This window comes from Flavobacterium ginsenosidimutans, from assembly GCF_003254625.1.
In the GTDB taxonomy this organism is placed as follows: Bacteria; Bacteroidota; Bacteroidia; order Flavobacteriales; family Flavobacteriaceae; genus Flavobacterium; species Flavobacterium ginsenosidimutans.
This window is the reverse complement of sequence record NZ_QJRJ01000076.1, coordinates 1-56,743: the sequence shown is the minus strand read 5'-3', so window position 1 is coordinate 56,743 and position 56,743 is coordinate 1. Positions and strand designations below refer to the sequence as shown.

59 protein-coding genes (1 of these 59 cut by a window edge) are annotated in these 56,743 nt (G+C 32.6%); 30 read left to right on the top strand and 29 right to left on the bottom strand.

Annotated features, from left to right (window positions below; all coding sequences use genetic code 11):
- A protein-coding gene (locus tag DM444_RS11040; RefSeq protein ID WP_111286564.1) for an outer membrane beta-barrel family protein crosses the window boundary here: on the top strand, positions 1–588 show its 3' portion. The gene continues 1,800 nt to the left of window position 1, outside the view; 588 of the gene's 2,388 nt are visible here — the last part of the coding sequence; its start codon lies beyond the left edge, outside the window; its stop codon occupies positions 586–588.
- 326 nt (positions 589–914) lie between these two features.
- Here DM444_RS11040 and DM444_RS11035 read toward each other — a convergent pair whose 3' ends face one another.
- Together DM444_RS11035 and DM444_RS11030 are read right to left on the bottom strand one after the other, a co-directional pair.
- Complete coding sequence (locus DM444_RS11035) at positions 915–1,583, bottom strand: ZIP family metal transporter (RefSeq protein WP_111286562.1); 669 nt, start codon at positions 1,581–1,583, stop codon at positions 915–917.
- 89 nt (positions 1,584–1,672) lie between these two features.
- Complete coding sequence (locus DM444_RS11030; RefSeq protein WP_111286560.1) at positions 1,673–2,437, bottom strand: class I SAM-dependent methyltransferase; 765 nt, start codon at positions 2,435–2,437, stop codon at positions 1,673–1,675.
- Between the two features lie 137 nt (positions 2,438–2,574).
- Here DM444_RS11030 and DM444_RS11025 point away from each other — a divergent pair, with 137 nt between their 5' ends.
- The 3 genes from DM444_RS11025 to DM444_RS11015 all read left to right on the top strand — a co-directional run bounded on the left by DM444_RS11025 (position 2,575) and on the right by DM444_RS11015 (position 4,836).
- Entirely contained in the window at positions 2,575–3,732 is a 1,158-nt protein-coding gene (locus DM444_RS11025; protein WP_111286558.1) for a THUMP domain-containing class I SAM-dependent RNA methyltransferase, read from the top strand.
- Positions 3,733–3,892: 160 nt separating this feature from the next.
- A complete protein-coding gene (locus DM444_RS11020) occupies positions 3,893–4,129 on the top strand; it encodes a hypothetical protein (protein ID WP_111286556.1) in 237 nt (78 codons plus the stop codon).
- A gap of 14 nt (positions 4,130–4,143) precedes the next feature.
- Positions 4,144–4,836, top strand: a complete 693-nt coding sequence (locus DM444_RS11015; RefSeq protein ID WP_111286554.1) for an aspartate/glutamate racemase family protein — start codon at positions 4,144–4,146, stop codon at positions 4,834–4,836.
- A 134-nt stretch (positions 4,837–4,970) separates the two neighbouring features.
- On the opposite strand, the gene DM444_RS11010 is transcribed toward DM444_RS11015, so the two are convergent.
- Genes DM444_RS11010 through rlmD form a run of 3 tightly spaced genes read right to left on the bottom strand, consistent with a single transcriptional unit; the run spans position 4,971 to position 7,745 of the window.
- On the bottom strand, positions 4,971–5,813 hold the full coding sequence (locus tag DM444_RS11010; protein ID WP_111286552.1) for a DUF6048 family protein: 843 nt from the start codon (positions 5,811–5,813) through the stop codon (positions 4,971–4,973).
- The gene (locus tag DM444_RS11005) at positions 5,785–6,324 is read right to left on the bottom strand and encodes a DUF6452 family protein (protein ID WP_111286550.1); all 540 of its coding nucleotides are present in this window, start codon (positions 6,322–6,324) and stop codon (positions 5,785–5,787) included. Before DM444_RS11005 ends, DM444_RS11010 begins: the two co-directional genes overlap by 29 nt.
- An 8-nt stretch (positions 6,325–6,332) precedes the next feature.
- Positions 6,333–7,745 (bottom strand): 23S rRNA (uracil(1939)-C(5))-methyltransferase RlmD, encoded by a 1,413-nt coding sequence (rlmD, locus tag DM444_RS11000; RefSeq protein ID WP_111286548.1) that lies wholly within the window; start codon positions 7,743–7,745, stop codon positions 6,333–6,335.
- Between the two features lie 158 nt (positions 7,746–7,903).
- Between rlmD and DM444_RS10995 the strand changes: the two genes are divergently transcribed.
- Entirely contained in the window at positions 7,904–8,953 is a 1,050-nt protein-coding gene (locus tag DM444_RS10995; protein WP_111286546.1) for a sensor histidine kinase, read from the top strand.
- Positions 8,954–8,996: 43 nt separating this feature from the next.
- On the opposite strand, the gene DM444_RS10990 is transcribed toward DM444_RS10995, so the two are convergent.
- From DM444_RS10990 to epsC, 4 genes are all read right to left on the bottom strand, one after another.
- Entirely contained in the window at positions 8,997–9,395 is a 399-nt protein-coding gene (locus DM444_RS10990; RefSeq protein WP_111286544.1) for a hypothetical protein, read from the bottom strand.
- Positions 9,396–9,548: 153 nt separating this feature from the next.
- Complete coding sequence (locus DM444_RS10985; RefSeq protein WP_111286542.1) at positions 9,549–10,535, bottom strand: aldo/keto reductase; 987 nt, start codon at positions 10,533–10,535, stop codon at positions 9,549–9,551.
- 118 nt (positions 10,536–10,653) lie between these two features.
- On the bottom strand, positions 10,654–11,541 hold the full coding sequence (gene cysM / locus DM444_RS10980) for a cysteine synthase CysM (protein ID WP_111286541.1): 888 nt from the start codon (positions 11,539–11,541) through the stop codon (positions 10,654–10,656).
- Between the two features lies 1 nt (position 11,542).
- Positions 11,543–12,334, bottom strand: a complete 792-nt coding sequence (epsC, locus tag DM444_RS10975; protein ID WP_111286539.1) for a serine O-acetyltransferase EpsC — start codon at positions 12,332–12,334, stop codon at positions 11,543–11,545.
- Between the two features lie 189 nt (positions 12,335–12,523).
- On the opposite strand from epsC, the gene DM444_RS10970 reads away from it, so the two are divergent.
- The gene (locus DM444_RS10970; RefSeq protein WP_111286537.1) at positions 12,524–13,225 is read left to right on the top strand and encodes a DUF1003 domain-containing protein; all 702 of its coding nucleotides are present in this window, start codon (positions 12,524–12,526) and stop codon (positions 13,223–13,225) included.
- 156 nt (positions 13,226–13,381) lie between these two features.
- On the opposite strand, the gene DM444_RS10965 is transcribed toward DM444_RS10970, so the two are convergent.
- Positions 13,382–13,666, bottom strand: coding sequence for a DUF2752 domain-containing protein (locus DM444_RS10965; RefSeq protein WP_111286535.1), 285 nt, complete (start codon positions 13,664–13,666; stop codon positions 13,382–13,384).
- A gap of 107 nt (positions 13,667–13,773) precedes the next feature.
- Here DM444_RS10965 and DM444_RS23765 point away from each other — a divergent pair, with 107 nt between their 5' ends.
- Together DM444_RS23765 and DM444_RS10960 are read left to right on the top strand one after the other, a co-directional pair.
- Positions 13,774–13,947, top strand: a complete 174-nt coding sequence (locus DM444_RS23765) for a hypothetical protein (RefSeq protein ID WP_204251678.1) — start codon at positions 13,774–13,776, stop codon at positions 13,945–13,947.
- A gap of 1 nt (position 13,948) precedes the next feature.
- Positions 13,949–14,500 (top strand): Smr/MutS family protein, encoded by a 552-nt coding sequence (locus tag DM444_RS10960; RefSeq protein ID WP_111286533.1) that lies wholly within the window; start codon positions 13,949–13,951, stop codon positions 14,498–14,500.
- 148 nt (positions 14,501–14,648) lie between these two features.
- Here DM444_RS10960 and DM444_RS10955 read toward each other — a convergent pair whose 3' ends face one another.
- Positions 14,649–15,644 (bottom strand): hypothetical protein, encoded by a 996-nt coding sequence (locus tag DM444_RS10955; RefSeq protein WP_111286531.1) that lies wholly within the window; start codon positions 15,642–15,644, stop codon positions 14,649–14,651.
- Between the two features lie 88 nt (positions 15,645–15,732).
- Here DM444_RS10955 and DM444_RS10950 point away from each other — a divergent pair, with 88 nt between their 5' ends.
- Positions 15,733–16,857, top strand: coding sequence for a cysteine desulfurase family protein (locus tag DM444_RS10950; protein WP_111286529.1), 1,125 nt, complete (start codon positions 15,733–15,735; stop codon positions 16,855–16,857).
- 73 nt (positions 16,858–16,930) lie between these two features.
- Here the strand turns inward: DM444_RS10950 and DM444_RS10945 are convergent, their stop codons facing one another.
- From DM444_RS10945 to DM444_RS10935, 3 genes are all read right to left on the bottom strand, one after another.
- Complete coding sequence (locus tag DM444_RS10945; protein ID WP_111286527.1) at positions 16,931–17,491, bottom strand: L-threonylcarbamoyladenylate synthase; 561 nt, start codon at positions 17,489–17,491, stop codon at positions 16,931–16,933.
- Between the two features lie 122 nt (positions 17,492–17,613).
- Positions 17,614–18,783: an acyltransferase family protein gene (locus DM444_RS10940; RefSeq protein ID WP_111286525.1), complete on the bottom strand. Its 1,170-nt coding sequence runs from the start codon at positions 18,781–18,783 to the stop codon at positions 17,614–17,616.
- 194 nt (positions 18,784–18,977) lie between these two features.
- Positions 18,978–19,934 (bottom strand): CgeB family protein, encoded by a 957-nt coding sequence (locus DM444_RS10935; protein ID WP_111286524.1) that lies wholly within the window; start codon positions 19,932–19,934, stop codon positions 18,978–18,980.
- Between the two features lie 60 nt (positions 19,935–19,994).
- On the opposite strand from DM444_RS10935, the gene DM444_RS10930 reads away from it, so the two are divergent.
- Positions 19,995–20,759 carry a lipopolysaccharide kinase InaA family protein gene (locus tag DM444_RS10930; protein WP_111286875.1) on the top strand — a complete coding sequence of 255 codons (765 nt, stop codon included), beginning with the start codon at positions 19,995–19,997 and terminating at the stop codon, positions 20,757–20,759.
- On the opposite strand, the gene DM444_RS10925 is transcribed toward DM444_RS10930, so the two are convergent.
- Positions 20,740–21,510: a glycosyltransferase family 2 protein gene (locus DM444_RS10925; protein WP_111286522.1), complete on the bottom strand. Its 771-nt coding sequence runs from the start codon at positions 21,508–21,510 to the stop codon at positions 20,740–20,742. The genes DM444_RS10930 and DM444_RS10925 overlap by 20 nt on opposite strands.
- A 19-nt stretch (positions 21,511–21,529) precedes the next feature.
- Positions 21,530–22,594, bottom strand: coding sequence for a glycosyltransferase family 9 protein (locus tag DM444_RS10920; protein ID WP_111286520.1), 1,065 nt, complete (start codon positions 22,592–22,594; stop codon positions 21,530–21,532).
- A 126-nt stretch (positions 22,595–22,720) separates the two neighbouring features.
- On the opposite strand from DM444_RS10920, the gene DM444_RS10915 reads away from it, so the two are divergent.
- Positions 22,721–23,467 (top strand): glycosyltransferase family 2 protein, encoded by a 747-nt coding sequence (locus DM444_RS10915; RefSeq protein ID WP_111286518.1) that lies wholly within the window; start codon positions 22,721–22,723, stop codon positions 23,465–23,467.
- A gap of 5 nt (positions 23,468–23,472) precedes the next feature.
- On the opposite strand, the gene DM444_RS10910 is transcribed toward DM444_RS10915, so the two are convergent.
- Both DM444_RS10910 and DM444_RS10905 read right to left on the bottom strand, forming a co-directional pair.
- Complete coding sequence (locus DM444_RS10910) at positions 23,473–25,248, bottom strand: LTA synthase family protein (protein WP_239455661.1); 1,776 nt, start codon at positions 25,246–25,248, stop codon at positions 23,473–23,475.
- Positions 25,249–25,514: 266 nt separating this feature from the next.
- The gene (locus DM444_RS10905; protein ID WP_111286516.1) at positions 25,515–26,330 is read right to left on the bottom strand and encodes a 2,3,4,5-tetrahydropyridine-2,6-dicarboxylate N-succinyltransferase; all 816 of its coding nucleotides are present in this window, start codon (positions 26,328–26,330) and stop codon (positions 25,515–25,517) included.
- 263 nt (positions 26,331–26,593) lie between these two features.
- Between DM444_RS10905 and DM444_RS10900 the strand changes: the two genes are divergently transcribed.
- The 5 genes from DM444_RS10900 (at position 26,594) to DM444_RS10880 (ending at position 29,944) form a co-directional block, all read left to right on the top strand.
- Complete coding sequence (locus DM444_RS10900) at positions 26,594–27,223, top strand: PAS domain-containing protein (RefSeq protein ID WP_111286514.1); 630 nt, start codon at positions 26,594–26,596, stop codon at positions 27,221–27,223.
- A gap of 137 nt (positions 27,224–27,360) precedes the next feature.
- Positions 27,361–27,594, top strand: coding sequence for a hypothetical protein (locus tag DM444_RS10895; protein ID WP_111286512.1), 234 nt, complete (start codon positions 27,361–27,363; stop codon positions 27,592–27,594).
- A complete protein-coding gene (locus DM444_RS10890) occupies positions 27,584–27,865 on the top strand; it encodes a type II toxin-antitoxin system RelE/ParE family toxin (protein WP_111286511.1) in 282 nt (93 codons plus the stop codon). The genes DM444_RS10895 and DM444_RS10890 overlap by 11 nt, the downstream gene beginning before the upstream one ends.
- 45 nt (positions 27,866–27,910) lie before the next feature.
- Positions 27,911–28,324 (top strand): Holliday junction resolvase RuvX, encoded by a 414-nt coding sequence (gene ruvX, locus DM444_RS10885; RefSeq protein WP_111286510.1) that lies wholly within the window; start codon positions 27,911–27,913, stop codon positions 28,322–28,324.
- 126 nt (positions 28,325–28,450) lie between these two features.
- Positions 28,451–29,944, top strand: a complete 1,494-nt coding sequence (locus DM444_RS10880) for a malate:quinone oxidoreductase (RefSeq protein WP_111286508.1) — start codon at positions 28,451–28,453, stop codon at positions 29,942–29,944.
- 44 nt (positions 29,945–29,988) lie between these two features.
- On the opposite strand, the gene DM444_RS10875 is transcribed toward DM444_RS10880, so the two are convergent.
- Entirely contained in the window at positions 29,989–32,211 is a 2,223-nt protein-coding gene (locus DM444_RS10875) for an FUSC family protein (protein WP_111286506.1), read from the bottom strand.
- A 200-nt stretch (positions 32,212–32,411) separates the two neighbouring features.
- On the opposite strand from DM444_RS10875, the gene def reads away from it, so the two are divergent.
- The 3 genes from def (at position 32,412) to mazG (ending at position 34,419) form a co-directional block, all read left to right on the top strand.
- Positions 32,412–33,002, top strand: coding sequence for a peptide deformylase (gene def / locus DM444_RS10870; protein ID WP_111286504.1), 591 nt, complete (start codon positions 32,412–32,414; stop codon positions 33,000–33,002).
- Between the two features lie 60 nt (positions 33,003–33,062).
- On the top strand, positions 33,063–33,551 hold the full coding sequence (locus tag DM444_RS10865) for a DUF5606 family protein (protein WP_111286502.1): 489 nt from the start codon (positions 33,063–33,065) through the stop codon (positions 33,549–33,551).
- Between the two features lie 97 nt (positions 33,552–33,648).
- Entirely contained in the window at positions 33,649–34,419 is a 771-nt protein-coding gene (gene mazG, locus DM444_RS10860; protein ID WP_111286500.1) for a nucleoside triphosphate pyrophosphohydrolase, read from the top strand.
- Here the strand turns inward: mazG and DM444_RS10855 are convergent.
- The gene (locus DM444_RS10855) at positions 34,416–35,099 is read right to left on the bottom strand and encodes a Crp/Fnr family transcriptional regulator (RefSeq protein ID WP_111286498.1); all 684 of its coding nucleotides are present in this window, start codon (positions 35,097–35,099) and stop codon (positions 34,416–34,418) included. The two genes, mazG and DM444_RS10855, sit on opposite strands and share 4 nt — an antisense overlap.
- 202 nt (positions 35,100–35,301) lie before the next feature.
- Between DM444_RS10855 and DM444_RS10850 the strand changes: the two genes are divergently transcribed.
- From DM444_RS10850 to DM444_RS10815, 8 genes are all read left to right on the top strand, one after another.
- Positions 35,302–37,686, top strand: a complete 2,385-nt coding sequence (locus DM444_RS10850) for a heavy metal translocating P-type ATPase (RefSeq protein ID WP_111286496.1) — start codon at positions 35,302–35,304, stop codon at positions 37,684–37,686.
- A 117-nt stretch (positions 37,687–37,803) separates the two neighbouring features.
- Positions 37,804–37,995: a cbb3-type cytochrome oxidase assembly protein CcoS gene (ccoS, locus tag DM444_RS10845; RefSeq protein ID WP_111286494.1), complete on the top strand. Its 192-nt coding sequence runs from the start codon at positions 37,804–37,806 to the stop codon at positions 37,993–37,995.
- A gap of 2 nt (positions 37,996–37,997) precedes the next feature.
- The gene (gene ccoN / locus DM444_RS10840) at positions 37,998–40,184 is read left to right on the top strand and encodes a cytochrome-c oxidase, cbb3-type subunit I (RefSeq protein ID WP_111286492.1); all 2,187 of its coding nucleotides are present in this window, start codon (positions 37,998–38,000) and stop codon (positions 40,182–40,184) included.
- A 7-nt stretch (positions 40,185–40,191) separates the two neighbouring features.
- Entirely contained in the window at positions 40,192–40,386 is a 195-nt protein-coding gene (locus DM444_RS10835) for a CcoQ/FixQ family Cbb3-type cytochrome c oxidase assembly chaperone (RefSeq protein ID WP_111286490.1), read from the top strand.
- A 2-nt stretch (positions 40,387–40,388) separates the two neighbouring features.
- Positions 40,389–41,324 (top strand): cbb3-type cytochrome c oxidase N-terminal domain-containing protein, encoded by a 936-nt coding sequence (locus tag DM444_RS10830; protein ID WP_111286488.1) that lies wholly within the window; start codon positions 40,389–40,391, stop codon positions 41,322–41,324.
- 10 nt (positions 41,325–41,334) lie between these two features.
- Positions 41,335–42,753, top strand: a complete 1,419-nt coding sequence (ccoG, locus tag DM444_RS10825; RefSeq protein WP_111286486.1) for a cytochrome c oxidase accessory protein CcoG — start codon at positions 41,335–41,337, stop codon at positions 42,751–42,753.
- A gap of 10 nt (positions 42,754–42,763) precedes the next feature.
- Positions 42,764–43,213 (top strand): FixH family protein, encoded by a 450-nt coding sequence (locus DM444_RS10820; protein ID WP_111286484.1) that lies wholly within the window; start codon positions 42,764–42,766, stop codon positions 43,211–43,213.
- Positions 43,214–43,219: 6 nt separating this feature from the next.
- Positions 43,220–43,921: a sulfite exporter TauE/SafE family protein gene (locus tag DM444_RS10815; RefSeq protein WP_111286482.1), complete on the top strand. Its 702-nt coding sequence runs from the start codon at positions 43,220–43,222 to the stop codon at positions 43,919–43,921.
- 23 nt (positions 43,922–43,944) lie between these two features.
- On the opposite strand, the gene hemN is transcribed toward DM444_RS10815, so the two are convergent.
- The 8 genes from hemN to prfB form a co-directional block, all read right to left on the bottom strand.
- Positions 43,945–45,309 (bottom strand): oxygen-independent coproporphyrinogen III oxidase, encoded by a 1,365-nt coding sequence (gene hemN, locus DM444_RS10810; RefSeq protein ID WP_111286480.1) that lies wholly within the window; start codon positions 45,307–45,309, stop codon positions 43,945–43,947.
- A 123-nt stretch (positions 45,310–45,432) separates the two neighbouring features.
- A complete protein-coding gene (locus tag DM444_RS10805) occupies positions 45,433–45,909 on the bottom strand; it encodes a hypothetical protein (RefSeq protein WP_111286478.1) in 477 nt (158 codons plus the stop codon).
- Between the two features lie 108 nt (positions 45,910–46,017).
- The gene (locus DM444_RS10800; RefSeq protein ID WP_111286476.1) at positions 46,018–46,362 is read right to left on the bottom strand and encodes a hypothetical protein; all 345 of its coding nucleotides are present in this window, start codon (positions 46,360–46,362) and stop codon (positions 46,018–46,020) included.
- 108 nt (positions 46,363–46,470) lie between these two features.
- On the bottom strand, positions 46,471–46,893 hold the full coding sequence (locus DM444_RS10795) for a DoxX family protein (protein WP_111286474.1): 423 nt from the start codon (positions 46,891–46,893) through the stop codon (positions 46,471–46,473).
- A 123-nt stretch (positions 46,894–47,016) separates the two neighbouring features.
- Positions 47,017–48,645, bottom strand: coding sequence for an acyl-CoA carboxylase subunit beta (locus DM444_RS10790; protein ID WP_111286472.1), 1,629 nt, complete (start codon positions 48,643–48,645; stop codon positions 47,017–47,019).
- Between the two features lie 146 nt (positions 48,646–48,791).
- The gene (gene lpxD, locus DM444_RS10785; protein ID WP_111286470.1) at positions 48,792–49,790 is read right to left on the bottom strand and encodes a UDP-3-O-(3-hydroxymyristoyl)glucosamine N-acyltransferase; all 999 of its coding nucleotides are present in this window, start codon (positions 49,788–49,790) and stop codon (positions 48,792–48,794) included.
- Between the two features lie 332 nt (positions 49,791–50,122).
- Positions 50,123–50,569, bottom strand: a complete 447-nt coding sequence (gene msrB / locus DM444_RS10780; RefSeq protein WP_111286468.1) for a peptide-methionine (R)-S-oxide reductase MsrB — start codon at positions 50,567–50,569, stop codon at positions 50,123–50,125.
- Between the two features lie 98 nt (positions 50,570–50,667).
- Positions 50,668–51,766, bottom strand: a protein-coding gene (gene prfB / locus DM444_RS10775; protein WP_111286466.1) for a peptide chain release factor 2 whose coding sequence is annotated in 2 segments (ribosomal slippage) — positions 50,668–51,702 and positions 51,704–51,766 — 1,098 coding nt in all. Because the reading frame shifts where the segments join, the coding sequence is not laid out codon by codon here.
- A 151-nt stretch (positions 51,767–51,917) separates the two neighbouring features.
- On the opposite strand from prfB, the gene DM444_RS10770 reads away from it, so the two are divergent.
- Positions 51,918–52,937: a threonine aldolase family protein gene (locus tag DM444_RS10770; protein WP_111286464.1), complete on the top strand. Its 1,020-nt coding sequence runs from the start codon at positions 51,918–51,920 to the stop codon at positions 52,935–52,937.
- Positions 52,938–53,026: 89 nt separating this feature from the next.
- Here DM444_RS10770 and DM444_RS10765 read toward each other — a convergent pair whose 3' ends face one another.
- Positions 53,027–53,347: a YbaB/EbfC family nucleoid-associated protein gene (locus DM444_RS10765; RefSeq protein WP_008462685.1), complete on the bottom strand. Its 321-nt coding sequence runs from the start codon at positions 53,345–53,347 to the stop codon at positions 53,027–53,029.
- Positions 53,348–53,491: 144 nt separating this feature from the next.
- On the opposite strand from DM444_RS10765, the gene DM444_RS10760 reads away from it, so the two are divergent.
- Positions 53,492–55,552: a S9 family peptidase gene (locus tag DM444_RS10760; protein WP_111286462.1), complete on the top strand. Its 2,061-nt coding sequence runs from the start codon at positions 53,492–53,494 to the stop codon at positions 55,550–55,552.
- A gap of 71 nt (positions 55,553–55,623) precedes the next feature.
- On the top strand, positions 55,624–56,664 hold the full coding sequence (locus DM444_RS10755; RefSeq protein ID WP_111286460.1) for a PLP-dependent cysteine synthase family protein: 1,041 nt from the start codon (positions 55,624–55,626) through the stop codon (positions 56,662–56,664).
- Positions 56,665–56,743 lie beyond the last annotated feature (79 nt).

Sequence of the window (56,743 nt, the reverse complement as noted above, 5' to 3'; positions counted from 1 at the left end):
ATTACAAATGGATATGGAGTTGTTTTTACCTCAAATCCAGAAACCAATACACAAATTGTAACTCGAGAAAATTATTATAAAGGGTTGAGTTATGGTTTAGGAGAAAGTTATTCAGTTAGTTTTGCAGATTGGTGGCAGAGTGAAAATACGTTGTACTTTTTAGGCTCAAAAACCGAATTCATTAAGGATATTAATGCAACGCCATCAAACAGCCTTCAAATTGATTTTACTACAAATAATACTTTTATTTTAGGTAAAAACAGTAAACTTCAGATTGATTTTAATTACAGTACGCCTTTTAAAAATGGTTTGTATGAAGTAGGGTATGTGTCAAGTTTTGATATTGGTTTCAAACAAGATTTGCTTAATAAAACACTTCAAATTGCATTTTTGGCCAATGATATTTTTTATACTTCTTATTTAAAAGATTTCACTTCGGTTGTAAATGGCGTAAAACAGGTTTATACTCAAAATGAAAGTAATCGCTTTGTTCGTTTATCTGTGATTTACAATTTTGGAAATAAAAAGATTAACGTGAAGGAACGTAGTTTTGGAAATCAGGAAGAGAGAAAACGTACGGGGAATTAAATTAGAAAATGATTCATTTCCTAAAAGGTTTTTAAAACCTGTTAGGTATAATGTTACGTTTTTTTGCGTGAGGGATAGGAGCAAATTACCGAAGTAATGCGGATAGCCCGACCGAATTTGCGAAAGGCGCTCATAAGCGGTTTGTTAAGTAGCGCCTTTTGTAAATTTGGGCACGCCCAAATATTTTTAACTTAAAACATGCTCAGGTTTAATATTCTAAAATGTTTCTAAGGATTGGTATTTTATACCTAAATAGTAATTGAATTTATACCTAACAGGTTTTGGAAACCTGTTAGGATATTGAAATCTATATGTAATTTAGAATGTTATAAAAAGAATGCCAATAAAATTCCGAGAACGATCATAGAAACTTTGGCAACGTTGAATTTATGTCCTTCGCTGCTTTCAAAAATAATGGTAGATGATATGTGGAATAAAATACCAATTACGATCGCAGTTATTTCGGTATAATAATCGTTTAAAAAGGATAAATATTCTGATGCGATTGTTCCAAGAGGGGTCATAATTGCGAAAACAAGCATGAAGGCAAAAATGGCTTTTTTGTTCAAATCGGCATTGATAAAAAATGTTGTTAAGATAACAGCAATTGGTAAGTGATGAATGGCAATTCCGATTGCTAATCCTTTATGATGACTAACCGGAAATCCTTCTAAAAAGGCATGAATACATAAACTGATAAATAAAAGCCACGGGATTTGAGACATTTTTGCATGTCCGTGAACGTGTCCATGTTCGGCTCCTTTTGAGAAAAATTCAAGTACGATCTGGAATAAAATTCCGACCATTATAAAGATTCCGATATTATGATTGTGCGATTCATAAACATCAGGAAGTAGGTGCATTACGGTTAATGACAGCAAAAAAGAACCGCTGAATGCCAGTAGTAATTTTAAATTGGTTTTGTTTTCTGGTTTTATAAACAAAGCCACAATATATCCTAAAAGTACAGAAAATAAGGGTAGTAGATAATTCATTTTTTATTGTTTAATCGTTGATTTGTTTAATCGGTTAATTGTTCTTTGTTTAGCGATTAAACCGTTAAACAATTAAACGATTAACCAATTTATTTAAAAATCATGATTAATCTTTCGCTTTCAGTTTTGTGGAATTTTTTGAGTTTGTAGTCTCCAAAAATGTCTAGAAGGAAAATTCCAGCTTCGTCCATTAAGTCCTGAAAGTCTTTCAAAGTTAGTGCTTTTACTTTTTCTGTAAAATGATATTTTCTGCCTTGGTCTTCAAAATCAATTTCTTTGAAAATATGTCCGTCTTCAACATATCTTTTGATGTGGAAATCAATTTCATCAACCGTTTTTGTTTCTTCAGGAACAAGATTTTCAATAACGTTTGGCACGTTCATAAAATCGATAACAGCAAAACCGTATTCAGATAAGCTTTCTTTGATTGCTTTTAAAGTAGTCAGGTTGTCGTCGTCGCTTTCGAAATAGCCAAAACTGGTAAAAAGATTGAAAATAGCATCAAATTTTTCTTCAAAAGGTTCGCGCATATCATGCACTTTAAAATGAAGTGTTTCGTTACTGTTATTACTAGCTTCGGCAATGCTATTTTCAGATAAATCTGCTCCTAAAACATTATAGCCTAATTGATTTAAATAAATAGAATGGCGTCCTTTTCCGCATGCTAAATCAAGCACTTTCGCCTTTTCAGGCAAGTTAAGATAGTGCGTTAAATTGTCCATGAAAACTTGAGCTTCACGATAATTTCTATCCTTGTAAAGAATGTGATAATACGGCGTATCAAACCATGAAGAATACCAGTTTTGATTGTCGTCTTCTTGATTCGGGATTGATGCGTTATGCTTTTCAGACATTTATTCTATTTCAATTAATTCAAAAGTCCGGCAAATTTAGTGTATTTTTGCCGAAAAATAACTATTTCGCTACTATACCTGTTTATACTAATATAATAAAATGTTATGGCGAGTAGCTTTTTTTAATTGAAAAAGAAATGGAAGAAAATTTTAAAATGATTGCCAAATGTTTTTTTGGCTTTGAAGAAATATTAGAAAAAGAATTACGCACACTTGGCGCTCAAGATGTTGAAACGGGGGTGAGAATGGTGAGTTTTAAAGGCGACAAAGGTTTTATGTATAAAGCCAATTTGTCTTTGCGTACTGCGCTTAAAGTCTTGAAACCGATTTATTCTTTTAGAGCTAATAATGAGCAGGCTTTGTACAAGGGAATCTCGGGGTTAAATTGGTCTAAATATTTAAATGCGAATCAGACTTTTGTGATCGATACCACTGTACATTCGACTTATTTCAATCATTCTGAATTTGTTTCTCAGAAATGTAAAGATGCGATTGTAGATCAGTTTAGAGAAAGAACGGGACAGCGTCCAAGTATTGATAAACAGCATCCAGATTTACGAATTAATATTCATATTGACAGAGATCAGGTTTCAGTATCTTTAGATACTTCTGGAGCTTCGCTTCATCAGCGTGGTTATAGAACGGCTACTAATATTGCTCCAATTAATGAGGTTTTGGCAGCTGGAATCCTTTTATTATCTGGTTGGGATGGACAAAGCCATTTTCTAGATCCAATGTGCGGTTCTGGAACTTTCTTGGCAGAAGCAGCGATGATTGCCTGCAATATTCCAGCAAATATCAACAGAAGAGAATTTGCTTTCGAAAAATGGAAAGATTGGGATAATGATTTATTTGATATGATTGTAGATAGTTTAATGAAAAAGACAAGAGAGTTTCATTATACTATTAAAGGTTATGATAAAGCGCCAAGTGCGGTTAGTAAAGCCAAAGATAATATCAGAAATGCCAATTTAGAGGATTATGTATCCATTTCTGAAGAGAACTTTTTTGATACAGAAAAAGAAACAGAAGGTAAGCTTCATATTGTTTTCAATCCGCCGTATGATGAGCGTTTGGATATTCACATGGAAAAATTCTATGCTAGTATTGGTGACACTTTAAAGAAAAGCTATCCAGGAACAAATGCTTGGTTTATTACAGCAAATCTAGAAGCGTTAAAATTCGTAGGATTAAAACCTTCAAGAAAAATCAAACTTTTCAACGGAAGTCTTGAAGCACGTTTGGTAAAATACGAAATGTACGAAGGAAGTAAGAGAACGAAATTTCAAGTCTAAGTTTCTAAGATACTAAGTCTCTAAGATTCTAAGATCTTTAGAGTTTTAGTAAAATATAAAAAGAATAATTTAAAATAAATATTAAGTTTCTTAGAATATAAGTTGCAAGGAGAAAAACTTAGCATCTTAGCATCTCAGAACCTTAGCAACTCTAAAAAAAATGTCAAAACTACAACTACGCGCTTTTTTATACCAATTGGCAGCTTTTGCGATTTTATTTCTTGTATTTCGATATTTGATTGCTGCTTACACAGGACTAACAGGAATATGGATTCCGATGACGGCATTTGTAATTGGTACTATTATTGGCCCTAAATTTCAAGCGGTAAGAACGAAAGATGGTGAAAAGCTTTTTATGAAATGGCTTTTTATAAAAGGAATTAAAGAAATTTCATAATCAAATAATGTAATATGAGGAAAATTGGACTTATTGGCGGAATCAGCTGGGTTTCTACATCAGATTATTATACTTTAATTAATAAAGGGATTAATGAAAAACTCGGCGGATTAAATTTCTCTGAATGTCTGATTTATTCTTTTAATTATGCCGATATCAAAAAGAATAACGATGCCAACGATTGGGATTCTACTTTTAATATGCTTTTTAAAGCAGCAGAAGTTTTAAAATCGGGTGGGGCAGAAGCCATTCTTTTATGCGCAAATACAATGCATTTAATTGCTGATAAACTGCAAAAAGCTATCGGACTTCCTCTTATTCATATTGCTGAAGAAACAGCTATTGAAATTCAGAAAAAAGAAATCAAAAAAGTGGGCTTGTTAGGAACGAAATTCACAATGGAATTAGATTTCTTCAAAGATAAACTGGCAGAAAAAGGAATTGAAACCATTATTCCAATTTCAGAAGAAGATAAAGACTTTATTCATTACACTATTTTTGAAGAATTAGGAAGAGGAAAAGCCGCTGAAGAAACTAAAAAACGCTATTTGGAAATTGCCAACGAATTAATTAAAAATGGAGCAGAAGGAATTATTTTAGGATGTACTGAAATTCCATTAGTAATAAAAGAAGGCGACCTCAATGTTCCTATTTTTGATACGACTTTAATACATACACAAGCAGCGATTAATTTTCAGTTAGCATAAAAGATACTAAGGAGCTGAGATTCTAAGTTGCTAAGTATCTTACCATCAAAAAAAGAGGCAAATTCAAAACTTGAATTTGCCTCTTTTTTAACTTAGTATCTTAGAATCTTAGCATCTTAGAAACTTAAAAAAAACTATTTTTTCTTCTTAGGTTCTTCTTTTTTTGCTGTTTCAGATGCCATTGTTTTTTTCTTATAAATCGGAATAAAGTAAGAAACGGTATAATTAAATCCGACTCCGAAACTTCCATCATAAGTTCTGTTGAAACCTGGAATATAAAGATTTTCAAAATTATTTGGCTCATTATTCATAACCAAAAGTTTAAGCTGGACACCAAAGCCAACAAAAACATTTTTCACAACTTGAGCTTTTAAACCTAAACCAACTTCAAGCCAGCCGGCAGTAAGACCGCTGTATTTTTGATTAGTTGTTATTGCAGGTAATTCTCCCCAATATGGATTTGGATTATAAATTTTATAACTATGCAATTCTTGATTAAAAGTACTAAAACCACCACGCATTCCTATCGTAATAAGGTTTTCCATATCCAGCCAGTTTTGGTAGAAATTATAATCGAAACCAGCTTTTACATAGCTTCCAGAAGCCGAAGAAGTTAATCGGTCATCTTCTGTGGTTTTGTCTTCATAACCTAATTCTGCGGCTAAATAATATGTTTTTGTTAGTCTCCAATCACCAACAAATTCTACCCCTTTATAATCTTTATCATAAAGGCCACGGGTAAGTTTGTACAAATCGACTCCAACACGAAGACCGTAGCGATCTGTTTTTACAACGCTGTCTTTTTGAGTTTCCTGAATTGCTGGTTTTGCAGTTTCTGATTTTACAGTTTCTGTTTTTGGCTTCTTAGTTACTGTTGTGTCCTTATTTTTAGAAACCTCAGGAACATCCTGAGCATAACCTAAAAACATTGAAAACAATAATGAAAGACTAAAAATAAACTTTAATGTGTGTCTCATCTTCAGATTCAATGTTAGGGTTTTCTAAATCAACTTCGGTCATCCAGACACTACCATCTGGATCAGTTTGAACAATAGGAAGAACGTTTCTTAACTGAAATACAGTTTTAAATCCACATGCTCTGGAAACATATACATTTTGTGTTGTATAATTAAATTTCAACACATCAGTGTTGATGGCAGCAGGATTTGTATTAAAAGCATCGTAAATGAACTTGAAAGTTGACGTACTGTCGTTTACTTTTAACGGAATTGATACTGTACTTCCGCTGGTTACATATCTTAAAGAATCGTCTACTGCAAGACTTTCGTTAAAAACAATTCCCTCTTCCATTTCATCACCAATAACTTTTAAGTTTTTTACATTTTTAGTTTTCGTTGGACTTGAAATATCATAAAATGTTATTATCAACCTTGGTGTAGTTGGTGTATTTGCATCGCAGATATCATCTTTCTCACAGCTTGATAAGCCGAAGGTGAAGAGCAATAAAATAGAAATTATTTTTTTCATGTATATGTTTATCGAAGTTCTAAAAGTACAACATTTTCAACGTGGTGTGTCTGCGGAAACATATCTACAGGTCGCACACGGGTAACTTTGTATTTTTCATCCATTAAGGCCAAATCACGTGCCTGAGTTGCAGAATTACAGCTTACATAAACTACTCTTTTTGGAGCAATTTTCAAGATTTGTTCGACTACATCTTTATGCATTCCGTCACGAGGTGGATCTGTAATAATAACATCTGGTTTGCCGTGTTGCGCAATGAATGCTTCATTAAAGACTACTTTCATATCTCCAACAAAAAACTCGCAATTCGTAATATTATTGCGTTCTGCATTGGCTTTAGCATCAATAATGGCTTCAGGAACACTTTCTACTCCAATTACTTTTTTAGCTTTTTTAGAAACGAATTGGGCAATCGTACCTGTACCTGTGTATAAATCGTAAACTGTTTCATTTCCTGTAAGATCAGCAAATTCTCTTGTTATTTTATACAATTCGTAAGCTTGATCAGAATTGGTTTGGTAGAAAGATTTAGCATTAATGCTGAATTTCAAACCTTCCATTTCTTCCAAAATGTAATTTCTTCCTTTATAAAGAATAACATCCTGATCGTAAATAGTATCATTTGGTTTTCCGTTTACAACATATTGAAGTGAAGTAATTTCAGGGAATTTCTCGTAAAGATGGTCAAGGATTAATTCTCTGTTTTCCTTGTCTTCTTCAAAAAACTGAATTAAAACCATAATCTCGCCTGTAGAAACAGTACGAATCATTACAGTTCTCAATAATCCAGAATGTTCTCTCGGATTAAAAAATGCTAAATTATGTTCGTTTGCAAATGCTCTAATTTCGTTACGAATCGCATTTGAAGGATCTTCTTGTAAATGACATTTATTGATGTCAAGGATTTTGTCCCACATTTTTGGAATATGAAATCCTAAAGCATTTCTGTTTCCTAAATCTTCAGTGCTTCCAATTTCTTTTTCTGTTAACCATCGGCTGTTAGAAAAAGAAAATTCCATTTTATTTCTATAGAAAAACTGTTTTTCAGAACCTAAAATATCTTCAAATTCTGGAAGTTCAATTTTTCCTATTCTTTGTAAGTGATTTTTAACTTCATTTTGTTTAAATGCAAGCTGTTGGCCGTATTTCATATTCTGCCATTTGCAACCACCGCATACTCCAAAATGTTCGCAGATTGGATCTACTCTATACTCTGATAATTCGTGAAATTTTACGGCTTTACCTTCGTAGTATGCCTTTCTTTTTTTTAATGTTTGTACGTCCACAACATCTCCAGGTACCACATTCGGAATAAAGATAACTTTTCCGTCAGGTGCTTTGGCTACTGAAACTCCTTTTGCACCGGCATCAAGAACTTGAATTTGATGAAAGACAACTTTGTCTGTATTTTTTCTTCCCATAGCGCAAAAATAAGCCTTTGAAAACTTTTACAAATTTAATTTTAGAAAATTTTTAGAAATTCGTCAAAATATTAGTTTAATTGAGTATAAAACTTAAATTTGTTTTTGTAATGACCCCAATAAAATTGCAGTTTTAACCTATACTTATCGTCGTTTTTATGAAGTTGTATCACAAACTCTCACAAATCAGCTTTCTTAAAAAAAGTTATGCCTTCAAATTTTTATTTGTTGCTTTTATTGGCATTCATATTCCATTAATTGGAATTTTGTTTTTTGTGTTGTTTTTTGAACACAGTATTTCGTCAACTTCAATTCTTATTCTGTCATTAATTATGACTTTGCTAGCAACGGCAATAACACTTTTGGTTTTAAATAGATTGATAAAACCAATTGTGATGGCTTCAAGAGCATTAGACGATTACAGAAGCTCTAGAAAACTTTCTGTTTTACCAACCGAATATACAGATGAAGCTGGTTTGCTTTTGTGCAATATTCAGGAATCTATTTATGAGGCAGAAAGTTTTATTAATGAAAAACAGGATTTAATCTATATGCTTTCGCATGATTTAAAGAATTTTGCTGGAAATCCGCAAGGTTTAGCCAGATTGATTATTAGCGAAGAACCTTCGGATTCGGTTACAAATTTAGCTGAACTAATCTGCGAATCGACTGATCTTCAGTTTAGATATATCGAAAATTTCATTAAGCTTTTAAAAGAACAAGACGAAATTGTAAAAGTAAACCAAGAGACAAAAACGGTTTTATTTCCTAATATTCTTCCGTTTATTAATGAACAGGTTGAACAACGATTATTTGATAAAAACATAAGGCTGAATTTAGTTTTAGAATGTGTTGAAGCTAAACTGAAAATTGACGAAGGACTTTTGATTCAGGTCTTGGTAAATTTAATCAGCAACGCAGTTAAGTTTTCTTATTTTGACAGCGAAATCAAAGTCAGAATCTTTTCTGAAGATTCAAAATTGATTTTAACAGTAAAAGATAACGGAATTGGTTTTAATAAAAATCAAATCGAAGAATTGTTTAAAAAATTCACCAAAATGAGCCGATTAGGAACTGCAAACGAAGGTTCTACCGGAATTGGACTGTATTTGTGTAAAAAAATCATAGAAAGAAACAAAGGCCGATTAACTGCTTCAAGCGACGGAAAAAATAGAGGCGCTGAATTTAGAATTGAATTTGACATTTAAAATTTTAAGGTTACTAAAATTACATTAGTAACCTTCTTTTTTACTAATTTGAAGCTGTACTATAACTTATAGCTGGTTTTCCATCGATGCATTTTATATCAGATGGAGTTGGAACAGGCAATTCCATGCAATCATAAAAAACTTCCCATTTCACATCAAATTTTCCTTTAGCTGCAATGTATTGGTCAATTTTTTTTTGAAAAACAGCAACATCGATCTGTTTATTATATAAAATATATCCAGAACAGTTAGAAGCTCCGAATTTCATAAATGCCCAATCCTCTGGATTAGTACAAGGTTTTGAATTGACTTGCGAATATTCCACAATTTCTTTATACATTTTTTCAAGTCTTGCAGATTCTTCTTCTCGTGTGCTTTCGTCATTGCTGCAAGAAGGCAATAATATCGAAAGAACAAATAATATAAAACTTAATTTTTTCATGGTTAGTGAATTTTGGTAGTTGTTTTATTATTAGATGTGCTAATAGAGAAAAGGTTGCGTGAAAGTTGTAAGAAATTATTTCTTGCAAAATTTAATCTTTTAAGATGCTGAGATTATTAGGGAACTCAACATCTTAAAAGATTATTTAAAAATCTACCAAAGCTGATGAACAGCAGGTTTGATAAGATCGTTGTAGATTTTGTTCATTGCCACAATCTGCTCCGAAGTTAACTTTGGAGTATCATAAACCGATAAATTTGATAAAACATGATCAGCTTTTGATGCGCCAGGAATGATACAGCTTATTTCATCAAAACTTAAAATCCATTGTAAAGCAATAGGAGCTAAGTTTTGTGTTTCTGGGAAAATTGCTTTTAGAGCTTCAACGGCTTTTAAACCTAATTCGTAATCAATTCCAGAGAATGTTTCGCCTTTATCGAATGCTTCTCCGTTACGATTGAAGTTACGGTGATCCTGAGATTCAAAAGTTGTTTTTGAATCAAATTTACCTGTTAGGAGTCCGCTTGCTAAAGGAACTCTTGCGATGATCCCAATGTCTTTCTTTTTTGCTTCTGAGAAAAATAATTCAGAAGGACGCTGACGAAACAAATTGAAGATAATTTGAACCGTTGTTACGTTAGAATATTCAATAGCTTTTAAAGCTTCTTCTACTTTTTCAACACTCACGCCAAGATTTAGGATTTTTCCTTGTTCTTTTAATCGGTCAAAAAGTTCAAAGATTTCAGGACGATAATATACTTCTGTTGGCGGACAGTGTAATTGAATTAAATCCAATGTTTCTAAGCCAGTTCTTTTTAAACTGTCTTCTACAAATTTCTGAAGCACTTTTGGAGAATATCCTTCATTGACATGAGGATTAATCTGGCGTCCGCATTTTGTGGCAACGAAAATTCGTTCAGAACGAGAACGAACTACTCTTCCAACAGCAGTTTCGCTTAATCCGTTTTCATAAACATCAGCAGTATCAATAAAGTTTACGCCGTTATCAATAGCTGTATTCAAAAGGTCGTCAGCTGTTTTATCATCAAAACCCGATCCCCATTTTCCACCAACTTGCCAAGTCCCAAGTGAAATTTCAGATATATTAAAGTTTGTTTTTCCTAGTTTTCTGTAGTTCATTTTTTTAAAGATTCTAAGGTTCTAAGTTGCTGAGATTCTAAGTTTTTTTTCTTTAAAGTTGCTAAGGTTTTGAGATACAGTTTTTTTAATCTTACAATCTTAGCAACTTAGTATCTTTTTAATCAAATAAATCCGAAGACAAATAACGATCGCCTCTGTCACAGATCACGGCAACAATTACTCCAGATTCTAATTTTTCAGCAATTTTTAGGGCAACGGCAACAGATCCTCCGCTGCTCATTCCTGCAAAAACACCTTCTTCAAGAGCTAATCTTTTAGTCATTTCGCGAGCTTCTTCTTCGCTAACATCTACGACGGTATCAACTTTAGAAGCATCAAAAATTTTAGGAAGGTATTCTTGTGGCCATTTACGAATTCCAGGAATCTGAGAACCGTCGCTTGGCTGCGCGCCAACGATTTGAACATTTGGATTTTTTTCTTTCAAATAAGTCGAAGTTCCAATAATAGTTCCAGTTGTTCCCATTGCCGAAACGAAATGAGTCACAGTTCCTTCAGTATCATTCCATATTTCTGGTCCAGTAGTTTTGTAGTGTGCTTTCCAGTTGTCATCATTTGCAAACTGATTTAGCATTAAATAACCACCTTGTGCTACTTTTTTGTCTGCATAATCTCGAGAACCGATAATTCCTTCGCTGGCAGGCGTTAAAATAACTGTTGCGCCATAAGCACGCATAGTTTGTGTACGTTCTTTAGTTGAATCTTCTGGTAAAACCAATTCGATTTCGATGCCAAATAATTGTGCAATCATTGCCAAAGCAATTCCAGTGTTTCCGCTAGTTGCTTCAATTAGTTTATCTCCTTTTTTGATTTCGCCTCTTTCTAAAGCCGCCGCAATCATATTGTATGCTGCTCTGTCTTTTACACTTCCTCCAGGATTATTTCCTTCAAGTTTAAGCAAAAGTTTTACATTTTTATTTTTAACCAAATTGACTGTTTCCATCAAAGGAGTATTTCCAATTAGGTTTAATAATTTCTGTGGACCCATTTTATTTTTTTTCTTTTATTTTAACTTCAGTTGTAGTGGTGTTTAAAACGATAGAATCTTCTGGAATAGATTTGGTAACCCAAGCATTTCCTCCAACAACACTGTTTTTTCCAATTACGGTTTCACCTCCTAAAATTGTTGCATTCGCATAAATGCAAACATTCGCTTCTACTGTTGGATGTCTTTTGGCATTTTTCATATCCTTACTGACGCTTAGTGCACCCAGCGTAACACCCTGATAGATTTTTACATGTTTTTTAATTACAGTAGTTTCTCCAATTACGATTCCAGTAGCGTGATCAATAAAAAATGGCGATTCGATTTTTGCTCCAGCATGAATATCTGTTCCAGTAATTCTATGTGCATATTCGCTCATTAATCGGGAAAAAAGCAATAAATCTAAATTGTATAATTCGTGGCTTAATCTATAAATTGCGATTGCATAAAAACCTGGATAGGCTAAATAAACTTCATCGATGCTGTTTGAAGCAGGATCATTTTCTAAAATATATTCGGCATCTTCATTTAGTTTTTCTAAAACTCTGGGAAGTTTTTCTAAAAAACGATCCCAAATCGATTCGCATAAATTTTGAGGTTTTTTGCAGGCCAAAACAGCAATTTCTTTAAAGCGAATTTCAAGTTCATCAATGCTTTCATCTAAAGCAGCATTTGAATCAAAAAGAGTATAAAAAAGCTTTTCTGTAAAGTCTTCTGTTTTGGTTTTAATGCCGTAATTTATGTTCGAATGGCTCTTTAAAGCCTTTATATTTTGTATGATAGTGTCTTTTGTCACAATGGTAAAATGAATGAATAATTTTGGAACGTTAAAAGTAAGGCGTTTTTTGGAAATAAAGTCACGATTTAACTAAAGAAATTTTCTTTACAAAATCAGATTTGTGATAAAAAGCGAATTATAAACTGTTCTATTTTATACAATTCTTAAGAAGTTTATTGCGTAAATTAGCTTTTAAAATATACAAAAATGAAAAACAGCCAAACATTTAAAAGTGACATTTCTGGGATTTCTTTTCCTGAAAATGAGAAAATTTACGGAAGGGGAATACATGATCCTATTTTGGGATTAATTAAAAAAGAATATCCAGATTTTAGTTCAGAAGATTGTATTTCTATCAACGAGTTAAATGTTTACCGTCAAAAATATATTTCAAATTATCTTTCGACCGAAATTGGAGCACTTTCGGCAATGGAAAAGAATGTTATTTCTTCTTTAAAAGAAGATAAATCTATAGTGAGCATTGTTGAAGACGAAGAAGAACCACGAAATCTTGGACAGAGAGTGGCAGATAAAGTAGCAGATTTTGGTGGAAGCTGGACTTTTATTATTTCTTTCGTGGTTTTTATTTCGATTTGGATCGCTTCAAATGTTTACATTTTTCTAAATAAAGGATTTGATCCCTATCCGTTTATTCTTTTAAATTTAATCCTTTCTTGTGTTGCAGCTTTGCAGGCTCCTGTAATTATGATGAGCCAAAATCGTCAAGAAGAAAAAGATCGCAATCGAGCTAAAAAAGACTATATGATCAATCTGAAATCGGAATTGGAGATTAGATTGATTCATGATAAAATTGATCATTTGATTATGCATCAGCAACAAGAATTAATCGAAATCCAGAAAGTTCAAATTGAGATGATGAATGATATTTTGGATCAGATAAAAAAATAAAAGTTATTTAAAATCCCAATTTTAAATCCCAAAGTCTCGGGATAAATTCCAAATTCCAAAAAGGAGCAAAGCGACTTTTAGAAAATCTAAAATCTAAAATCTAAAATCTAAAATCTAAAATCTAAAATCTAAAATCTAAAATCTAAAATCTAAAATCTAAAAATAAAAGTGTTTGAAATAATATCCGCCAATCATAAAAAACAGATTTATAATCGCCATTCTCCAAACAAGCTTTTTATAATTTCGAGATTTATCTAAGAAATGAAAAGCGATAAAAATAAATAGTAAAAGGCAAGAATATATGGCCGGATACATTTTAAAAGCAGCTAAAAATTCGCCTTGAAAAAGTAAGAATAGAGAGCGTTGAAATCCGCATCCTAAACAGTCAAAACCGAAGATCGTTTTGAACATACACGGAATCATATATTTCTCTAAACTCATGGTGAATCTTTTTTGCAATTTTACTAAAAAAATATGACAAACGTTTGAAGTAGAATAGGAGTACTATATGAAAGTTTTATACTTTTGAAATCTTAAACTTTGAATTAATGAAAGCTTTTAAAATTTTAATAATGATTCTTGCGATTTCGGTTGCGTTGTATGAGCAGGTTTCTGAAGAAAAAAACATCTATATCATGATTATTGCAATTGTAGTTTTCATGTTTGGAATGATGCAGTTGAGCGCAAAAACGCCAAGTAAACATAACGATAAAGAAGAGTAGGATGCTGGCAAAAGGAGATAAGGTTTCAGTACTAGATGAAGCCATAAACGGAACAGTAGTTTCGGTTAAAAACAACGAAGTTTTTATTGAAACTACAGATGGATTTATGATGACATTTTTAGTCAACGAATTAATTAAAGTTCAAGAAACCAGTAATTTAATGAATTCTATTAAAAGAATTGATTTAGATAAAGTTTCAAAAGAGAAAACAGAGCCAAAACCGAGAAGTTTTGTCAAAGAAAAGAAAGATAAACGTGATTTTGGCGTTCCAGAATTTGATTTACACATCGAAAAATTGGTTCCAAATAAACGAGGAATGTCAAACTATGATATTTTGACATTACAAACCGAAACGGCAAAAAGACATATCGAATTTGCGATAAGAAACCGCATTCCGAAAATCGTTTTTATTCACGGTGTTGGTGAAGGAATTTTAAAAGCAGAACTTGATTTTTTATTAGGCCGTTACGACGGAATTGATTTTCAAGATGCCAATTATCAAAAATACGGACTTGGTGCAACCGAAGTTTATATTAGACAAAGCAATAAATAAAATCGCTTTTTTGAAGTTTTAGAACGCTTTATTTAAGCATAAAAAAAACGTCTGTTTTTCGTCTGATTTAGGTTTAAAATCAGCTTTGAAAAACAGACGTTTTTTGTAAGAATTATTTTCATTGATTTCTTCCGAATATCAATGCATTTTAGTTAGTGGCAACTCTGTCAATTTTCCCTAGAACAAAACTGCTTCCTAATCTGAAATGACTATTATCTTTTTCTAAAATTACATTTTTAAGAACAATAGTATGCTCATAAACTTGTCCAGTTAAAGTAGTGGTTACTTCAATAATTCCACTCGTAGCTGCTACACCAAGTTGACCTGTCCATGTTTCCTCAATTGCTGGAGAAGCCGGCTGTACTTTTGAACAAATAAAAGCCGGAGTAATTGATCCCGTTTCTGCTTTCGCAGTTTTATAATATACTTTATTTTGAGTAGCTGTTATCAAACTTGTACGTGGCACGCCGTTAGTAGGTGTGTTGACAATTAAAGCAGGATCTATATCATCAATCGATATGTAAAATGAGTTATTGTAGTTGTAAACTCTACTAACTTCATCGCACTCATAAGCCGAGCCGTTTGGATTGGTTTTGAAAGTTAAATCGGCTGGTGTAATCGAAGTTGTATAGGTTCCAAAATCAAATTTTTCTTCTGTTTGATCTCCAGCTGGTTTATTAAATGTTATATTTCTAAAAATAATAGTGTGATTATAACCATGTATTCTACTTCCGTCATCAGGATTAGTTGAAATATCTCTTTCATCTTGACTAGTTGTAATCTCAATTACTCCATCAGTTGCAATCCATTCTTCTGTTACTTTTGGCGTGCTAGGAGGAATTGTACCGCAAATGTTTGCAGTTGCTACAGTTCCATCATAAGCTCTATAAACAACACGATAAGACCCAGTACCTTTTGAATCGATTGGGTAAGAATAAGTTCCAGGATCATTAACAATTTTACCTTCAGGCATTTGTAATAAAAGGGCTTCCTGAGTTTTTAATTTATAGATTAAAGTGTTTGTTTCCGGATCACAAGCTTGAGAATCTGCGTCTACAAAATCGATAGTGTCTACAGTTAAATCCCCATCATCGCATCCATTTAGAAAAAGGGCAAATAATAAAAGGGCAGCGTATTTTTTCATCGTAAAAATTTATTTGCGTCAAAAATAGTGAAAAAAATGCCAGATTATGTTTAAGTTTTCACAATTGATATTTTGTAACTTTGCAGCGATGAAAAAAGTATATCTTGATAATGCCTCAACAACAGCAATGCGTCCTGAAGTAATTCAGGAAATGACAAAAGTAATGCTGGAGGATTATGGAAATCCTTCGTCTACGCATAGTTTTGGGCGAAATGGTAAAACGATTTTAGAACTTTCTAGAAAAAGCATTGCAAAGCATTTAAATTGCACTGCTCAGGAAATAATTTTTACTTCTGGTGGAACTGAAGCCGATAACTGGATTTTGCGTTCTGCTGTTGAAGATTTAAAAGTAGAAAGAATTATTACTTCAAAAATTGAGCACCATGCTGTTTTACATACGGTTTGGGCACTTAAAGAGGAATATAATATTCAGGTCGATTATGTAAATGTAAATGCTGATGGAAGCTTAGATCTAACGCATTTATCTAATTTATTGTCTGATGAAAAGAAAACATTAGTCAGCTTAATGCATGTTAATAACGAAACAGGAACTATTTTAGATCTGGATCGTGTTAGTTTGATTTGCAAGCAATATAATGCATTGTTTCATTCAGATACAGTTCAATCTGTTGGGAAAACGGAAATCGATCTTCAAAAGACTCCAATTGACTTCATTTTAGCAAGCGCGCATAAATTTCATGGACCAAAAGGAATCGGATTTGCTTTTGTTCGAAAAAATTCGGGTTTGCAACCATTACTTTTTGGAGGCGAACAAGAAAAAGGTCTTCGCGCTGGAACTGAAGCCGTACATCAAATTGCTGGAATGGCAAAGGCTTTGTCTATTTCTTACGAAAAATTAGATGAAGAAAGAGCGTATATTTTAGGAATCAAGAATTATCTGATTGAGCAAATGGAAATTCATTTTCCTGATTTTAGAATTAATGGAAAAAAAGATGATTTCTACAATATCATCAATATTATTCTGCCCTTTTCATCAGATAAAACTTCGATGCTGCTTTTTAGTTTAGATATGAAAGGAATTGCGGTTTCGAGAGGAAGTGCCTGTCAATCTGGAAGTATAAAACCTTCACACGTTTTAAACGAAATGCTTTCGGAGACCGATTTAAAATTACCAAATCTCCGAATTTCATTCAGTCATTATAATACCAAAGAAGATATAGATTGGTTGATTGAGAGTTTGAAAACTGTCTAAGGTTCTAAGAAACTAAGATTCTAAGTTTTTTAGATTTAAAGTGAATTCACAATTAACCATTGACAATTCAACATTATTTACGGATTACTTTTACCTGCGAATCGTTTGTTAATTTGATTATCGTAGAAGACTTTCCGTTTATTTTGTCTTGGTTTAATTTTACTACGTAATCAACCCCATTAATAATTTCTGGACTAATGTCTTTGAAGGCAATTGGAGTAGGCTGACCTGAAATATTTGCAGAAGTTGAAACCAAAGGTTTTTTCATTCTTTCCATTAATTTATAGCAAAAAGGCTCTTTTACCAGTCTAACTCCTAAAGATTTGTCAGCAGCAATGATATTTGGGGCAACGTTTCGAGCATCATCAAGAATTAAAGTCGTTGGTTTATCTGATAAATCCCAGATTTGCCACGCAACTTCAGGAATGTTTTTGAAAACATTGTAAATCATCTTTTCGCCATTCATTAAAACGATCATGCTTTGTGTTTCTGCACGCTGTTTTAATTTATAAATTTTAGCAACGGCATCTGGGTTTGTAGCATCGCACCCAATTCCCCAAACAGTGTCTGTTGGATATAAAATTATACCGCCTTCTTTTATTACTTCGTATGCGTTGATGATTTCCTCGTTCATTTTACAATTATATATACTCAATTAAGATTACAAAGTTATAAATTTTACTTGTAAAAGCTTTTTAGAGTTTTTAAAATGGCAGAGTTTTTAGTTTTTGAGAAGACTTTCTAATCGCAAACTACTTATGATTTTATTGGAGAAGATTCAAATTTTGTCTTTGCTAATTCCATTAAAGGGCGTTCGATGTATTTGAATGTTAATTGACTAATAAAAATTAACGGAAAAACGGATAAAGTAATAATTAACCAAAATTCAAAATCGGTTAAATTTTTAGCCTTTTCAAATCCGATAAAAAAATAAAAGACAACAAACAATAATGTTCCATGCAATAAATATATACTATAGGTTATTTGTCCAAATTTGCGAGAAAAAGTGTTTGACAAAAGTCCAAAAAAACTATTTCCAGAAGCAATCATTATAAATACAATTGACGTGATAATGACAGGAATGGGTTTTCTTCCGCTATTGAAAAAATATATAGAGCAAGCTAATAGTAAAATAGCTAAGAAAGTATATTTTTTTTGTTTTAAAATGTTTTCAAATTTTTTACTGCTAACTACCAATGCGCTAATAATTCCGCCAATAAAAGGCGAAAAATGTCTTAAAGAGGATCCATTTATAATCATTACAACAGCGGCAATTGAACTAAAAATCAGTAACGTTTTCAGATTTACTTTGATCTTAAAAAATAATGCAATTAGAGGGAGTAAAAGATAGAAGACCCATTCATATGGTAATGTCCAAGTTATACCGGCGTTTAATAAGAAGCTATCTTCTAAGCCGTTGATGTTTAATCCTTTTTTCACATTGAAAAATATCCATGAAAGTGTAGCTTCTGCATTTTCAGAAAAGGTAATTTTAGATTTGAAATCGGTTAAATAACCTGCAATTATAAAAATAATAGAAACAGAAAAAAGATACATCGGGAAAAGCCTGTACCAACGAGCCTTGATATAAGCTGTCCAGTTTATTTCTTTGTTTTTACTTTTACTATTGATCAATTTTAGAGTGAATAAAAAAGCGGTAATAACAAAGAAGAAAGCAACAGTCGTTTGCCCAAAGTGATTAAACAAATTAGATTCGGGTTCTTTCCATTCACCATCTTTAAGGAAAATTCTCCAAATATAACTATGATGTAAGAAAACAAAAAAAGCCAAATAACCTCTTAAACCATCAATTTCAGGATAGCGAACGTCGAGCACTTCTATCTTTACTAACTTATTTGTAAATAATACAGAAATAATGAGAACAAATAATATAGGTATTAAATAAACGCAGAAATTTAATGTCATTTTTGAGGAAATAATTTTTTGTTGAGATATTTTTTACAAATTCCAAATTTGCGCAAAAGTACTAAACAAGTACTACATGCAAAAATTTTAAGGTTAAAAATATCTTAAATAAGAATTAAATACCTACAAGATTGACTAACAATTTGTTTAAAAAGGAATACTAAAAAATTATCCTTTGGGTTTTAAGGCTCTAACTAATTATTTTTGAAAATAACATTCTCAGTCCAGCCTTTTAAAGTGTACTTATTGTAAATGGAGTCTGGAATTTTTTCATATTTATTTTCGAAAAAAGCTACAGGTATAATTGGATTTTTTTCGTCAATAACTAAAATGTTATTTGGGTTGTAAAAATCGTAGTTTTTAATGTCCGCATTTGTGGTTATAAGCTTTTTTTCTAAGCCCAAACTTTCAAAAACTCTAAAAGTAAGTCCGCTCTGGCCAAGTCGGTTAATGTCTAAAAGTACTTTTGAGCGATTAATGTAATCATTCACTTCGCTTAAAGGCATATGACTTCTTATGTATGTAATGTTTTCATCATTGTCTTTTTGTTTTTTATCGTAAACAATGAATTTAAATTTTGAATGCTGCGAAGCTAAATTAGAAGCAATTTTTTTTAAAATTGGAAGCCTTTTATCAATTGAGCTGATATTGAAAACATCGTATTCAAATTGATCTGTATTTACTGCATTTTCTGAGTTGTAAATCCAATTTGATGCAAATTTTAAATTGTATTCTGCGCAGTCTTCTTTTTCGAACGAAAAAACTTCATCAAAACAATGCAAAACTCGTTTGATTTTTGGACAACGATAGATGTTATCATTAAAAAATCCGATCGATTTTTTAGTGTAATTTTTAAATTCTAAAATGCTTTTAGGAGTTATAAAATCTCCTTTTATAGTTAGAATTACATCTTGAATCTGGTCATTTTTCTTTAATTCCCTGATGATTTCTTTTCCGTAATGCTGATGTTTTAAGTTTGTTTTAAAGAACGCTTTTAATACAACATTGTAGACTTTATGAAATATAGAAGGATATTTATATTTGAAAGTATTAAAATCAATGTGGCGAACAGTATGCCCTTGTTTTTCTAAGTCAGTAGCTATATGTTTGTTGAGCCCCCAGTTGTCTAAACTTATAAGAGTAATATGCATTATCTTCGAAATAGTTTTTATTAGTTGGTAAAACTAGCTAAATTTGCTGAAACAATTTTTATGATTTTAAGATTAAATCGCGGATATGAAAAATTTGAAACTATTCTTCTTGAATATATTCGTTTTTTCAATACAAAAGGAGAGGACTTTGTAATTGGCCAGCGCAATCAGATAAAACTTTTTGATTTAGACGATAAAAAAATAAACATAAAATCGTTTAAAGTTCCGCACTTTATCAATAAAATCGCTTATAAATACTTCAGAAAATCAAAAGCAAAACGTTCTTTTGAGTTTGCTAATAAATTGTTGGAACTAGGCGTTGGAACTCCAGAACCTATAGCTTTTGCCGAATTTTCGTCGATAATTGGTTTAGAGAAAAGTTTTTATGTAAGCGAACAGTTAGAATGTGATCTTACTTATAGAGAACTTGTAGAAATACCTGATTTTCCAGACCGCGAGAATATTTTAAGGCAGTTTACTAAATTTAGTTTTAATCTTCACGAAAAGGGAATTGAATTTTTGGATCATTCGCCTGGAAATACCTTAATAAAAAAGAATGCCAGCGGAAATTATGATTTCTTTCTGGTAGATTTGAATAGAATGGAATTTCATGATTCAATGTCTTTTGAAATGCGTATGAAAAACTTATGCAGACTAACTCCGCTAAAGGATATGGTGGCTGTAATGAGTAACGAATATGCTAAATTTTATGGAGAATCTGAAGAGAAGATTTTTGATACTTTGTGGAAATATACTTCGGATTTTCAAGAGAAATTTTACAGAAAAAAACGCCTGAAAAAGAAACTTAAATTCTGGAAGAAGTAATTCTTCTCAATTCTTTATAGCGAATAAAAACGCTGTATGCATTTAAATAGCATATTATTGCGCCTTTGCTTCCGTCCAAAAAACCAAAACGGATTATAAACTGGTACAAGAAAGTATACAAAGGGTGGAGTAAAAGCAATAAAAAATAAGGTTTTACTCCTCGTTTGAATTTTTCATTGGCCTTAAGAATTCCATAATTATACATTTTTGATTTATAATCTTCGTACGAAGAATAAGAATAATGTATGATTTTGTTTTTTAAAGTAGAAATAGAGCCATTTACAATTAGTTTTTCATGAACCTTTCTTTCTTCATTATATCGGCACTTTGATTTATTAAAAAGCCTAAAAATTTTATCAGTTTGCCACCCGCTGAAATGCAGTCTGCTTTTTTTGAACATAAAAATACGGTAGATAAAATAAGCACTTGCTTTATTTTCAGTATTAATAGCAGTAACAATTTCAGATTTTAATTCTGGAGTTAATCTTTCATCTGCATCAACAAATAGAATCCATGAGTTTTTAGCTTGATCCAAAGCAAAATTTCGTTGAGAAGTGTAATCAACGAAATGATTCTGAATTAATTTTACGTTTTTAAAAGACTCCACAATGCTTACCGTTTTATCGGTGCTATAAGAATCTACAACAATAATTTCATCAGCAAAATCAATATCTTCAAGAAGGGATTGTATATGCTGTTCTTCGTTAAGCGTAATAATCAGAACAGATAATTTTTGCTTTTCGTTATTCATTGACGATGCTTTTGCTTTTTCAGTTTTTATACTCTTGAAAATAAGCTTCTAATTTTTCGAGCATAAGTTCTAACGGATATTCTGCATAATATTCAAAAGTATGTTCTTTGATATATTGTTCTGTATGCTTTTCGTAAATTTCAGGTTTTAAGTCTTTTAGGTGAATTGAAGCGTTTTTAGCCTCATTTTCAAACAACTGCCATGTTTCTTTTCTAACAGAAGGAGTAAAGATTGAAAATGTTGGAATTTCAAGTGCTTTTGCCATATTTACAGCGCCGCCTTCGTTTCCTATCAACATCTCACATTGAGAAAGTATTGCTAAAAACTGACGTAAATCGGTAGCATATAAATCAAAAATGATATGTTTTTTAGTTTCTTCAGAACAATGATTATAAACCTCCAAAGCTTGCTCTTTCTGGTTTGGAATGTAATTAAAGAGAATAGTAGCGTTTGTTTTGGCTACTGTGAAATCAATAATTTTCGCCATTCCTTCAAGCGGATACGTTTTATAGTGCTCACTTCCTAAAATACCAAACATAATTAATGGCTTTTCAGGATCGATATTATAGCTATTCAAGAGATTTTTTGCTTCGGCAATCTCAGATTCTTTTAAAAAGATTTTCGGTTTTACATTGGTTATTTTTTCAGAGAAAAAAGGCTTCAGAAGCAATAATCTGTTTTCAATTGCCAAACCGTATTCTGATTTTATAGCATCAAAACGCTCGTAGCTGTAATTGTAAAAGATGTTAGAATACCATTTATGGTACGAAACTTTATATTTTGCTCCAGAAAAAAACGTAATTAAGTTAGTTCCTAATTTGCTGTAGACATCTATTACAGCGTCATATTTTTTTCTTCGAATCTCAAAAATGAATTTAATAAACCCAAAAGTCGATTTTCTGATTTTATTAGTCACCGGAATAATGTTATTAATATTCGGGTTTTCTATAAGAACATCTACAGAATTAGGGTAACACATATAGTCAATTGTAGAGTCAGGAAACTTGGCTTTAAGATTGTTACAAATAATTGTACTCGTTAAGACGTCTCCAATTCTTTTTTGCTGAATGACTAATATTCTCATGTGTATTTTTGTTCAATTAAAAGGCTAAAATACAAACTATTTTATGAAGTGCACAAGCGATGGTATTAATAAGATTAAACTAAATTAAAAAGTTATATTTTTGTGCTCAACAAATTAAAATTTATAATGGGAATTAGCGGTTTGGTTATTACTTTCAATGAAGAAAAAAACATTGGAAAATGTATAGATGCCTTGTTTAAAGTTTGTGACGAAGTTATTATTGTAGATTCTTTCAGTAAAGATCGTACGGTAGAAATAGCTAAAGAAAAAGGAGCACAAGTTATTCAACAGGCATTTTTAGGAGATGGTCCGCAGCGTACGCACGGATTGCCCTTTTGTAAAAATGACTGGATTTTAAACCTTGATGCAGATGAATTTCTAGACAAAGATGCTGAAGATTTTATTCTAAAGAAAAAATATCTAGAAGGAAATCATGATGCTTTAAGTTTTAGAGTGAAAAACTTTTTAGCTGATAAATTAATTGACTTCTCAGGTTGGTATCCAGATCATAAAGTTCGTTTTTTTAATAAACAAACGGCTCATCCTTCAGAATCTAAAGTGCACCAAAAAATTGTAGCTCAAAATGAGAAAAAAGTTGCAGTTCATATTTTGCATTACGGATGGGATTCTTTTGATCAGATTATTGCTAAAAAGAATCAATATTCTGGATGGCATGCCCAACAATTATATGATCAAGGAAAAAGAATAAATGCTTTTAAACCTGTTCTTAACGGAACTGTAGCTTTTGTTCGTTGCTATTTCTTTAAAAAAGGAATTTTTAATGGACTTGACGGATTGTCAATTGCAATGATTCAAGCTTTTTTCTCTTATATGAAATATGCGAAGCTTATAAAACTGCAAAAAAAGAAATAAGCATTTTAAAAGCTAAGTTTATTATCAATAACTCTTTCGTTAAAGTTTTGAATATAGGCTTTCAAAAAATTTGAAATTTCTATTGTCTTGAATGTATTTTGATTTTGTAAATTAGTTTTTAGTAAAGGATCCTTTTTCCAATTATATAGTCCTATGACCTGATTGTTTGCAAAGGCCAGATAATAATCGTCTTGAACGCAATGATAAATTCCCTGTAAATAGAAGACGGCAAAATTTAGGTTGCTTTTAAAACTTTTTCCAAAACAAATTAGATCTGTTTTTATGCCGAGATAGTCTATTATACTTGGCATAATATCGATCTGTTGAAAGTTCTTTTCGTCTACACCAGAAAAATTTGGATTGCTTGGGTCAAAAAATAAAATTGGAATGTGAAATTTACCAATGATTGTTTTATCTATTTCTGATTCTCCACTAGAGGAAGTATGATCGGCAGAAATTACAAATAATGTATTGTTATACCATTTTTGTTTTTTAGCGTTTTCAAAAAAAAGTTTTAGAGAGTAATCAGTATACGCTATACTTTCCTGAACGACTGTTGTTCCTTTAGGAAATTTATCTTTGTATCGCTCTGGTATTTTGTATGGATTATGAGAAGAAATGGTAAAAATAGTGCTAAAGAAAGGTTCTTTAAAACTAGATAATTTACCAGCAAAAAACTGTAAAAATTCTTCATCAAAAATTCCCCATTTTCCATCAAAAGCTTCGGTACCGATATATTCGTCTTTGCCAAAGTATTTTTCAAATCCTGCAGCTTTTGCATATTGATCAAAATTTTGGCTTCCGTTAAAAGCACCGTGGAAAAAAGAAGTTTCATAGCCTTCTTTTTTTAGAATCTTGGGCAAACTATTCGTTTTGTCCAAAGAATAGCTAGAAATGATAAAAGAATTATTCATTAAACTAGGTATGCTCGAAATAATTGAAGGAACAGCGTCTATAGATACTTTTCCGTTGGCAAAACCATTTTTAAAATAATAAGATTTTGTTATCAGCGAATCTAAAAAAGGAGTTTGTTTTTTGCTGATATTTTCATGGCCAAAACTTTCCAGAATAATGATTACAACATTTTTTTTGTTTACCGTTTCTGTGCCTTTAAAAGATAAGATTGGTTTGTAGATCGAGTCAAGATGTTTTTTGTCAAAATAATTTACTTTGTCAATATCTTCTTTTTGAGATATTGTTTTTAATATACAGAAAGGTGTATTTAAGATAAGCGGAGCATTATTGAGAGAACTATATTTGGCTGCATCTACAATTCGAAGAGGTTTTTTTTGAAATCCTCCACGACCGACTATTAGCAATAGAAAAACTGAGGTTAAAAAATAAAAAGATTGTTTTAGGAACTTTTCTTTTGTGAAACTTTTTATCTCGTTTTTGTTCTTAAAATTTGGGATTGATTTCCAAAAAAGAATGCTAAGAATTGTAAATAATAATGGGATATACCAAAATTCTTTTATAAAAGAAAGAAGCAGGCCTAAAGCTTCTTTTTCCATTCCTTTCGCAGTAATCATGCTAAAAGTGCTTCTTCTCCCCGTAAATCGGAAATATATAATATCAATTAGATTCGCTGCTATGAACAGAAGATTGATTAAATAGAAAGAAATTTTTAATACGGTTTGATAGGTTTCGCGATACTTAAAGTTTCCTGGAATTGCATGTGCTATTAAGAAAATAAAAGTTATATATGAAATCGCTGAAAGGTCAAACAAAACACTTCCTAAAATATTTTGAGCTGTTATGTGGTCAAAATATTTAGTATTCAAAACATAAAAAAAGATATTGCAAATTTGATAAATTAAAAAAATTATGAAATATCGATAAAGGAATAACTTTAAGCTAAATGTATAGTTTTTCATTAAAAAGGCATGTAAATAAATCATCTTCTTGTCTTTAGAAGATTTTTTAAAAATGCAAATTTAGAACAATTTTCTTACTTTTTATTATTTGTAAGATTTTTATTTAATTATTTAGAAAAGGTATAAAAAAAGGGCGGTTTTTACCGCCCTCATAATATTATAATTTTTTAAATCTATACAGCAACATCGTATTCACGAAGTGCATTGTTTAAAGAAGTTTTTAAATCTGTAGATGGTTTACGAGTTCCAATAATTAATGCACAAGGAACTTGGTATTCTCCAGCAGCAAATTTCTTAGTATAGCTTCCAGGAATAACAACAGAACGAGCAGGAACGAAACCTTTCATTTCAACTGGCTCATCGCCTGTAACATCAATAATTTTAGTCGATGCTGTTAAACATACATTAGCTCCAAGAACCGCTTCTTTGCCAACGTGAACACCTTCAACAACAATACAACGAGAACCAATAAAAGCACCGTCTTCGATAATAACTGGAGCAGCTTGTAATGGCTCAAGAACTCCACCAATACCAACACCACCACTTAAGTGAACATTTTTACCAATTTGAGCACAGCTTCCTACAGTTGCCCAAGTGTCAACCATTGTTCCTTCGTCAACATAAGCACCAATGTTTACGTAACTTGGCATCAAGATAACACCGCTTGAGATGTAAGCTCCATAACGAGCAACAGCATTTGGCACTACACGGATTCCTTTTTCAGCATAATTTCTTTTTAGCAACATTTTGTCGTGGTATTCAAAAATACCAGATTCCCATGTTTCCATTTTTTGAATTGGGAAGTACATTACAACTGCTTTCTTAACCCATTCGTTTACTTGCCATTTGTCACCAACTGGTTCTGCAACACGTAATTTTCCTGCGTCTACCAATTCGATAACTTCTCTAATGGCATCAGTTGTAGTTTTTTCTTGTAATAAAGCTCTGTTTTCCCAAGCTTGTTCAATTATAGTCTGTAAAGAATTCATACGTTTAAATTTTTGGCAAAGATAACGTATTTGTAGAAATGCAAAAAAGCAAAACGGATCGAAAATGTTACAGGTTTAACTTTTTGTTTCTTATTTGTAAAACTTTAAAAAAGCCATTCGGTTTGAAATGTATTTAATTACTCCTAAAAGTTTTTTTTATGTCAAAATATGACAAAAGTCAGGCTTTGTGTTTTTTCTTCGCTTTAATTTCGCAGTGTTGATCAACATTCCATTCCATAAAATAATCATATAAGCAGTAAAATATGAATCAAGAAAATCACCTTCAAAACAGAGTAATCATTGATAAAGAAGTAAGCTGGGATAAAACTCAGGTTATTATGAGTAAAACAAACGCTTTCGGTATTATCGAATATGCAAACGAAGTGTTTGTAGATGTTTGTGGTTACGAAGACTATGAATTAATGGGGCAGCCTCATAATATCATACGCCATCCAGATATGCCAAAAGTTATTTTTAAAGTGCTTTGGGAAAATCTTAAAAACGGGAAAAACTTTCATGCTATTGTAAAAAACCTTGCAAAGTCTGGAAGATACTATTGGGTAATTACAGATTTTGAAATTGCCCGCGACGAAAATGACGTTATTGTAAATTATTTCGGAAGAAGACAAGCAGTACCGCAAGAAGTAATTGCGATGCATATTGAGCCTTTGTATAAAAAATTATTACAGATCGAAGCAGCAAGCGGAGTTGAATTTAGCGAAAAATACCTAATAGGATTCTTAGAAGAAAAAAAGAGAACTTATGTTGAATATATTAAGGAGCTGATTTACGAACATGAAAAATCACAATCTAAGTTCGCGAATTATAATGAGGAAGAAGATGCAGGTGAAGAAGAACATAAAGGTTTTTTCGGACGATTGTTCGGAAGATAAATTGAGTTATTTTTTAGGTTTGAATATTTGGATAAAAGTCCGTCTTGAATTTTCAGGGCGGATTTTTTTGTTTTTAAGTTTAATTTAAAAAACATGAATTTAAAAAGGTTTATATTTGTATGTAAAATGAAAGTATCATGGAAGCGATTAGATTAGAATTTCAGCCAGAAATTAGAGAGAAAGTACTTAAGTTATTAAGTGAGTTTTCTCCTAGTGAATTGACAATTATTGAAGAAGATTCTGATTTTGAAAATGATAAAAAAAAAGTGCATGCAGCTTATGCTAAATTAAAAAGTGGTAATGAAAAGTTGTATTCAATAGATGAAGCTGATTCAATTTTAGACAATACATTTTCGGAATATGACAATTAAAATTTCGAATGAATTTTTAAAATTATTAAAAGAACAAGTTCATTATATTTATAAAGATAAACCTGGAGCAGCACTAAAGTTTAGGAAAGATTTGCTTAGAAATATTAAAAAAGATTTAAAACATCCTTTTCTCTTTAAAAAATCAAGATATTTTGATGATGAAAATATTAGGGATTATGTTTTTAAAGGTTACGTTTCTGTTTATGAAGTTGATACCGATAAAAACATTGTTTTCATTTTCGGTTTTATAAAATATAAAGACTCTCTTTAAAGATTATAATTTTACTTTCTAAATCTTTTATAAAAATTTCAAAATATGCCAAGAATCCTCTCAATAGATTACGGACAAAAACGTACAGGAATTGCTGTTACAGACGAAATGCAGATTATTGCTTCAGGTCTAACAACGATTCCTACTCATACTTTGATTGACTTTTTGAAAGATTATTTTGCTAAAGAAAAAGTCGAGGCGGTTTTAATTGGCGAACCAAAACAGATGAACGGACAGCCTTCAGAAAGTGCTTCTGTAATTAACGGCTTTGCAACTCATTTCTCAAATATTTTTCCAGACATGAAAGTGATTAGAGTTGATGAGCGTTTTACTTCGAAAATGGCATTTCAAACTATGATCGACAGCGGTTTAAGCAAAAAGCAACGTCAGAATAAAGGGTTAATAGACGAAATTTCTGCTACAATTCTGCTTCAAGATTATCTTTCCGCAAAAAAATAACGCTGTTCGCCGAATTTTTTATTTATAATTTAATGGTTTTTAGAAAATCCTAACTTTTATCCTGTAAAAATTAGTTTTTTTTTGCAATTAAAAAAGTACCTTTGCACTTTAAATAAAAATACTGTTATGCCTGACGAAACCATACGTTCAAATAGTGATGTAGTACTCATTGGCGCTGGAATAATGAGTGCCACTCTCGGAGTAATTTTGAAAGAATTACAACCAGATATAAAAATTGAAATTTACGAAAGATTAGATGTTGCCGCAGCTGAAAGTTCTGATGCTTGGAATAATGCAGGAACCGGACATTCTGCTTTTTGTGAATTAAATTATACTCCAGAAAAGGCAGACGGCAGTATCGATCCTAAAAAAGCAATTAGCATTGCAGAATCATTTGAGATTTCTCGCCAATTTTGGTCTTATTTAGTACAGCAAAACAAAGTGCCTTCTCCGGATAATTTTATCAAAAGCGTGCCTCATATGAGTTTTGTGTGGGGAGATAAAAACGTAGATTATTTAAAAAAGAGATTCGAAGCGCTTCAAAGCAATCCGATTTTCTCTGAAATGACTTTCAGTACCGATTTTGAGCAGCTTCAAAAATGGATGCCATTGGTAATGGAAGGAAGAAATGCTGATGAAAAATTAGCAGCAACGCATATGGAAATTGGTACCGATGTGAATTTTGGTGCTTTAACAAGAAGTATGTTCAATTACTTAGAAAAACTTGATGGTGTTTCTTTGTTCTTCAATCATGAAGTTAAAAAACTAAGACAACGTGAGGATAAATCTTGGAGAATTAAAATTAAAGATTTGTCTACTGGAAATACTCGCAAAGCATATACAAAATTTGTATTTATTGGAGCAGGTGGAGGTTCATTGCCTTTATTAGAAAAAGCAAATGTACCAGAAGGACATGGATATGGCGGTTTCCCAGTAAGCGGACAATGGCTAAAATGTACAAATCCTGAGGTAATTGCAAAACACGCAGCAAAAGTGTACGGGAAAGCGAGTGTTGGAGCTCCGCCAATGTCTGTTCCTCACATCGATACTCGTGTAATTGACGGTGAAAAAGCACTTCTTTTTGGACCTTTCGCAGGATTCTCGACTCGTTTCTTAAAAAATGGTTCTTATTTAGATTTGCCTTTGTCTATTAAACGTAACAATTTAATTCCGATGCTGGCTGCAGGATATCACAATATTCCATTAACGAAATATTTAATTGAGCAGGTTCGTCAGTCTCCAAAAGACAGAATGAAAGCTTTACGCGAATATCTTCCAACAGCACGTTCAAAAGATTGGAAATTAGAAAAAGCAGGACAACGTGTTCAAGTGATTAAAAAAGATGAAAAAGAAGGCGGGGTTCTGGAATTTGGTACAGAAGTAATTAATACACATGATGGAACTTTGGCAGTTTTACTAGGTGCTTCTCCTGGTGCTTCTACAGCTGTAGCAATTATGGTTGATCTAGTTAGCAGATGTTTTACAAATCAAATTAAAACACCTGAGTGGCAAGCTAAATTAAAAACAATGATTCCTTCTTACGGACAAACTTTAAATGACAAACCCGAGCTTTTGGCAGAGCTTAGAAAACATACAGCAGATGTTTTAAAACTAAATTAAGTTTTAGTTTTAAAATATTAGAATAAAAAACAAATCCAGATGAATTAATCTGGATTTGTTGCTTTTAGGTCGGTTGTGTTTTTTAGAATTTTTTCAGCCAGATTACTCATCCAGATCAATTGCTCAATTACCATTTGCGCTTCCTGCATTTTGGCTTGACGCGTTTCTTTGTCTAAATCATCATCTTCGGCCAAACGTGTAAAATGCCTACGTTTTAATTCTTCAAATTGCAAAGTCACATCTTCTTTTTCAAAAAAAGTATCTTGTATTATAACTTCATTTCTTAAAACAGAAATCGAATGATCTAAATTGGCCAAAATAGTCTTGATGATATAATTAAAAGAGTCAGAAGCAGAAGTTGTTTGGTGTGATTGAATATAAGTCGAAAGTGATGCCAAAGCAGACAATAAAGAGTGATTTAAAACCACCAATTTATTGACCAAAGGCATTGTTTTTTGTTTTGATTTTGGCTCCTGCATCATGCGCTGAAAAGAGGTCATTAAATTTCCTATTTCAACAAAAGCATTTTTTCTTGCCAATCGATAAGAAGTTGGAACTTCTCCTTTTTTATTATAAAAGTCTGCAATTTCTTTTAAATAATTTCGGTTAGCCCGAATTGAATTTTCAATATGAATTGGCGTATTAATAAATTCCCAAGCTGGCCACAAAAATTGATTGGCTATAAAAGCTAAAATCGCTCCTGCAAGTGAATCTAAAATTCTGTATTGAATTACTTCATTGATATTTGGCGTAAGAATTCCGTAAATAAAAACCACATACATTGTAACAAATGTTGCGCTGACTTTATAGTTAATTTGGGTAAAGGAAATTCCCAAAAGCATACATACAATAGAGAAAATGCTTAATGCTACGTGATTCTGAATAACCGATACAATTCCGAAAGCTAAAAATCCTCCTAAAACAGTTCCGAACATTCTATTGTACGATCGTTCTTTTGTTAATCCGTAACCAGGACGCATGATAACAACAATCGTGAGCAGAATCCAATATACATTTTGAAAAGGCAGAACTTGTCCGAGGAAAAATCCAATTAGAATTGTAATAGTTAATCTTATCGAATGCCTGAAAATAGAAGAAGAATAACTTAAATTCTCAATCAAAGTCCGAATTGGATAATATTGTGGCGTTAGGAATTTTTCAAGCTCTTTATCTTTGTCTTTTAATTTATAAGACTGCATTGCCAAAGAAAGTGCACGCTGGATAGTTTTAATTTTTCCAACTTGATTTTTGGCATATTTCAGCATATTCGTCAGCATTAGAACACCTTCTGCAGCTTCTTCTTTTCCTAATGTTTTTTCGTAATCAAAAATGGCAAACTCAAGAGCGTCTAATTCGTTTTTCAAATCATGCTTGTCAACATAAACACTAATGTGGCTTACATTTTTTGAAAGTTTTTTTAAAGTAGAGGCTAATTTGTAAGCAACATTTTGATACGTTCTTAAAACATCAGGATGTTTAGCAAATTTCTCGTGAAGTTTCTCGTGATCAAATGAAGTATACAGAGCAAGTTCTTGAATTTCAACTAATGTAATAAAAACCAAAAGCATTTTTCTATTCTGGCTTGTAGTTCCAGAAGCATTCTGGTTTCCAATCAGCATTTTTCTTAGATCTTCATGAATTAGATTTAATTCTACCTGAATTGCCAATTGTTTTTCAATAATAGCTTCTCTGTTGGCTTCAGGACTCCATAAATCACCTCTTAATTTAAGATATTTGGCGGTAAGTTTTATTCCTTCGGCAATTTGCAATTCTACATATTTATAAGGCTGTACAAAATGAAATACAAGCGATACTATTAAATACAGAATTCCACCAATAAAGATAAAACCAGAATATTCAAAAGCTGCCCAGCCTTCGTGCAAATGTCCAAATGAAAGTGAAATCGATAATAAAGCAGAAAACGAAATTAAAGTTGCTCGCTGCCCGTAAACCGAAATCATAGAGCATAAAAACAATAGAAACCCTAAAAAGATATAAAATAGAAAAGGATACGGATAAACAAGATTGACCAAAAGATTTACTCCTGAAACAATGAAAGAAGCCGCGATTAATCCTTTGATCTTATGGCTTAAAGAACTTGGAATGTCACTGGGATAAGTATAAAAAGCTCCCAATGCAATAGTAAAACCAATTTCAAAATGACCCAAAAAATTTAAAACTAAAACAGGAACAACAGATGCAATAGTTACTTTAGAAGCATTGAGAAAGGAAGTGCTGTTTGTAAATTTTGAAATTTTATCAATCATAAAGAGAGGTTTACTAGCAAAGGTAAGAATTGTACGAGTGATTTTGGCATAATTATAGCTGAGATTTTTAACGGCTGGGGAAAAAATATGATATAATAGACCAATAGAATTATTCATTGACTATTTTTTACTATTTTTGCCAGCTGAAATATCAGAACTTTGGTTCTGTTTTTACAGCTTAAAAATATAAACAAAAACAAATGATTTTACCAATTGTAGGATACGGTGATCCTGTTTTGAGAAAAGTAGGGCAAGATGTTACACCTGAATATCCAAATCTAAAAGAAACGATCGCAAATATGTACGAGACGATGTACAATGCGTATGGAGTTGGACTTGCAGCACCGCAGGTTGGACTGCCTATTCGTTTGTTTGTTATAGATACAACGCCTTTTAGTGATGATGAGGATCTTCCTTCAGAAGAACAAAAAGATTTGAAAGGTTTCAAAAAGACTTTTATAAATGCTAAAATCGTTAAGGAAGAAGGAGAAGAGTGGGGATTTAACGAAGGTTGTTTGAGTATTCCAGATGTACGTGAAGACGTGTACAGAAAACCAACTGTTACAATCGAATATTGTGAAGAAGATTTCGTAATGAAAACGGAAGTATTCGACGGATTAATCGCGAGAGTTATTCAGCATGAATATGACCACATTGAAGGAATTTTATTTACAGATAAAATTTCATCTCTTAAAAAACGTTTAATACAAAAGAAATTGAAAAATATTTCTGAAGGGAAAACGTTTCAGGAATATAGAATGAAGTTCTTTGGAGCAAAAAAAGGAAGATAAGTTTTCTAAATACTTAGAAACAAAAAATAAATAAAATTCTTAATACTAATTTTAATAAAAATGAATTTAACGAAAATTTTAGCCATTTCAGGAAAACCAGGTTTATACGAATTAAAAGTACAAACTCGTACAGGTTTTGTGGCGGAATCATTAATTGATGGGAAGAAGATTACTGTAAATCTAAAAAGCAATGTAAGTTTATTGTCTGAAATTTCGATTTATACTTATGAAGGTGAAAAACCGTTAACTGAAGTAATGCAGCAGATTGCCGTTAAAGAAAATAAAGGACAAGCTATTTCTCATAAAGAAGATAACGCTACTTTGTCTGCATATTTCAAACAAATTCTTCCAGATTATGACGAAGAAAGAGTTTATCCATCAGATATCAAAAAAGTATTAAACTGGTACAATACTCTTCAAGCAAAAGGTTTGGTTACAGATTTAGCTCCAGCAGTTGAAGAGCCAAAAGAAGAAGCTCCAGTTGCTGCAGAAAAACCAAAAAAAGCTCCAGCAGCAAAGAAAGCAAAAGCTAAAAAAGAAGAAGAATAAAACAATTCTTTTTGAATATATAATATCCTGTTAAGATGTTTTCTTGACAGGATTTTTTAATTTTACAATATCGAGTTTAAATCTAAAGAACTTCAAGATGAATAGAGAAAACCAGTTAAAAGCATTTGAGAGATTATTAAATATCATGGATGAACTTCGTGAACAATGTCCGTGGGATAAAAAACAAACCCTTCAGACATTGAGACATTTAACAATCGAAGAAACGTACGAATTGGGCGATGCTATTTTGGATAATGATTTAAATGAAGTTAAAAAAGAATTAGGAGATTTACTGCTTCATATTGTGTTTTATGCTAAAATAGGCAGTGAGACCAATGATTTTGATATTGCTGATGTTTGCAATGAAATCTGCGATAAGCTAATTCACCGTCATCCTCATATTTATGGTGATGTTAAAGTGGAAAATGAAGAAGAAGTAAAACAAAACTGGGAAAAACTAAAACTAAAAGAAGGCAAAAAATCAGTTTTGGAAGGAGTTCCAAGAAGTCTTCCAGCTTTGGTTAAAGCAAGTAGAATTCAAGATAAAGTAAAAGGTGTAGGTTTTGACTGGGAACAACCACACCAAGTTTGGGATAAAGTACAGGAAGAATTACAAGAACTTCAAGAAGAAGTAAAATCTGGAAATCAAGATAAAATCGAAGACGAATTTGGAGATGTCTTATTTTCAATGATTAACTACGCAAGATTCTTAAATGTAAACCCAGAAGATGCTTTAGAACGAACCAATAAAAAATTCATTAAACGTTTTCAATACTTAGAAAGCAAAGCAAACGAATTAGGAAAACCGTTAATGGATATGACGCTTACAGAAATGGATGTTTTCTGGAATGAAGCCAAAAAGCTTTAATTATCAGCTAATTTCTTTAAAGCACGAACATCTTTAAGCAGGATTTTTTTACCTACTAATTCAATCAATCCTAATTTATTAAAATCAGAAAGGAGACGAATACAGCTTTCAGTTGCCGTACCAATAATTCCTGCCAGTTCTTCTCTAGTTAATTGAACTTTAAGTGTTTTATCAGTGTCTTCGCCAAAAGCATCATGCAGATGAAGTAAAGTTTCGGCAAGTCTCTGTTTAACTGTTTTTTGAACTAAAGCAATTTTCTCATTTTCAGATTCCTTTAAATCTTCGCAGACAGACTGCATCATATTTAAAGAAAATTGATTGTTAGTATTAAAGAAATTGATGATTTCGGTTTTAGGTATAAAACAAACCTCCATGTCGGCAATCGCTTTTGCAGTCAAGTTTGCTGGTTCGTTACTAATCATAGAACGCTGTCCAAGAAGTTCACCAGATTTTACCAATTTTACAATTTGGTCTTTCCCGTTTGCACTCAATTTTGAAAGTTTACCAACGCCATCTTTCACACAAAAAACTCCATTGGTCACTTCGCCCTCTTCAAAAATGGCTTCACCTTTTTTAATTTTGTAAGTAGTTTTACTGCTGGCTAATTTTATAACTTCTTCTTTGTTAAGGGCTTTTAATGAGCTTAGCTGGCGTACAATACATTGATCACATTTGTTCATGACAATAGTTATTTGCTGCAAAAATAAGGATATTTAAGGTTTTGAAGCAGCATTACGCGGTAAAATTATAATAAAATAAGGTACATCTTAATTTGGACTCTTTTATTTTATTAAATTAGAATTCAATTTCAATATAACATGACAATTATCATCTTAATAATTGTGCTTTAATTGGAAATTTGCGACAAATAAAAACAAGTTTATGAGGGAGCAAAGTTGTTTTCATTGTGGTTTATCTATTGAACAAAATGAAGAAATTGAGTTTGATGATAAGAAGTTTTGTTGTACAGGCTGTAAAACGGTTTACGAAATTTTCAGCATTAACGATTTAACCTCTTATTACGACTTCGAGAAATCGCCTGGTGCCACACCACAAGACATCAAAGGCAAATATGATTTTTTAGAAAACGAAGCTATACTTTCTAAAGTTTTAGAATTTCAGGAAGGAAACACAGCAATCGTTTCTTTAAATATTCCGCACATTCACTGCAGTTCTTGTATTTGGATTTTGGAGAATCTAAATCGTCTTCAAGCAGGAATTAGCACTTCACAAGTTAATTTTCATGAAAAAAGAGTTCGAATTACGTTTAATTCAGATGTTGTTTCTTTAAAAGAAATTGTTTATCTGTTAAGTTCTATTGGTTACGAACCTTATATAAGTCTAGAAAATTACGGAACAGCAAAAGCTAAAGTAGACAGAAGTCTAACCTATAAATTGGGTGTTGCATTCTTTTGTTTTGGAAATATTATGTTGCTTTCATTTCCAGAATATTTCGAAATGAAGGAATTCTGGTTGGATAGTTATAAGCCGTTTTTCAGATTACTGATTTTCATTTTAGCGTTGCCAAGTTTCTTGTACTCAGCAAGCGGATATTATGTTTCTGCTTATCATAGCATTAGAACCAGAATGCTTAACATTGATATTCCGATTGCTTTAGGTATTATCGTGATGTTTATTCGCAGTACATATGATATGCTAATGGATCACGGTCCGGGATTTTTTGACAGTTTAGCCAGTTTAGTATTTTTTATGCTTCTTGGTAAAATGTTCCAAATTAAAACGTATAGTTTTTTAAGCTTCGAAAGAGATTTTAAATCCTATTTCCCGATTGCTGTTACTAAAATTAATAAAGATGCTACCGAAGATAATGTCGCTATTTATGATGTTTTAAAAGGAGATCGATTATTGATTCGAAATCAAGAGCTTATACCAGTTGATGGGATTTTAATTAGCGAAAGCGCGGAAATAGATTATAGTTTTGTGACAGGAGAAGCAGTACCAATTACTAAAAAGTCTGGTGATAAAGTATTTGCAGGAGGAAAACAGATTGGAAAAGTGATAGAAATGGAGGTATTGCATTCTGTTTCTCAAAGTTATTTGACTCAGTTATGGAGTAACGAAATTTTTCAGAAAAAAGTAGACCAGAAACACAAAACCATAACAGATGCAATAAGTCGATATTTTACCCCTATTTTATTGCTAATTGCATTTGCTGGTTTTGGATATTGGATTTTTATTGATGCCAATACTGCTTTTAATGTTTTTACAGCGGTTTTAATTGTGGCCTGCCCTTGTGCTTTGGCTCTTACCGCTCCGTTCACTTTTGGAAATATATTACGAATTTTAGGAAAAAAGAAATTTTATTTGAAAAATGCGATTGTAATTGAACAGCTAGCTAAAGTTGATACGATTGTTTTTGATAAAACAGGGACAATTACAACTAACAAAAAATCGAATATACTATATGAAGGAAATCCTATTTCAGATTCAGACATTGTATTGATTAAAAATGTATTACGAGGTTCAAACCATCCATTAAGCCGAATGCTTTATGATTTTCTGCCAGAAGCTAAACGTATCGCCGTAGAAGAGTTTCAAGAGATTACGGGAAAAGGAATTTTGGCAACTATTGAGGAAAAAGAAATTAAAATTGGTTCAGGTCAATTTGTAAATGATATAGTTGCAGATGTTTCAGAAATTGAAAAAACAGCATTGCATATCAAAATAGGAGAGGTTTATTTTGGAAAATTTACTTTTCAAAATCAATATCGAGAAGGTTTAGAAAAACTTTTTGAAGATCTGAGTAAAGCTTATAAAATAAAAGTGCTTTCTGGAGATAATGATGGTGAGAGAGCTAATTTAGAAGCGATTCTTCCAAAAGGAACTGAGCTGATTTTTAATCAGAAACCAGAGCAAAAACTCGAATACATAAAGAAACTTCAAGAAAAAGGGCAAAATGTAATGATGGTTGGTGACGGACTAAATGATGCTGGAGCGCTGGCACAAAGCAATGTCGGGATTTCTATTTCAGAGAATGTGAATGTCTTTTCACCTGCATGTGATGCGATTTTAGATGCATCAGAATTTTCACGTTTAAACTACTTTTTAAAGCTATCTCATAAAGCGATTTCAATTATCAAAATGAGTTTTACTTTATCATTGCTGTACAACGTTGTTGGACTTGCATTTGCGGTTACAGGAAATCTGCTTCCATTGGTTGCAGCTATCATCATGCCGTTAAGCACAATTACGATTGTAAGCTTTGTGACTTTTATGTCTAACTATTTCAGTAACAGAAATTTATAATGATTATAAATTGTAACATAAGATTTTTTTTATAAATTTAACAATCTTTTTGTTTATGATAATTATCATATTTTATGCGCCTTTAACGAAGTAATTTTGTTAATATAAATCTAAGGTATGAGTGTTATTTATCTATTAATTTCAGTAAGTATTTTTGTGGCAATCTGTTTCTTTATTGCCTTTATTATCGCTGTCAAATCTGGACAGTACGATGATGATTATACGCCTTCAGTCAGGATTCTTTTTGATGACGAAACCAAAATTAATTCCCAAAATAATAATTCACCAATCGAAGAAAAACAAGTATAATTATGGAAATGGAACAGTTTTATTACGACAACAAAATTGTAAAAAAATTCATTTACGCCACAATACTCTTTGGTGTTGTGGGTATGTTAGTGGGACTTACCCTTGCGGTAATGTACCTTTTTCCCAACATGACAGATGGGATTTCGTGGCTTAGTTACGGCCGTTTAAGACCGTTACACACCAATGCAGTTATTTTTGCCTTTGTGGGTAATGCTTTCTTTGCCGGTATGTACTACTCACTACAAAGATTGCTAAAAGCCAGAATGTTTAGTGATTTTTTAAGTAACCTTCATTTCTGGGGATGGCAGCTAATTATTGTCGCTGCAGCAATTACACTTCCGTTAGGTTATACTTCTTCTAAAGAATATGCAGAATTAGAGTGGCCAATTGATATTGCTATCGCTTTAATTTGGGTAGTAATGGGAATCAATATGATAGGAACCATGCTGCGTCGTAGAGAGCATCACCTATATGTTGCAATTTGGTTCTATTTAGCAACATTTGTAACGGTAGCGGTACTGCACATTTTTAACAACATTGAAATTCCGGTTTCAGGCTTAAAAAGTTACTCTGTTTATGCTGGTGTTCAAGATGCACTTGTACAATGGTGGTACGGGCACAATGCGGTAGCATTCTTCTTGACAACCCCGTTTTTGGGATTAATGTACTATTTCGTTCCAAAAATTGCAAACAGACCTGTTTATTCATATAGATTATCTATTATTCACTTTTGGTCTTTAATCTTTATATATATCTGGGCTGGACCACACCACTTATTGTATTCTGCATTGCCAAACTGGGCTCAGAATTTAGGAGTTGCATTCTCAGTAATGTTAATTGCTCCATCTTGGGGAGGTATGATCAATGGTCTTCTTACATTAAGAGGAGCTTGGGATAAAGTTCGTGAAGAACCAGTTTTAAAATTCTTCGTAGTAGCGATTACAGGTTACGGTATGGCAACTTTTGAAGGTCCGATGTTATCTTTAAAAAATGTAAATGCTATTGCGCACTATACGGACTGGATCGTAGCACACGTGCACGTAGGAGCTTTAGCTTGGAATGGTTTTATGTCATTTGCTATTATCTATTGGTTGATTCCAAGAATGACAAAATCAGAATTATTCTCTAAGAAATTGGCAAACTTCCATTTCTGGATTGGAACTTTAGGTATTATCGTATATACAATTCCGTTATATGTAGCTGGTTTTCAACAAGCTTCTATGTGGAAACAATTTAATCCAGATGGGACTTTAACTTATGGAAATTTCCTTGAAACGGTAACGGCTATTATGCCAATGTATTGGATGAGAGCTATCGGAGGTACGTTGTACTTAATTGGTATGCTGACATTGGTTTACAATATTATTATGACTGTAAGAGCAGGTCAGACAATTGAAGATGAATTAGCTCAAGCTCCAGCTTTACAAACAATAAAAAGCAGTAGATTAAGTGGAGAGAAATTCCACTCATGGCTAGAAAGAAAACCAATTCAGTTAACCATTTTAGCTACAATCGCAATTTTAATTGGAGGTGTTATTCAGATTGTGCCAACGATTATGGTAAAATCAAATATTCCAACAATTTCAAGTGTAAAACCATATACACCGTTAGAGCTTGAAGGACGCGATTTATACATTAGAGAAGGTTGCGTTGGATGTCACTCTCAATCAGTTCGTCCGTTTAGAAGTGAAGTAGAACGTTATGGAGTTCAATCAAAAGCTGGTGAGTTTGTTTACGACCATCCATTTTTATGGGGATCAAAACGTACAGGTCCAGACTTATTAAGAGTAGGTGGTAAGTACAATGACAATTGGCACTTTAACCACATGTGGAATCCGCAAAGTACATCTGCAGGATCAATTATGCCAGGTTATAAATGGTTATTTGATAATGAACCAATGGACATTTCGTTGACACAAAAGAAAATGCAGGCAATGATTTCATTAGGTGTACCATATTCTCCAGAAGATGTTGCAAATGCACAAAGAACTTTAAGAGAACAAGCAGTTAAAATAGAAAAAAGCTTAGAAAGTGATCCTGATTTCGTGAAGAGTTACGAAGACAGCCGCAAAAAAGCTGCTGCAAAAGGCGAAAAATTCATTCCGATGAACGAAAGAGAAATCGTTGCTTTGATCGCTTATATTCAAAGACTTGGTACTGATATTAAAGTAAAAGAAACTTCAAAATAACAGCATTATGTTTGAACAAATAAAACACAATATGGAAACAATATCGGGTGTAGAATTATACCCGATTATTTCCCTCTTGATTTTCTTCTTCTTCTTTGTAGGATTAGGCGTTTGGGTGTTCTCTTATAGAAAAGAAAAAATTCAAGAAATGAGTAATATACCTTTAGATGAAGGACTTAGTGTAACTACAAAAGATAGATAAAAATGAAAAAGTTTTTCCCAGTATATATTAGAGTACCGTTGATTTTCTTCATCGTATTTGCTTTGATGGAATATTTTATAGATTCAGGCGATAAACCAGCTTTTATAAAATTCCCAATGGTTTCGCTCTTTTTATTTGTCTTTTTGTTTATTCTGATTGCTATCGAAATTACGCTTAGCGCTGTAAATAGAGTGATGTATCAATTATTATCACCAGAAGAGAAAGCACAAAAAGAACTTGAAGAAAGTTTAAGTTTCAAAGAGAGCACTTGGTTCAAAAACTTAATGCACAAATTGACTAAAACGGAGCCAATTGAAAAAGAAGCCGATTTATTGATGGATCATGATTATGACGGAATCAAAGAGTTGGATAATAATTTACCGCCTTGGTGGGTGTATTTATTCTACATCTGTATTCTTTTTGGAGTAATCTATGTCGTTCGTTATGATGTTTTAGGTGCTGACAACCAAGAAATGGAGTTGAAAAAAGAAATGGCGCAGGCAAAAATTGATGTTGAAGAATACATGAAAACTGCACCAGATTTAATGGATGAAAAAACGGTTGTTTTACTTACTGACGAACCAAGTTTAGCCGCAGGAAAAGAAATTTTTACAACCAATTGTGCTGCGTGCCACCGTGCGGATGCAGGAGGACAAATTGGACCAAACCTTACAGATGATAAATGGATTTTAGGTGGAGGAATTAAAAATCTTTTCCACACCATTACAAATGGAGGTAGAGATGGCAAAGGGATGATTGCCTGGAAAGGAACTCTTAAACCAAAAGAAATACAAAAAGTCGCTAGTTATATTCTGTCTTTACAAGGAAGTAATCCTAAAGATCCGAAAGAAGCAGAAGGAGAGGTTTGGGTAGACGATAGCGCTCCTAAAACTGATGCTGCGACTGCACCAAAAGATACCACTGAAGTTAAAAAATAATTAGAATATCATGTCAAATTTACCAGACGAAGCTTTTAGAAATACCATTGGAACAATAGATGAAGGTGGTAAACGGAAATTTATTTTCCCTAAAAAACCGTCTGGTAAATTTTACGATTATAGAAAAATTGTCAGCTATGTTTTATTGGCAATTTTATTCATAAATCCGTTTATTAAAATAAATGGGAATCAGTTTATGATGTTCAATATTATCGAACGTCGTTTTAATATCTTTGGATTCCCTTTTTGGCCACAGGATTTTTATCTCTTCGTAATTTCAATGCTGATCGGTGTTGTATTTATACTCTTATTTACCGTCGTTTTTGGACGAATATTTTGTGGGTGGATTTGTCCGCAGACTATTTTCCTTGAATTGGTTTTCCGTCGAATAGAATATTGGATTGATGGAGACCGTGGCGCACAAACTCGTTTAGCAAAACAAGAATGGAATGGGGAAAAAATTAGAAAAAGACTCACCAAATGGACTATTTTCTTTCTAATTTCTTTTCTTATTGCAAATATATTCTTGGCTTATTTGGTAGGGAGTGATGCTTTATTTTTAATGATTGAGCAAGGTCCAATCGCGCAGGCTAGTAATTTTATTGCACTTCTAATATTTACAGGCGTTTTCTATTTTGTTTTTGTTTGGTTTCGTGAACAGGTTTGTATTATTGCTTGCCCATACGGAAGATTGCAAGGTGTTCTTTTAGATAATAAATCTATAAATGTTGCCTACGATTTTGTTCGCGGTGAAAAAGAAGAAGGCCGTGCAAAATTCAAAAAAAATGAAGATAGAGCATTGACAGGAAAAGGAGATTGTATTGATTGTCTTCAATGCGTTCATGTCTGTCCAATGGGAATTGACATTAGAAACGGAACGCAGTTAGAATGCACAAACTGTACTGCCTGTATAGATGAATGCGATCATATTATGGAATCTGTAGGGTTGCCAAAAGGTCTTATTCGTTATGCTTCTGAAGATGAAATTGCCAAAAAAGAACCTTTCAAATTTACCTCAAGAATGAAAGGATACACAGCTGTCCTCTTTATTCTATTGAGTATTTTTGTTGGAATGCTGTTTTTAAGAACAGATGTACAAGCGGTAGTTTTACGTTTACCAGGTCAGTTGTTTCAACATAATGGGGAAAAAATCAGTAATGTTTACACCTATAAAATTGTAAACAAGACAATGAAAGATTACAATGATATTCATTTCGAATTGATTGATCAAAAAGGAGAAATTAAGAATGTTGGTAAAGAACATTTTAAAGTTGCGAAAGAAGGAATTTCTCAAGGAACTTTGTTTATCGAAATTGATGAAGTTTTATTAGAAAGTGACAAAACAAAAGTAAAAATTGGAGTTTATAATGGTTCTCAACTCCTAGAAACAACAACTACAAATTTCTTAGGACCACGAAGTTTTAATTAAAATAATTATTATGAAAATTAATTGGGGAACAGGAATCGTCATTGCATTTGCATTGTTTATGACATTTATTTTATATTTTGTTTTTGAAGTGCAATCAAATTCTAAATACGATAACGATTTGGTTGTTGAAGAATATTACAAACACGACACGCATTTTCAGGAAGAAATGGCTAGAATTCAAAATGCTCACGATTTACAGCACAAACCATCAATAAAATATACTGAGGATGGTGTAGCAGTAACATTTCCTGCAGGATTTGAAAGTGATAAAGTGAAAGGAAATATCTTGCTGTATAGACCTTCAAATAAGAAATTTGATTTTAATACTCAAATTGCTTTAAGCAATTCATCAATATTGATTCCGCAGAAAAAACTAATAAAAGGCCGTTGGGATGTGAATATGGAATGGCAATATGAAGGAAAAAAATATCTCACTAAAGAAGTTATTTACGTAAACTAAATCAAAATGTTATTCTCAGCTTTCTTTTTAGGTTTGATCAGTAGTCTGCATTGTGTTGGAATGTGCGGGCCAATTGCCATGATGCTTCCTGTAGACAGGCAAAATGAAGCTAAAAAGGTAACGCAAATTATGACGTATCATTTTGGTCGTTTAACAGCTTATGCTTCAATCGGGTTAATTTTTGGATTACTTGGAAGAGGTTTTTTCCTGGCAGGATTACAACAGAAAATGTCAATTATTATTGGTGTAATAATGATTATTGTGGTTTTAATTCCAGAGAAGAAATTTGCTCAATACAATTTTTCTAAACCTGTTTACAGAATCATTTCAAAAATAAAAACCAACCTTGGAAGTCAATTTAAAAATAAAAGCTATAAATCTCTTTTTACAATTGGTCTTTTGAATGGTTTTCTTCCTTGCGGAATGGTTTATGTTGCATTATTTGGAGCAATTGCTATGCAAAGTGCTGGCTACGGAGTTCTTTATATGCTTTTATTCGGAATAGGAAGTATTCCGTTAATGACAATTGTAGTTTATGTAAACACGTTATTGAGATTGCCATTTCGAAATAAAATTCAGAAAGCAATTCCGTATGTAGCGGTTGTAATTGGGGTTTTATTTATCCTTCGCGGATTAGGATTAGGAATTCCTTATATTTCACCTTCGAACATGAGTTTATTTGTACAGCAGACTCCAAACTGCCACTAAAAGTATATTTTCTAAAGATTAATTTATACAGTCATCGAAAACAGATTTGTTTCCGGTGACTTTCTTTTTAGATGTAAATCGAATGCCATACAGATATTGCGAACAAAAGGTCTGCCTTCTTCTGTAATTTTTATTTTATTATTTTCAATAACAATCAAATTGTCGTTTTCGATTTCTTTCAAAGCAATTAAAACTTCTGGAAGTTCAGCAAAATTTAGAGACTCTGCCGTCCAAGAAGTTTCTAATTCGCAGGTTAAATTTAGGATGTGTTTTCTAATAATAAGATCTTCATCATTTAAAATATGACCTTTTACAACAGGAAGTTTATCAGATTCTAAAATCTCATAATATTCCTCAAGACTTTTTGTGTTTTGAGCAAAACTGTACCAGCTATCGCTTATTGAAGAAACACCAAGTCCTATCATAACTTGTGTTTTAGAAGCGCTGTAGCCCATAAAATTTCTGTGTAGTTTTCCATTATGAGCTGCTTTGTACAAACTGTCATCAGCTAAAGCAAAATGGTCCATACCAATTTCATGATAACCATTTTGAATTAAAAGTTTTTTCCCAATTTCGTACAATTTTCTTTTCTCGGCATCCTTTGGTAAATTTTCTTCATTAAATCCACGTTGCCCGTTTCCTTTTATCCAAGGTACATGTGCATAGCTGTAAAATGCTAATCTGTCTGGTTTTAATGAATTAGTTTTTTCAACCGTATCAATTACATCTTCGATAGTTTGAAAGGGAAGTCCAAAAATAATATCGTGTCCAATTGAAGTATAACCAATTTCTTTTGCCCAAAAAGTTACTTTAGCAACGTTATGAAAAGGCTGGATTCTATTTATTGCTTTTTGAACCGTAGAGGAGTAATCTTGAACTCCAAAACTTACTCGGCGAAAGCCTAAATCATATAATTTTTTAAGCTGCTCGTAAGTGGTATTATTAGGATGTCCTTCAAAACTAAATTCGTGATTTTCTGCTTTTACAGCATGAACAAAAATTCCGTTAATAAGGCTTTCTAAATTCTCTTTTGAAAAAAATGTTGGAGTTCCTCCACCTAAATGAATTTCTTTAATGACAGGTTTTTCAGGAAGAAATTTGCAATATAAGCTCCATTCTTTTAAAACTGCTTGAATGTATTTTTCTTCTACGGAGTGATTTTTTGTAATTCGCTTATTGCATCCGCAAAATGTGCACATGCTTTCGCAAAAAGGCAAATGAATATATAAACTGATTCCGTTCTTCGAATTACTTTCTGAAAATGATTTCTGTAAAGTTGTGATCCATTTTTCTGCAGTAAAATCTGCTTCATTCCAGTACGGAACTGTCGGATAACTTGTATATCTTGGACCTGGGACATTGTATTTTTGAGTCAAAGAGATTTTCATAACGACGGATTTAGTTTACATCAAAATTAAAACTTCAAGCAGTGACATAAAATGACAAATATCATGAAAACTGTAAAAAAAAAAAGAGACCCAAAATTTGAGTCTCCTTATTGAATTAAATAACTAACGTGATATAGAATCTTGGATGATTTTAAGCCATTTTTTCGCAAACTGATGATCTTGATAAACGCTAATCTGTTTGATGCGGTCATCGTCAAAATCATAGAATGGAATTATTATTTTTTTAGATGTTCCTTTTTCTTGAAATTCAAAATCAATTTTAATAATTGTATCTGAATTTGAATCAGTTGTCGGAACAAGTTTACATGAAGCAATTGTGTTCAAATCAACATATATTGACTCTTGCTGATTTGGATTGAAATTCATTAAAATGAATTTATTATTTTTCTGATCAATCGTTAAGGTCTTATTATTGATAGATTCAGTCAAGTCAAAACTCTCAGGATTTGTTGGATTGAATCGTTTCTTAATGTTTAAAATTCTTGATTTACTAGCTGCCGACGAGCGCGCAGAAAAATATATTGGGATAGCAACAATAATTAAAATCACAATACCCATTATTGTGGTTGTAGTTTCCATAATGTTTTTTAATGAAATAAATAAAATGATATGCGAAACAGTCTTCAGTTAGAAAACAGTTTACTTGTAAATGAAGAATAAATCTTCAAAAAGAGATCAGATATTTATTTACCAGAAAAAATGGAAAGCATAGAGTATGACTAAAACCTTTTTACTCTGAGTAGTAAAGAGTTTAGTATATGCTGTAATAGATGTAACGGTCTGATGCTGTGGTACCAGCGGTAAAAGTGAATCAAAACATTTGATTATTCCAGTTGAATTTGTTTTGATGTTTGCCGCAAATTGATAACTTCCTTGTGGCTGAATAAATGCAGATGAATCTGCAAAGTCTTTACAGAAATTCGTATCCGATTTTGTTTCAATTACGTGTACAGAAGACTGATCTGCTTGATAAGCAAATAGACCTGCAAGTAAAAGGACAATGAAAATAACGGTTTTACGAATCCAATTCATGTCGGCGAATTTAAGTCATAAAACACAATAAAAGAAATTTTATAGAATTAATTAACACTCAAAAAATATCCTCAGCCTTTTTTCGTAAAAAACTGAGGATTTATGAAGTTATTGTTGCATTTTAAAGTAGTAATCTGCAGAATGTTTACCACTTCCATAAAATAGGAAGAAGGTGCAGACCAATAATACAACTACAGCCAGAAGCAAACTTTCAGAGTGCATTTTTCCCATAGAGTTTACGAGAACTGCACCAAATAAGATTGGTAATTGAGCAGCGATTGCCCATCTGGTTAATAGTCCAAAAATAATCATTATACCACCAATCATGTGGGCTGGAGCAATGTAATGCAGCATAAACATACCTCCGCCATATTTATCGATAGGGGAAATCAAATCATGCAAGTATTGAACATTGGTGACGAAAGAGACACCCTTCATAAATAAAAATGCACCCAAAACAATACGTACTAAATCAACTGGTAAATAAGTGTGCGAATTTGCCCATTTATTCAAACTTTTTACATTTTCCATGATGTTGTGTGATTAAAAATTATATTACTAAGTTACTAATTTTTAGTGATATATGTATTTTTAACGAATGGAAAATAAGTTTTTTACTTTTTATTTAACGCATTATTGAGAATTCTTTAATCATTAAACTTGAATGACTCCTAAATTGAATGGTTTTTGAATAGGAGCATGGTTTGCAGCTTCGATTCCCATCGAAATCCAATTGCGAGTTTCTAAAGGATCGATGATCGCATCTGTCCAAAGTCTTGATGCCGCATAGTATGGTGAAGTCTGCTCGTCGTAACGTGCTTTTATTTTATTGAATAGCTCTGTTTCTTTCGCTTCATCGACTTTTTCCCCTTTCGCTTTAAGCGAAGAAGCTTCGATTTGCGCTAATACTTTTGCAGCTTGAGTTCCACCCATTACAGCAAGTTCTGCGCTTGGCCATGCAAATATTAATCTAGGATCATAAGCTTTTCCACACATAGCGTAGTTTCCTGCTCCGTATGAGTTTCCAACGATAACCGTAAATTTAGGAACTACAGAATTGCTCACCGCATTTACCATTTTAGCACCGTCTTTAATAATTCCGCCATGTTCTGATTTTGAACCAACCATAAAACCTGTAACATCTTGTAAAAACACCAACGGAATTTTTTTCTGATTGCAATTGGCTATAAAACGAGTTGCCTTATCAGCGCTATCAGAATAAATAACGCCACCAAACTGCATTTCACCTTTTTTGGTTTTTACCACTTTTCTCTGATTGGCAACGATTCCAACAGCCCAGCCATCAATTCGAGCGTAACCTGTTATTAAAGATTGTCCGTAACCTTCTTTGTAAGCTTCAAATTCTGAATTATCAACCAAACGTTTGATGATCTCCATCATATCGTATTGTTCGGTTCTAGCTTTTGGAAGAATTCCGTAAATATCATTTGGCTCTAAGGCTGGTTTTTCAGCTTTGATTCGGCTGTAGCCAGCTTTATCAAAATCGCCAATTTTGTCTACAATATTTTTGATTTTATCTAAAGCGTCTTTATCATCTTTAGCTTTATAATCAGTCACGCCTGAAATTTCACAATGTGTTGTTGCGCCACCTAAAGTTTCATTATCAATTGTTTCTCCAATAGCGGCTTTTACTAAATAGCTTCCAGCAAGGAAAATGCTTCCAGTTTTATCGACTATCAGAGCTTCGTCACTCATAATTGGCAGATAAGCTCCACCAGCAACACAGCTTCCCATAACGGCAGCGATTTGGGTAATTCCCATACTGCTCATTTGAGCATTGTTTCTAAAAATACGTCCGAAATGTTCTTTATCTGGAAAAATTTCATCCTGCATTGGCAGATAAACTCCTGCGCTGTCCACAAGATAAATAATCGGAAGTCGGTTTTCCATTGCAATTTCCTGCGCACGAAGATTTTTCTTTCCTGTTATAGGAAACCAGGCTCCAGCTTTTACAGTTGCATCATTGGCAACAACAATGCATTGTTTGCCTTTGATGTAACCAATTTTTACAACAACACCTCCCGAAGGGCAGCCACCATGTTCTGGATACATTCCTTCGCCAGCAAAACCTCCAATTTCAATACTTTTTGAATTTTCATCCAATAAATAAGCAATTCTTTCGCGAGCCGTCATTTTTCCCTCAGAATGCAATTTCTCGATTCTTTTTTCGCCTCCGCCCAATTTTACTTTTGCGAATTTTTGTTTTAGTTCAGAAAGAAGTAATTTATTGTGATCTTCGTTTTTATTGAAGTTTAAATCCATAATGTAGTATTGATTTGATAAAATAGTGTTGGCTAATTTACAAAATCAATTGAAATAAAAGAGTTGCTTTATGAATTAAGAAATGGTATTAAATAAAAAAAACATCCGTTTAGTGGATGTTTCTATTTTTGGAGTTTGAATTAAAATTATTTTTTAGGACCGCAAACCATTTGTTTTAATAAAGCCCACTGTTTTAAGGCATCTCGAGCTTCAACTGCAGGATATCCTAACATGGTTTTTCCAGCAGGAACATCTCCGGTAACGCCAGATCCAGCACCAATTATTGCACCATCACCAATTGTTGTGTGGTCTTTTATAGAAGCGCTTCCGCCAATAATAACTCCGTTTCCTAAGGTTACTGAACCTGCTAAACCACTGTTTCCAGCCATAATGCAGAACTTGCCTAATTTGCTGTTATGGCCAATCTGAACTAAGTTGTCTATTTTACAGCCATCGCCTAGAATTGTAGAGCTAAATTTTCCGCGATCAACACACGAATTTGCACCAATTTCTACACCGTTGCCAATAATTACATTTCCAATTTGCGGAATTTTTACGAGACCTTTTTCAGTGCAAGCGCGAAATCCAAAACCATCTGCGCCAATTGTTGCGTTTGGGTGAATGATGCATTCGCTTCCAATATGACAACGTTCGCGAATAACAGTTCCAGACCAGATAATCGTGTTTCTTCCGATTGTGCATTCGTCTAAAATGGTGACATTCGGATAAATTACGGCGTTAGCTCCAATTTCAACTTTTGGACCAATGTAACAGCCAGCACCAATTTTAGCGCCTTCACCAATTATAGCGGTTTCGTCTATAGTTGCTGTTTTATGAATATTGTTATGAAAGATTGGGGCAGGGGGAGCAAAAAGGGCAAGGATTTGTGACATTGCCAAATCGGCATTTTTTACTTTTATAAAAGCGCGATTTTCTCCAGGTTCTATTGAAATATCTTCGTTTACAACTGCAATTGAAGCATTAGATGTCGACCAGTATTTTTCGTATTTTTTATTTCCGATAAATGAGATTTCCGAAGTTGTTGCTTTTTCTAATTGTTCTGTGGCAGTTATGCTTTGTGAAGTACTGCCGTAAATTACGCCATTAATAACTTCGCTAATTTCTTGAATTGAATAGGATCTCATTGACAAATTTTAATCGACTTAAGGGTTATTTTTTGCCAAATAAAATGAATTAGATTTTAATTACCTAATTATATTTTTATGTTTCTTAATAAATGTTTAAAATAAGATGGTGATTTTTACAAAATTAACATTCAGTATATTAATTTAATGAAAGTTTTTCAATAAACTGAGTAACAGTGGCTTGGGTATTTTGTCTGGAATAATTGAAAATTGAGTAGGGAAAATAAATAATTTAATTGTTAGGTTATAGCTTACATTTGTTTTGTTAAATCATTTATAGTGAGGGATTAAAAAAAAAGCGATTCATTTTAATGAACCGCTTTTTTTATGTGTTATTCTTTAATTTTTGATAAAGAAACTGCATTAATGCAGTAACGTAAGCCACTTGGAGGTGGACCATCAGGAAAAATGTGACCTAAATGCGAATCGCAGACATTACAAGTTACTTCAACACGGATCATTCCGTGAGATCTGTCTGCGTGATATCCAATTGCATTTTCTTTTACAGGTTGTGTAAAAGATGGCCATCCTGTTCCAGATTCGAACTTTTCGCTGGCATCAAACAATAAAGTACCACAACATTTACATTCGTAAATTCCAGGATCAAATAAACTACATAATTCAGAGCTAAAAGATCTTTCAGTTCCTTTTAATCGTGTAACCTGAAATTCTTCTGGAGTTAGAATTTGTTTCCATTCTTCTTCCGTTTTCTCCACTCTTTTATCTGGAGCTGGATTTCCTTTATTTGTAAAATGAATTACATCTGCCCATTTTATCATAACTATTTTTTTAAGTTTTCAGTCTCAGTCTTCAGTCTCAGTTTCCAGTCACAGTTTTAGCTAATTTAAATTGAAAACTGTGACTGCGACTGAAAACTTTATTCCTCTTCCTTCTGTCCCATCATCATTAGATAGGCTTTTAAGAAAGGATCGATATTTCCGTTCATTACACCGTCGACATCGCTTGTTTCATAACCTGTACGAACATCTTTTACTAATTTATACGGTTGCATTACATAATTACGAATTTGCGAACCCCATTCGATTTTCATTTTTCCAGCTTCAATATCAGCACGTTGCGCTTGTTGCTTCTTTAATTCGATTTCATACAATTGGGAACGAAGCATTTGCATAGCACGCTGTCTGTTGTCTTGCTGAGATCTTGTTTCAGAACATTGAATCTGAATTCCAGTTGGTTTATGAACTAACTGAACTTTAGTTTCAACTTTGTTTACGTTCTGTCCACCCGCACCACTCGAACGAGAAGTTGTGATTTCGATATCGGCAGGATTAATGTCGATTTCGATACTATCATCAACTAATGGATAAACGTAAACCGATACGAATGAAGTATGACGTTTTGCATTACTATCAAAAGGCGAAATACGAACCAAACGGTGAACTCCGTTTTCTCCTTTTAAATATCCGAATGAGTAATCTCCTTCGAATTCTAAAGTTACGGTTTTAATTCCGGCAACGTCGCCTTCTTGAAAGTTAAGCTCTTTAATTTTATAGCCATAACTTTCTCCCCACATCATGTACATACGCATAAGCATTCCAGCCCAGTCGCAACTTTCTGTTCCTCCAGCTCCAGCAGTGATTTGTACTACTGCACTTAAACTGTCACCTTCATCAGAAAGCATGTTTTTAAATTCGATGTTTTCGATATGTGCTTGTGCAGCTTCATATTGTTCATCTAATTCGTCTACAGTAAGTTCTCCTTCTTTGTAAAAATCATAAGCTAGCTGTAATTCTTCTGTAAGTGATACTGCTTTGTCATAATCTTCAATCCATTTTTTCTTGTTTCGAAGATTTTTTACAAGGATTTCTGCTTCTTTTGGATTGTTCCAAAAATCAGGAGCGAAAGTTTTTTCTTCTTCGTTTGCAATCTCGATTAGTTTAGCATCGACGTCAAAGATACCTCCTCAACGCACCAAGGCGCTCCACAATACCTTTTACTTGTTCGGCTGTTGTCATAAATTAATTAATAGGTTTTTATATGTTTTTTAGAATTATTACGTTAATTTGGTCTATAGAAACGAGCGAGTTAAATTTTATTAAACTTGCCAAGAATAACTATTTGTAATACGTAATTTTGTCTACAAAAATAAGATATAGTTTTTAGAATATGGAAATAAATTTAATCAGCGATACCATAACAAAGCCTACTTATGAGATGCTTCAGTATATGTTTAACGCTCATGTCGGCGATGATGTATACAAACAGGACCCAACGGTGATTGAATTAGAAAATAGAACAGCGGAGTTTTTTGGTATGGAAGCTGGGCTTTTTTTTCCGTCTGGAACTATGGCAAACCAGACTGCAATTAAACTGCACACGCAGCCTGGAGAACAATTAATTGCTGATAAATATGCTCACGTTTATCATTATGAAGGAGGAGGAGTTTCTTTTAACAGCGGTGTTTCTTGCTGTTTATTAGATGGAAACCGCGGAATGATTACAGCTCCGCAAGTTGCTGCTGCGATAAATGATCCAGAGTTTTATCATAGTCCGCTAACGAGTTTGGTTTGTGTAGAAAATACAACCAATAAAGGTGGTGGAGCTTGTTACGAATTAGAAGATTTAAGAGAGATAAAAAAGGTCTGTGATGCTAATAATTTAAAGTTTCACTTAGATGGCGCTCGAATTTGGAATGCGTTAGTAGCTAAAAGACAGAATCCTAAAGAATTTGGAGCTATTTTCGATACTATTTCAGTTTGTTTGTCTAAAGGATTAGGCGCTCCAATTGGTTCTGTACTGCTTGGAAGTAAAGCTGATATTCACAGAGCGTTGAGAATCAGGAAGATATTAGGTGGAGGGATGCGTCAAGTTGGTTATTTGGCAGCAGCAGGATTATATGCTTTGGCTCATAATATCGAAAGATTGGCTGAAGATCATCGCAGAGCGAAAGAAATTGCAAAGGTCTTAAGCACAAAACCTTGGATTGCATCTATTGAACCCGTTGAAACAAATATTTTAATTTTTTCGCTTGCAGAAGGTTACAGCGACCAATTGTTAATTGAAAAATTAAAACAGAAAAATATATTGATAAGTTCTTTAGGACATAATAAACTTCGTATTGTAACACATTTAGATTATAAAGAAGTAATGCATACTTATGTAATTGATACACTTTCGAAGTTTTAGGGGAAGTTACTAAGTCGCTAAGATTCTAAGTTTCTGAGTTTTTCTTCTGTCGAAAACTTAGAAACTTAGAATCTTAGTTTCTTAGAATCTTATTTAAACAAATTATCCATTCCAGGAATAGAAGGCATATCCATTCTAGCAACGGCGTCTAATTCTCTTTCGTTTACACTTGTTGCTTTTTCTATAGCTTTATTTAACGTTACAATTAAGTAATCTTCTAATTGTTCTTTATCTTCTAAAAGAGAATCATCAATAGAAAGTGATTTTATTTTTCTACTAGCAGTGATAGTAACTTTTAATAATCCGTCAGCGCTTTGTTCATCAATCAAAACAGTATCTAAGCGCTTTTTAGTATCTTCAATTTTTTGCTGGGTTTCTTTAAGTTTGCCCATCATTCCCATTAAATCCATTTTTGTTGATTTTTTAAATTATTTCAGACAAAATTAGTATATTGCTGTGTGAATTCAATAGAATAATTTAAGAAAAAATTAATTCTGTTCTGTTGGGTTTGTGCTATTTTTGCGTCTTCATATTTAAAAATTAATGCTTAATAAATGCAAAATGATATATCAGCCCCAAAGGCTAAAATAATTCCAAAGACATTAAAAAAACATAAAGAATCTAGGATTGACAACTATTTCTGGCTTAATGACAGAGAGGATTCAGAAGTAATTGATTACCTAAATAAGGAGAATGCTTATTATGAAAGCATGACTTCTCATACCCAAAATTTAAGAGATAGCCTGTTTGAAGAAATGAAAGCAAGGATTAAAGAAGACGACTCTTCTGTTCCTTATTTCTATAACGGATATTTTTATATTACACGTTTCGAAACAGGGCAGGATTATCCAATTTTTGCTAGAAAAAAAGGAAGCCTTTCTGCCGAAGAAGAAATTCTTTTTAATTGTAACGAAATGGCAAAAGGACACGCTTATTTCAAATTAGGAGGTTTAAGTATTAGTCCAGATAACAAATTTGCTAGTTTTGGAGTAGATATTGTTGGAAGAAGAATTTACACTATTCAAATAAAAAACTTAGAGACTGGTGAAATTTTAGCGGATAAAATAGAAAATGTTACTGGCGCTTCAGTTTGGGCGAATGACAACTATACTATTTTTTATGTGAGACAAGATCAAGTTACGTTGAGAGCCGATAAGGTTTTTAGACATAAATTAAATACAGCATCTGAAAAGGATGTTTTGGTTTTTGATGAAATTGATGATGCTTTTAATGTGTCGATCAGCAAAGAAAAATCAAGAAAATATATTGTTATTGGTTCTGGAAGTACTTTGACGACTGAATATAGAATTCTAAATTCAAGTAATCCAGATGGAGAATTTACAGTTTTTCAGCCTCGTGTACGCGGGTTAGAATACAGTATTTCTCATTATGAAGATTCTTTTTATGTTCTAACCAATAAAGATAAGGCGACCAATTTTAAATTGATGAAAACGCCTGAAGGTAAAACAGGAAAGAAAAACTGGGTAGATCTTATTCCGCATAGAGAAGATGTCTTGTTGGAAGATATTGAAATCTTTAAGAATTATTTAGTTGTAGAAGAACGTTCTAACGGATTAAATCATATTAGAATTATGCCTTGGGGCGATGAGCCAGATTATTATCTTCCTTTTGGCAGTGAAACGTATAATGCATACACAACAACAAATGTTGATTTTGATACTGATATTTTGCGTTACAGTTATCAATCATTGGCAACTCCGTCTTCTGTAATAGATTTTAATATGAAGACTAAAACCAAAGAAATTCTTAAAGAACAAGAGGTTTTAGGTGGAAAATTTGATAAGAACAATTATATAGAAGAACGAGTTTGGGCAGAAGCCAGAGATGGTGTAAAAGTGCCTATTTCGATGGTTTATAGAAAAGGATTAGAGAAAAATGGTAAAAATCCGTTGTTGCTTTACGCATACGGTTCATACGGAATCACAATGGATACGTATTTTTCTTCAACAAGATTATCACTTTTAGACCGCGGATTTGTTTATGCTATTGCGCATATCAGAGGAGGCGAGGACTTGGGAAGACAATGGTATGAAGATGGAAAACTGTTAAAAAAGAAAAATACCTTTACAGATTTCATCGATTGCTCTAAATTTGTAATAGACCAAAAGTATACTTCTCCCGAACATCTTTATGCAGAGGGAGGATCTGCTGGCGGACTTTTAATGGGAGTGATCGTAAATGAAGCTCCTGAATTGTATAACGGCGTTATCGCTCAGGTGCCTTTTGTAGACGTAATTACGACGATGCTAGACGACAGTATTCCGCTTACAACTGGAGAGTATGACGAATGGGGAAACCCAAACAAAAAAGAATATTATGATTATATGTTATCATATTCACCTTATGATAATGTAAAAGCGCAGGAATATCCTAATATGTATGTGTCTACTGGATTGCACGATTCGCAGGTACAATATTGGGAGCCAGCCAAATGGGTTGCTAAATTAAGAGATTTAAAAACAAATAATAATCTTTTGTTTTTAGATACTAACATGGATGCAGGTCATGGCGGGGCTTCGGGACGTTTTGAGGCTTTAAAAGACTTAGCAAAAGAATTTAGTTTTTTATTAGATTTAGAAAAAATTAAAAGCTAATTAGAAATTTTTTGTTAAATTTGCAACCTATCAAGGTTAATTTAAAAAGGCCTTTGATTAACTATTTTTTTATGAAAGAAGAAATAACCGCTTATAATAATGTTTTAGAGTTAATAGGTAACACCCCGCTTATTAAACTAAATAAAATCACCGAAGAGTTAGAAGGAAATTTCTACGCAAAGGTAGAAGCTTTCAACCCAGGTCATTCCTCAAAAGATAGAATAGCGTTATATATTATTGAAGAAGCCGAGAAAAAAGGAATTCTTTCTCCGGGAGATACCATTATCGAAACCACATCTGGTAATACAGGATTTAGTTTAGCAATGGTAAGCATTATTAAAGGTTACAATTGTATTTTAGCCGTAAGCTCAAAATCATCGAAAGATAAAATTGACATGTTGAGAAGTTTAGGCGCCAAAGTTTATGTCTGTCCGGCTCACGTTTCTGCTGATGATGAAAGATCATATTATAATGTAGCAAAACGTTTACACGAAGAAACTAAAGGATCAGTCTACATTAATCAATATTTTAACCAATTGAATATTGATGCTCACTACAACACTACAGGTCCAGAGATTTGGGAACAAACAAAAGGACAAATTACGCACTTAATTGCGTGCAGTGGAACAGGAGGAACTATCTCTGGAACTGCAAAATTCTTAAAAGAAAAGAATCCGAATATTAGAATCCTAGGAGTTGATGCTTTTGGATCTGTATTGAAAAAATACCACGAAACAAGAGAATTCGATAACAAAGAAATTTACCCATATCGTATAGAAGGTTTAGGAAAAAACTTAATCCCATCGGCAACAGATTTTGATATTATTGATAAATTCATGAAAGTAACCGACGAAGAAAGTGCTCACTCTGCAAGAGAAATCACTCGTAAAGAAGGTTTATTTGTTGGATATACTTCTGGAGCAGTAATGCAGGCCATTAAACAATATGCAGAAGAAGGAGAATTTACAAAAGACAGTAATATCATTGCAATTTTTCCAGATCACGGTTCACGCTATATGAGTAAAGTATTTAGTGATGACTGGATGAACGAACAAGGTTTCTTTGACAGTGTTAATGAAGAAGAAGTTCAAAAAATTGAATTTGTAAAGTAAAGAGAATTTACTGACTAGTCCTAAATAATCGATACAGATTATTAGACAAATATATTTAATTAAACACCTGTAAGAACTT

What these genes read in the sequence shown, in the direction of transcription:
- DM444_RS11035 (WP_111286562.1), bottom strand. Translation starts at nt 1,583, where the DNA reads ATGAATTATCTACTACCCTTATTTTCTGTACTTTTAGGATATATTGTG.
- DM444_RS11030 (WP_111286560.1), bottom strand. Translation starts at nt 2,437, where the DNA reads ATGTCTGAAAAGCATAACGCATCAATCCCGAATCAAGAAGACGACAAT.
- DM444_RS11025 (WP_111286558.1), top strand. Translation starts at nt 2,575, where the DNA reads ATGGAAGAAAATTTTAAAATGATTGCCAAATGTTTTTTTGGCTTTGAA.
- DM444_RS11020 (WP_111286556.1), top strand. Translation starts at nt 3,893, where the DNA reads ATGTCAAAACTACAACTACGCGCTTTTTTATACCAATTGGCAGCTTTT.
- DM444_RS11015 (WP_111286554.1), top strand. Translation starts at nt 4,144, where the DNA reads ATGAGGAAAATTGGACTTATTGGCGGAATCAGCTGGGTTTCTACATCA.
- DM444_RS11010 (WP_111286552.1), bottom strand. Translation starts at nt 5,813, where the DNA reads ATGAGACACACATTAAAGTTTATTTTTAGTCTTTCATTATTGTTTTCA.
- DM444_RS11005 (WP_111286550.1), bottom strand. Translation starts at nt 6,324, where the DNA reads ATGAAAAAAATAATTTCTATTTTATTGCTCTTCACCTTCGGCTTATCA.
- rlmD (WP_111286548.1), bottom strand. Translation starts at nt 7,745, where the DNA reads ATGGGAAGAAAAAATACAGACAAAGTTGTCTTTCATCAAATTCAAGTT.
- DM444_RS10995 (WP_111286546.1), top strand. Translation starts at nt 7,904, where the DNA reads ATGAAGTTGTATCACAAACTCTCACAAATCAGCTTTCTTAAAAAAAGT.
- DM444_RS10990 (WP_111286544.1), bottom strand. Translation starts at nt 9,395, where the DNA reads ATGAAAAAATTAAGTTTTATATTATTTGTTCTTTCGATATTATTGCCT.
- DM444_RS10985 (WP_111286542.1), bottom strand. Translation starts at nt 10,535, where the DNA reads ATGAACTACAGAAAACTAGGAAAAACAAACTTTAATATATCTGAAATT.
- cysM (WP_111286541.1), bottom strand. Translation starts at nt 11,541, where the DNA reads ATGGGTCCACAGAAATTATTAAACCTAATTGGAAATACTCCTTTGATG.
- DM444_RS10970 (WP_111286537.1), top strand. Translation starts at nt 12,524, where the DNA reads ATGAAAAACAGCCAAACATTTAAAAGTGACATTTCTGGGATTTCTTTT.
- DM444_RS10965 (WP_111286535.1), bottom strand. Translation starts at nt 13,666, where the DNA reads ATGAGTTTAGAGAAATATATGATTCCGTGTATGTTCAAAACGATCTTC.
- DM444_RS23765 (WP_204251678.1), top strand. Translation starts at nt 13,774, where the DNA reads ATGAAAGCTTTTAAAATTTTAATAATGATTCTTGCGATTTCGGTTGCG.
- DM444_RS10960 (WP_111286533.1), top strand. Translation starts at nt 13,949, where the DNA reads ATGCTGGCAAAAGGAGATAAGGTTTCAGTACTAGATGAAGCCATAAAC.
- DM444_RS10955 (WP_111286531.1), bottom strand. Translation starts at nt 15,644, where the DNA reads ATGAAAAAATACGCTGCCCTTTTATTATTTGCCCTTTTTCTAAATGGA.
- DM444_RS10950 (WP_111286529.1), top strand. Translation starts at nt 15,733, where the DNA reads ATGAAAAAAGTATATCTTGATAATGCCTCAACAACAGCAATGCGTCCT.
- DM444_RS10945 (WP_111286527.1), bottom strand. Translation starts at nt 17,491, where the DNA reads ATGAACGAGGAAATCATCAACGCATACGAAGTAATAAAAGAAGGCGGT.
- DM444_RS10940 (WP_111286525.1), bottom strand. Translation starts at nt 18,783, where the DNA reads ATGACATTAAATTTCTGCGTTTATTTAATACCTATATTATTTGTTCTC.
- DM444_RS10935 (WP_111286524.1), bottom strand. Translation starts at nt 19,934, where the DNA reads ATGCATATTACTCTTATAAGTTTAGACAACTGGGGGCTCAACAAACAT.
- DM444_RS10930 (WP_111286875.1), top strand. Translation starts at nt 19,995, where the DNA reads ATGATTTTAAGATTAAATCGCGGATATGAAAAATTTGAAACTATTCTT.
- DM444_RS10925 (WP_111286522.1), bottom strand. Translation starts at nt 21,510, where the DNA reads ATGAATAACGAAAAGCAAAAATTATCTGTTCTGATTATTACGCTTAAC.
- DM444_RS10920 (WP_111286520.1), bottom strand. Translation starts at nt 22,594, where the DNA reads ATGAGAATATTAGTCATTCAGCAAAAAAGAATTGGAGACGTCTTAACG.
- DM444_RS10915 (WP_111286518.1), top strand. Translation starts at nt 22,721, where the DNA reads ATGGGAATTAGCGGTTTGGTTATTACTTTCAATGAAGAAAAAAACATT.
- DM444_RS10905 (WP_111286516.1), bottom strand. Translation starts at nt 26,330, where the DNA reads ATGAATTCTTTACAGACTATAATTGAACAAGCTTGGGAAAACAGAGCT.
- DM444_RS10900 (WP_111286514.1), top strand. Translation starts at nt 26,594, where the DNA reads ATGAATCAAGAAAATCACCTTCAAAACAGAGTAATCATTGATAAAGAA.
- DM444_RS10895 (WP_111286512.1), top strand. Translation starts at nt 27,361, where the DNA reads ATGGAAGCGATTAGATTAGAATTTCAGCCAGAAATTAGAGAGAAAGTA.
- DM444_RS10890 (WP_111286511.1), top strand. Translation starts at nt 27,584, where the DNA reads ATGACAATTAAAATTTCGAATGAATTTTTAAAATTATTAAAAGAACAA.
- ruvX (WP_111286510.1), top strand. Translation starts at nt 27,911, where the DNA reads ATGCCAAGAATCCTCTCAATAGATTACGGACAAAAACGTACAGGAATT.
- DM444_RS10880 (WP_111286508.1), top strand. Translation starts at nt 28,451, where the DNA reads ATGCCTGACGAAACCATACGTTCAAATAGTGATGTAGTACTCATTGGC.
- DM444_RS10875 (WP_111286506.1), bottom strand. Translation starts at nt 32,211, where the DNA reads ATGATTGATAAAATTTCAAAATTTACAAACAGCACTTCCTTTCTCAAT.
- def (WP_111286504.1), top strand. Translation starts at nt 32,412, where the DNA reads ATGATTTTACCAATTGTAGGATACGGTGATCCTGTTTTGAGAAAAGTA.
- DM444_RS10865 (WP_111286502.1), top strand. Translation starts at nt 33,063, where the DNA reads ATGAATTTAACGAAAATTTTAGCCATTTCAGGAAAACCAGGTTTATAC.
- mazG (WP_111286500.1), top strand. Translation starts at nt 33,649, where the DNA reads ATGAATAGAGAAAACCAGTTAAAAGCATTTGAGAGATTATTAAATATC.
- DM444_RS10855 (WP_111286498.1), bottom strand. Translation starts at nt 35,099, where the DNA reads ATGAACAAATGTGATCAATGTATTGTACGCCAGCTAAGCTCATTAAAA.
- DM444_RS10850 (WP_111286496.1), top strand. Translation starts at nt 35,302, where the DNA reads ATGAGGGAGCAAAGTTGTTTTCATTGTGGTTTATCTATTGAACAAAAT.
- ccoS (WP_111286494.1), top strand. Translation starts at nt 37,804, where the DNA reads ATGAGTGTTATTTATCTATTAATTTCAGTAAGTATTTTTGTGGCAATC.
- ccoN (WP_111286492.1), top strand. Translation starts at nt 37,998, where the DNA reads ATGGAAATGGAACAGTTTTATTACGACAACAAAATTGTAAAAAAATTC.
- DM444_RS10835 (WP_111286490.1), top strand. Translation starts at nt 40,192, where the DNA reads ATGTTTGAACAAATAAAACACAATATGGAAACAATATCGGGTGTAGAA.
- DM444_RS10830 (WP_111286488.1), top strand. Translation starts at nt 40,389, where the DNA reads ATGAAAAAGTTTTTCCCAGTATATATTAGAGTACCGTTGATTTTCTTC.
- ccoG (WP_111286486.1), top strand. Translation starts at nt 41,335, where the DNA reads ATGTCAAATTTACCAGACGAAGCTTTTAGAAATACCATTGGAACAATA.
- DM444_RS10820 (WP_111286484.1), top strand. Translation starts at nt 42,764, where the DNA reads ATGAAAATTAATTGGGGAACAGGAATCGTCATTGCATTTGCATTGTTT.
- DM444_RS10815 (WP_111286482.1), top strand. Translation starts at nt 43,220, where the DNA reads ATGTTATTCTCAGCTTTCTTTTTAGGTTTGATCAGTAGTCTGCATTGT.
- hemN (WP_111286480.1), bottom strand. Translation starts at nt 45,309, where the DNA reads ATGAAAATCTCTTTGACTCAAAAATACAATGTCCCAGGTCCAAGATAT.
- DM444_RS10805 (WP_111286478.1), bottom strand. Translation starts at nt 45,909, where the DNA reads ATGGAAACTACAACCACAATAATGGGTATTGTGATTTTAATTATTGTT.
- DM444_RS10800 (WP_111286476.1), bottom strand. Translation starts at nt 46,362, where the DNA reads ATGAATTGGATTCGTAAAACCGTTATTTTCATTGTCCTTTTACTTGCA.
- DM444_RS10795 (WP_111286474.1), bottom strand. Translation starts at nt 46,893, where the DNA reads ATGGAAAATGTAAAAAGTTTGAATAAATGGGCAAATTCGCACACTTAT.
- DM444_RS10790 (WP_111286472.1), bottom strand. Translation starts at nt 48,645, where the DNA reads ATGGATTTAAACTTCAATAAAAACGAAGATCACAATAAATTACTTCTT.
- lpxD (WP_111286470.1), bottom strand. Translation starts at nt 49,790, where the DNA reads ATGAGATCCTATTCAATTCAAGAAATTAGCGAAGTTATTAATGGCGTA.
- msrB (WP_111286468.1), bottom strand. Translation starts at nt 50,569, where the DNA reads ATGATAAAATGGGCAGATGTAATTCATTTTACAAATAAAGGAAATCCA.
- DM444_RS10770 (WP_111286464.1), top strand. Translation starts at nt 51,918, where the DNA reads ATGGAAATAAATTTAATCAGCGATACCATAACAAAGCCTACTTATGAG.
- DM444_RS10765 (WP_008462685.1), bottom strand. Translation starts at nt 53,347, where the DNA reads ATGGATTTAATGGGAATGATGGGCAAACTTAAAGAAACCCAGCAAAAA.
- DM444_RS10760 (WP_111286462.1), top strand. Translation starts at nt 53,492, where the DNA reads ATGCAAAATGATATATCAGCCCCAAAGGCTAAAATAATTCCAAAGACA.
- DM444_RS10755 (WP_111286460.1), top strand. Translation starts at nt 55,624, where the DNA reads ATGAAAGAAGAAATAACCGCTTATAATAATGTTTTAGAGTTAATAGGT.